Annotated in this window: 46 protein-coding genes, 1 other RNA gene and 1 pseudogene; 19 read left to right on the forward strand and 29 right to left on the reverse strand. The window is 68.4% G+C overall.

What is annotated here, in order from left to right; genetic code table 11:
- Nucleotides 1-682, reverse strand: a pseudogene (locus tag ASC98_RS20665) (RHS repeat protein); the annotation flags it as partial.
- Between the two features lie 211 nt (nt 683-893).
- Here ASC98_RS20665 and ASC98_RS30715 point away from each other — a divergent pair.
- Nucleotides 894-1,172, forward strand: coding sequence for a DUF1294 domain-containing protein (locus ASC98_RS30715; protein WP_056812612.1), 279 nt, complete (start codon nt 894-896; stop codon nt 1,170-1,172).
- A 10-nt stretch (nt 1,173-1,182) separates the two neighbouring features.
- Here ASC98_RS30715 and ASC98_RS20675 read toward each other — a convergent pair whose 3' ends face one another.
- The 5 genes from ASC98_RS20675 to ASC98_RS20695 all read right to left on the reverse strand — a co-directional run bounded on the left by ASC98_RS20675 (nt 1,183) and on the right by ASC98_RS20695 (nt 7,818).
- A complete protein-coding gene (locus tag ASC98_RS20675) occupies nt 1,183-1,497 on the reverse strand; it encodes a hypothetical protein (RefSeq protein ID WP_056812610.1) in 315 nt (104 codons plus the stop codon).
- A gap of 11 nt (nt 1,498-1,508) precedes the next feature.
- Complete coding sequence (gene gnd, locus ASC98_RS20680; protein WP_056812713.1) at nt 1,509-2,924, reverse strand: decarboxylating NADP(+)-dependent phosphogluconate dehydrogenase; 1,416 nt, start codon at nt 2,922-2,924, stop codon at nt 1,509-1,511.
- Nucleotides 2,925-2,999: 75 nt separating this feature from the next.
- Complete coding sequence (locus ASC98_RS31360; RefSeq protein ID WP_200953061.1) at nt 3,000-5,660, reverse strand: hypothetical protein; 2,661 nt, start codon at nt 5,658-5,660, stop codon at nt 3,000-3,002.
- Between the two features lie 251 nt (nt 5,661-5,911).
- Nucleotides 5,912-6,814, reverse strand: coding sequence for a tRNA glutamyl-Q(34) synthetase GluQRS (gluQRS, locus tag ASC98_RS20690; RefSeq protein WP_369820463.1), 903 nt, complete (start codon nt 6,812-6,814; stop codon nt 5,912-5,914).
- On the reverse strand, nt 6,811-7,818 hold the full coding sequence (locus tag ASC98_RS20695) for a LysR family transcriptional regulator (RefSeq protein ID WP_056812603.1): 1,008 nt from the start codon (nt 7,816-7,818) through the stop codon (nt 6,811-6,813). Before ASC98_RS20695 ends, gluQRS begins: the two co-directional genes overlap by 4 nt.
- Nucleotides 7,819-7,944: 126 nt before the next feature.
- On the opposite strand from ASC98_RS20695, the gene ASC98_RS20700 reads away from it, so the two are divergent.
- From ASC98_RS20700 to ASC98_RS20715, 4 genes are read left to right on the forward strand one after another with little or no spacing between them, the layout of a single operon-like run.
- On the forward strand, nt 7,945-8,643 hold the full coding sequence (locus ASC98_RS20700) for a pirin family protein (RefSeq protein WP_056812601.1): 699 nt from the start codon (nt 7,945-7,947) through the stop codon (nt 8,641-8,643).
- Nucleotides 8,644-8,682: 39 nt separating this feature from the next.
- Nucleotides 8,683-9,090 carry a DoxX family protein gene (locus ASC98_RS20705; protein ID WP_082542062.1) on the forward strand — a complete coding sequence of 136 codons (408 nt, stop codon included), beginning with the start codon at nt 8,683-8,685 and terminating at the stop codon, nt 9,088-9,090.
- Nucleotides 9,090-9,512, forward strand: coding sequence for an OsmC family protein (locus ASC98_RS20710; protein ID WP_056812594.1), 423 nt, complete (start codon nt 9,090-9,092; stop codon nt 9,510-9,512). Before ASC98_RS20705 ends, ASC98_RS20710 begins: the two co-directional genes overlap by 1 nt.
- Nucleotides 9,513-9,551: 39 nt before the next feature.
- Nucleotides 9,552-10,271 (forward strand): DUF599 domain-containing protein, encoded by a 720-nt coding sequence (locus tag ASC98_RS20715; RefSeq protein ID WP_056812591.1) that lies wholly within the window; start codon nt 9,552-9,554, stop codon nt 10,269-10,271.
- Here the strand turns inward: ASC98_RS20715 and ASC98_RS20720 are convergent.
- The 3 genes from ASC98_RS20720 to ASC98_RS20730 form a co-directional block, all read right to left on the reverse strand.
- Nucleotides 10,237-11,040, reverse strand: a complete 804-nt coding sequence (locus tag ASC98_RS20720; protein ID WP_157598060.1) for an OTU domain-containing protein — start codon at nt 11,038-11,040, stop codon at nt 10,237-10,239. The two genes, ASC98_RS20715 and ASC98_RS20720, sit on opposite strands and share 35 nt — an antisense overlap.
- A 99-nt stretch (nt 11,041-11,139) precedes the next feature.
- Nucleotides 11,140-12,447 (reverse strand): ergothioneine biosynthesis protein EgtB, encoded by a 1,308-nt coding sequence (egtB, locus tag ASC98_RS20725; protein WP_082542063.1) that lies wholly within the window; start codon nt 12,445-12,447, stop codon nt 11,140-11,142.
- Between the two features lie 59 nt (nt 12,448-12,506).
- Nucleotides 12,507-13,247 (reverse strand): sulfurtransferase, encoded by a 741-nt coding sequence (locus ASC98_RS20730; protein WP_157598080.1) that lies wholly within the window; start codon nt 13,245-13,247, stop codon nt 12,507-12,509.
- 52 nt (nt 13,248-13,299) lie between these two features.
- Between ASC98_RS20730 and dnaE the strand changes: the two genes are divergently transcribed.
- The 3 genes from dnaE to ASC98_RS20745 all read left to right on the forward strand — a co-directional run bounded on the left by dnaE (nt 13,300) and on the right by ASC98_RS20745 (nt 18,599).
- Nucleotides 13,300-16,803, forward strand: a complete 3,504-nt coding sequence (gene dnaE / locus ASC98_RS20735) for a DNA polymerase III subunit alpha (protein WP_056812583.1) — start codon at nt 13,300-13,302, stop codon at nt 16,801-16,803.
- Between the two features lie 90 nt (nt 16,804-16,893).
- Nucleotides 16,894-17,334, forward strand: a complete 441-nt coding sequence (locus ASC98_RS20740; protein WP_056812704.1) for a hypothetical protein — start codon at nt 16,894-16,896, stop codon at nt 17,332-17,334.
- A 74-nt stretch (nt 17,335-17,408) separates the two neighbouring features.
- Nucleotides 17,409-18,599: a patatin-like phospholipase family protein gene (locus ASC98_RS20745; RefSeq protein ID WP_056812580.1), complete on the forward strand. Its 1,191-nt coding sequence runs from the start codon at nt 17,409-17,411 to the stop codon at nt 18,597-18,599.
- 662 nt (nt 18,600-19,261) lie between these two features.
- On the opposite strand, the gene ASC98_RS20750 is transcribed toward ASC98_RS20745, so the two are convergent.
- From ASC98_RS20750 to gyrA, 13 genes are all read right to left on the reverse strand, one after another.
- Nucleotides 19,262-19,570 carry a DUF655 domain-containing protein gene (locus ASC98_RS20750; protein WP_056812577.1) on the reverse strand — a complete coding sequence of 103 codons (309 nt, stop codon included), beginning with the start codon at nt 19,568-19,570 and terminating at the stop codon, nt 19,262-19,264.
- Nucleotides 19,571-19,678: 108 nt separating this feature from the next.
- Nucleotides 19,679-20,671 (reverse strand): ADP-glyceromanno-heptose 6-epimerase, encoded by a 993-nt coding sequence (gene rfaD / locus ASC98_RS20755; RefSeq protein ID WP_056812574.1) that lies wholly within the window; start codon nt 20,669-20,671, stop codon nt 19,679-19,681.
- Nucleotides 20,668-21,615: a D-glycero-beta-D-manno-heptose-7-phosphate kinase gene (rfaE1, locus tag ASC98_RS20760; RefSeq protein WP_056812571.1), complete on the reverse strand. Its 948-nt coding sequence runs from the start codon at nt 21,613-21,615 to the stop codon at nt 20,668-20,670. The genes rfaD and rfaE1 overlap by 4 nt, the downstream gene beginning before the upstream one ends.
- Nucleotides 21,615-22,766: a lipopolysaccharide assembly protein LapB gene (lapB, locus tag ASC98_RS20765; protein WP_056812568.1), complete on the reverse strand. Its 1,152-nt coding sequence runs from the start codon at nt 22,764-22,766 to the stop codon at nt 21,615-21,617. Before lapB ends, rfaE1 begins: the two co-directional genes overlap by 1 nt.
- A complete protein-coding gene (locus ASC98_RS20770) occupies nt 22,756-23,085 on the reverse strand; it encodes a lipopolysaccharide assembly LapA domain-containing protein (protein ID WP_369820464.1) in 330 nt (109 codons plus the stop codon). Before ASC98_RS20770 ends, lapB begins: the two co-directional genes overlap by 11 nt.
- A 46-nt stretch (nt 23,086-23,131) precedes the next feature.
- Nucleotides 23,132-23,464, reverse strand: a complete 333-nt coding sequence (locus tag ASC98_RS20775) for an integration host factor subunit beta (protein ID WP_056812566.1) — start codon at nt 23,462-23,464, stop codon at nt 23,132-23,134.
- Between the two features lie 42 nt (nt 23,465-23,506).
- Nucleotides 23,507-25,225 carry a 30S ribosomal protein S1 gene (gene rpsA, locus ASC98_RS20780; protein WP_056812563.1) on the reverse strand — a complete coding sequence of 573 codons (1,719 nt, stop codon included), beginning with the start codon at nt 25,223-25,225 and terminating at the stop codon, nt 23,507-23,509.
- A 139-nt stretch (nt 25,226-25,364) separates the two neighbouring features.
- On the reverse strand, nt 25,365-27,398 hold the full coding sequence (locus ASC98_RS20785) for a bifunctional 3-phosphoshikimate 1-carboxyvinyltransferase/cytidylate kinase (protein ID WP_056812561.1): 2,034 nt from the start codon (nt 27,396-27,398) through the stop codon (nt 25,365-25,367).
- A gap of 60 nt (nt 27,399-27,458) precedes the next feature.
- Complete coding sequence (locus ASC98_RS20790) at nt 27,459-28,343, reverse strand: prephenate dehydrogenase/arogenate dehydrogenase family protein (RefSeq protein WP_056812556.1); 885 nt, start codon at nt 28,341-28,343, stop codon at nt 27,459-27,461.
- A gap of 2 nt (nt 28,344-28,345) precedes the next feature.
- Nucleotides 28,346-29,452 (reverse strand): prephenate dehydratase, encoded by a 1,107-nt coding sequence (gene pheA / locus ASC98_RS20795; protein ID WP_056812553.1) that lies wholly within the window; start codon nt 29,450-29,452, stop codon nt 28,346-28,348.
- Nucleotides 29,445-30,551 carry a 3-phosphoserine/phosphohydroxythreonine transaminase gene (gene serC / locus ASC98_RS20800; RefSeq protein ID WP_056812697.1) on the reverse strand — a complete coding sequence of 369 codons (1,107 nt, stop codon included), beginning with the start codon at nt 30,549-30,551 and terminating at the stop codon, nt 29,445-29,447. Before serC ends, pheA begins: the two co-directional genes overlap by 8 nt.
- A 31-nt stretch (nt 30,552-30,582) precedes the next feature.
- Nucleotides 30,583-31,254, reverse strand: a complete 672-nt coding sequence (locus tag ASC98_RS20805; protein ID WP_056812550.1) for a DUF2059 domain-containing protein — start codon at nt 31,252-31,254, stop codon at nt 30,583-30,585.
- The gene (gene gyrA, locus ASC98_RS20810) at nt 31,254-33,917 is read right to left on the reverse strand and encodes a DNA gyrase subunit A (protein WP_056812547.1); all 2,664 of its coding nucleotides are present in this window, start codon (nt 33,915-33,917) and stop codon (nt 31,254-31,256) included. Before gyrA ends, ASC98_RS20805 begins: the two co-directional genes overlap by 1 nt.
- Before the next feature lie 277 nt (nt 33,918-34,194).
- Between gyrA and ompA the strand changes: the two genes are divergently transcribed.
- The 4 genes from ompA (at nt 34,195) to ssrA (ending at nt 36,753) form a co-directional block, all read left to right on the forward strand.
- Nucleotides 34,195-34,869, forward strand: a complete 675-nt coding sequence (gene ompA, locus ASC98_RS20815) for an outer membrane protein OmpA (protein WP_056812545.1) — start codon at nt 34,195-34,197, stop codon at nt 34,867-34,869.
- Nucleotides 34,870-34,992: 123 nt separating this feature from the next.
- Entirely contained in the window at nt 34,993-35,694 is a 702-nt protein-coding gene (ubiG, locus tag ASC98_RS20820; protein ID WP_082542064.1) for a bifunctional 2-polyprenyl-6-hydroxyphenol methylase/3-demethylubiquinol 3-O-methyltransferase UbiG, read from the forward strand.
- Nucleotides 35,691-36,356 (forward strand): phosphoglycolate phosphatase, encoded by a 666-nt coding sequence (gene gph, locus ASC98_RS20825; RefSeq protein WP_056812540.1) that lies wholly within the window; start codon nt 35,691-35,693, stop codon nt 36,354-36,356. Before ubiG ends, gph begins: the two co-directional genes overlap by 4 nt.
- A gap of 13 nt (nt 36,357-36,369) precedes the next feature.
- Nucleotides 36,370-36,753: a transfer-messenger RNA gene (gene ssrA / locus ASC98_RS29735) on the forward strand.
- Nucleotides 36,754-36,903: 150 nt separating this feature from the next.
- On the opposite strand, the gene ASC98_RS20830 is transcribed toward ssrA, so the two are convergent.
- Nucleotides 36,904-37,392 carry an Lrp/AsnC family transcriptional regulator gene (locus ASC98_RS20830; RefSeq protein WP_056812538.1) on the reverse strand — a complete coding sequence of 163 codons (489 nt, stop codon included), beginning with the start codon at nt 37,390-37,392 and terminating at the stop codon, nt 36,904-36,906.
- A gap of 86 nt (nt 37,393-37,478) precedes the next feature.
- On the opposite strand from ASC98_RS20830, the gene ASC98_RS20835 reads away from it, so the two are divergent.
- The gene (locus ASC98_RS20835; protein WP_056813921.1) at nt 37,479-38,447 is read left to right on the forward strand and encodes a threonine/serine dehydratase; all 969 of its coding nucleotides are present in this window, start codon (nt 37,479-37,481) and stop codon (nt 38,445-38,447) included.
- Nucleotides 38,448-38,719: 272 nt separating this feature from the next.
- Nucleotides 38,720-40,321, forward strand: a complete 1,602-nt coding sequence (locus tag ASC98_RS20840) for a carbohydrate-binding protein (RefSeq protein ID WP_082542065.1) — start codon at nt 38,720-38,722, stop codon at nt 40,319-40,321.
- 102 nt (nt 40,322-40,423) lie between these two features.
- Here ASC98_RS20840 and ASC98_RS20845 read toward each other — a convergent pair whose 3' ends face one another.
- Nucleotides 40,424-40,792, reverse strand: coding sequence for a DUF1801 domain-containing protein (locus tag ASC98_RS20845; protein WP_235581341.1), 369 nt, complete (start codon nt 40,790-40,792; stop codon nt 40,424-40,426).
- Between the two features lie 54 nt (nt 40,793-40,846).
- Here ASC98_RS20845 and ASC98_RS20850 point away from each other — a divergent pair, with 54 nt between their 5' ends.
- A complete protein-coding gene (locus ASC98_RS20850) occupies nt 40,847-42,574 on the forward strand; it encodes a M14 family zinc carboxypeptidase (protein WP_056813930.1) in 1,728 nt (575 codons plus the stop codon).
- A 24-nt stretch (nt 42,575-42,598) separates the two neighbouring features.
- Here the strand turns inward: ASC98_RS20850 and ASC98_RS20855 are convergent, their stop codons facing one another.
- From ASC98_RS20855 to ASC98_RS20875, 5 genes are all read right to left on the reverse strand, one after another.
- Nucleotides 42,599-43,723: an HAF repeat-containing protein gene (locus ASC98_RS20855; RefSeq protein ID WP_056813932.1), complete on the reverse strand. Its 1,125-nt coding sequence runs from the start codon at nt 43,721-43,723 to the stop codon at nt 42,599-42,601.
- A gap of 76 nt (nt 43,724-43,799) precedes the next feature.
- Nucleotides 43,800-44,111 carry a DUF3325 domain-containing protein gene (locus tag ASC98_RS20860; protein WP_369820465.1) on the reverse strand — a complete coding sequence of 104 codons (312 nt, stop codon included), beginning with the start codon at nt 44,109-44,111 and terminating at the stop codon, nt 43,800-43,802.
- 10 nt (nt 44,112-44,121) lie between these two features.
- Nucleotides 44,122-45,825: a PepSY domain-containing protein gene (locus ASC98_RS20865; RefSeq protein ID WP_056813954.1), complete on the reverse strand. Its 1,704-nt coding sequence runs from the start codon at nt 45,823-45,825 to the stop codon at nt 44,122-44,124.
- Nucleotides 45,826-45,845: 20 nt separating this feature from the next.
- Complete coding sequence (locus ASC98_RS20870) at nt 45,846-46,130, reverse strand: hypothetical protein (RefSeq protein WP_056813938.1); 285 nt, start codon at nt 46,128-46,130, stop codon at nt 45,846-45,848.
- Between the two features lie 75 nt (nt 46,131-46,205).
- Nucleotides 46,206-48,974, reverse strand: a complete 2,769-nt coding sequence (locus ASC98_RS20875; protein ID WP_162249307.1) for a TonB-dependent receptor — start codon at nt 48,972-48,974, stop codon at nt 46,206-46,208.
- A gap of 217 nt (nt 48,975-49,191) precedes the next feature.
- On the opposite strand from ASC98_RS20875, the gene ASC98_RS20880 reads away from it, so the two are divergent.
- From ASC98_RS20880 to ASC98_RS20895, 4 genes are all read left to right on the forward strand, one after another.
- Nucleotides 49,192-50,151 carry a LysR family transcriptional regulator gene (locus ASC98_RS20880; RefSeq protein ID WP_056813944.1) on the forward strand — a complete coding sequence of 320 codons (960 nt, stop codon included), beginning with the start codon at nt 49,192-49,194 and terminating at the stop codon, nt 50,149-50,151.
- A gap of 116 nt (nt 50,152-50,267) precedes the next feature.
- Nucleotides 50,268-51,050, forward strand: a complete 783-nt coding sequence (locus ASC98_RS20885) for an SDR family oxidoreductase (protein WP_056813947.1) — start codon at nt 50,268-50,270, stop codon at nt 51,048-51,050.
- Between the two features lie 19 nt (nt 51,051-51,069).
- Nucleotides 51,070-51,915: a PA4780 family RIO1-like protein kinase gene (locus ASC98_RS20890; RefSeq protein ID WP_056813949.1), complete on the forward strand. Its 846-nt coding sequence runs from the start codon at nt 51,070-51,072 to the stop codon at nt 51,913-51,915.
- Nucleotides 51,912-52,520, forward strand: coding sequence for a DUF938 domain-containing protein (locus ASC98_RS20895; protein WP_056813952.1), 609 nt, complete (start codon nt 51,912-51,914; stop codon nt 52,518-52,520). The genes ASC98_RS20890 and ASC98_RS20895 overlap by 4 nt, the downstream gene beginning before the upstream one ends.
- Nucleotides 52,521-52,646 lie beyond the last annotated feature (126 nt).

Consider the following 52,646-nt stretch of genomic DNA (forward strand, 5'->3'; position numbering starts at 1 on the left):
GGATCGGCACCGTGTTCGCACCGGCCTTCGCGTTCACCGACTGCACGGTCTCGGTGATCCGGCCCCGCGGGTCGTACCGGAAGCGGGCGAAGCCGCTCGGGTGATCGATCCGGCTCACGTGGCCGATGCTGTAGCTGTAGTCCGGGCCGGTCAGGTCCCAGCTCCACGTGGTGGTCTGGCTGGGTTGCCCGCTCTGCGTGTAGACGACGCTGGTCAACCGGCCTTCGAGGTCGTAGGTGTAGGTCTCGGTCACGCCGCGGCTGTCGGTGCGGGTCTTCAGCCGCCGGGCCGCGTCGTACGTGATGTTGGTGATGCCGGTGTCCGGGCTGATCAGCTGCGTCGCATCGCCGAAGCCGTTGCGCGGGTACTGCGTGACCAGGCTGCGCGGGTCGGTCACCTGGGTGGGCCGCCCGCCGCCGTCGTACTCGATCGCGGTCTTGCCGTTCTTCGGATCCGTCAGCTCCTTCACCCGGCCCAGCGGGTCGTAGCTCGCCTTGTTCTGCAAGTTCAGGCCCGTCGGGTCTTTGGTCACCTTGGTGGGATTTCCTTCCGCGTCGTACTCGTAGATCGTCACCGGCGTCGGCGACACCGGCGGAAGCGGGATGTCGGCGTGAGAGGGAGCGGTTGGCAGGAGCAGGCAGGTTGCGGTCGCAATGGCCGCTGCCGAGGGCGTCGTCTTCATCGGATGGATCGCGTGAGGGTGAATGGGACCACGCCATCCCACCCTCTCAACTGCCAAGGACGACTGCTTCGACGACGCGGCCGGCGGATTACACGTGATGCTCAGGGGCGTGCCAAGAGGGGCTCGCCGCAGACAACGTTGTCAAGTACATCTGTCTTTGCAGTTGTCTCGGCACAGTACGATCTCGATCCCGCACTCTGCGCGAGCAACGATGACGATCCTGTGCATCACGGCCGTGACCTATGCCGCCTTCAGTGCGATCACGTTCGTCGTCTACTCGATCGACAAGTCCGCCGCGCGCCGCCGCGGTCGACGCACACCGGAGCGCACGCTGCACCTGCTGTCGCTCGCCGGTGGCTGGCCGGGCGCGCTGCTCGCGCAGCGGTGGCTGCGGCACAAGTCCGCGAAAGCATCGTTCCGGCGCGTGTTCTGGGTCACGGTCGCCACCAACCTGATCGGCCTTGCGATGCTGTCGGCCAGCCTGCGCTGACCCGCGCGGGTCAGTCGCTCGAAGACGCCGGCTTCGCCGACGACTGCAGCTTCTCCCCACCCCGCTTCATCACCTCGCCGGTCTTCTCGACACCCTTGCGCACGACCTCGCCGGTCTTCTCGGCGCCCTTCTGGATCGCCGCGCCGGTGACCTCGGCCGCGTGCTTCACCGCATGCCCGGTCTTCGTCGCGGCGGTCGACGCCGCATGACCGACGGCCGAAGCCGCACGGTCGATCTTCGACGGCTCTTCATCGGCCCGGGCCGCGCCCGCAGCACCGGCCATGCAGGCCGCCAGCAACAACGTGGTGCGCAAGGTGTTCTTCATGCCGCTGCTCCTCAGCCGATCACTTCCGGCCACTCGGTGTGGAACATCGTGCCTTCCGGCTTGTCGATGCGCTCGTACGTGTGCGCGCCGAAGAAGTCGCGCTGCGCCTGCAGCAGGTTGGCCGACAACCGCTCCGAGCGGTAGCTGTCGTAGTAGCCCAGCGACGCGCTGAAGGCCGGCACCGGGATGCCGTTCGTCACCGCCAGCGCCACCGTCTCGCGCCAGTTCTGCTGCGTGCGGTTCAGCAGCTCCTTGAAGAACGGGTCCAGCATCAGGTTGGTCAGCTGCGGGTTGCTGCGGTACGCATCGGTGATGCGGTTCAGGAAGCGCGCGCGGATGATGCAGCCGCCGCGCCAGATCGCCGCGATGCGGCCGAGGTCCAGCCCCCAGCCCTTCTTCTCGCCCATCGTCTTCATCAGGTCCAGCCCCTGCGCGTAGCTGATCACCTTCGACGCATACAGCGCGTCGTGCACCTTGGCGACCAGTTGCGCCTTCACTGGCGACAGGTCGACCTTCGGGCCCTTCAGTTCCTTGCTGGCCGCGACGCGCTGCTTCTTCTGCGACGACAGCACGCGCGCCTCGACGGCCGCGTTGATCGTGCTGATGACCACCGCGTTCTCGGCCGCGTTCAGCAGCGTCCACTGGCCGGTGCCCTTCTGGCCGGCCTTGTCGAGGATCAGCTCGACGATCGGCTTGCCGGTCTCGGCATCGACCTGCTCCAGCGCCTTGCCGGTGATCTGGATCAGGTAGCTCTGCAGCTCGCCTTCGTTCCACTGGTTGAAGATCGCCGCCATCTCCTGCGTCGTGAAGCCGGCCGCCTTGAACAGGCTGTAGGCCTCGCAGATCAGCTGCATGTCGCCGTATTCGATCCCGTTGTGGATCATCTTCACGTAATGACCGGCGCCGCCCGGGCCGATGTGGATCACGCACGGCTCGCCATCGACCTTGGCCGAGATGGCCTCGAAGATCGGCTTCATCACCTCCCAGGTCGACAGCGGCCCGCCCGGCATGATCGACGGGCCCTTGCGCGCGCCCTCTTCACCGCCGGAGACGCCGGCGCCGATGAAGCGCAGGCCCTTGCTGGTCAGGTAGGCATCGCGCCGCTCGGTGTCGGTGTAGAGGCTGTTGCCGCCGTCGATCACGATGTCGCCGGGCGACAGCAGCGGGATCAGCTGCTCGATCACCGCATCGACCGGCGCGCCAGCCTTCACCATGATCTGGATCTTGCGCGGGGTGGCCAGGCTCTCGACGAAGGCCTCGAGCGTCGCGGCGCCGACCAGCTTCTTGCCCGGGTGGCGGGCGACGAATTCGTCGGTGACCGCCGTCGTGCGGTTGAACACGCTGACCTGGAAGCCGTGGCTTTCCACGTTCAGCACCAGGTTCTGGCCCATCACGGCCAGGCCGATCAATCCGAAATCGCTTTTCATGGTGACGTTGGCGCGCGGCCCGAAGACGTTGTGAATGGCGGCCATTTTGACGCCATTCGCGCTGCCCTGGCCGGCTCAAGGTTTCGGCCACATCCGGTCGATCCAGTCCGACCACACCTTCAGCCGCGCCGGGTCGGCCCCCATCTGCGTCGCCTTCCACAGCCCGTACTGCTCGGCCTGCTCGGTGGTGGCGCGGTAGTTCACCTGGTTCATGAAGTAGCTGCCGTCGGCCGCCTGGCCGAGCGGCGTGCGCTGGGCATCCAGGCAGTAGCGGAAGCCGGCCCACGGCTCGGGCTCGCCGAGCTGGCTGTTGTCCGGGTCGCAGCGGCGCCAGGCCGACGCCGCGGTCTGCGAATACAACGCATTGAACTGGCTGATCGCGCCGTTGACCACGCGCGGGTACAGCCCCGGCGACAACTCGTCGAGGAAGCGGTACCTGCTCTGCGCCTTGCCGTTGTTCGACGCGGTGTCGATGAAGCTGGCCACCGCCAGGTGCTTGGCGACCTGGCCGCGGCCATAGCGGCCGCGGTTGGCGAACAGGTCGGGCTGGGCCGGGTCGTACAGCACGATGCCGTTGTTGACGTATTGCGCCGACTTGATGCGCGCCTGCAGCAGCCGCACGTAGTGCGTGTCGTTGGCGGCCTTGGCGGCCGGCGTCGCGGTGCCGACCTTCATGCCGAGGTAGTCGTCGAAAGCCGTCAGGTACGGCCAGTCCATCGAGAAGTTGACCCAGTCGCTCTGCCCGCCCGGGTTCACCGACATCTGCAGCTGGTACCACTGGTTGGTGCGGTAGTACGAGCCGACGATGTTGCCGGCCTCCCATGCGTCATACCACTCGCGGGTGATCTTGCCGGTGCCGTCGGTGTCCTGCTGGTACACCATGTGCGGCGCGAGGAAGAACAGGCTGACGCTGTTGAACGGCCAGCCGTGCGCCTCGCCGCGGCCCTTCCAGGCGCCGGTGGCGGGGTCCTTGTCGCCGATGAACCACTGCTGGTTGCCTTCCAGGCCGTAGACCTGCGCCATCTCCCACTGCTTCACCGCGTTCCAGTGCAGCATGCTGGCCACCGAGCGTTCGATGAACGCGTTGGTCGTGAAGGCCGCCGGGTTCGTCGCCGTGGTCGCCGCCGACGCCAGCTTCTGCAGGTTGGCAGCGCCGACCTGCGCGCCGTACTGGCCGCTGGCGGCGATGTGGTTGCCGCGGCCGCCGCCGAGGTAGTTGTAGCCCTCCCAGCCGGCCTGCGTGAACATGGCCTTGATCTGCACGCGCTCGTCGACCTTCAGGTGGCTCCAGTCGCCATGCACGCCGTTCGGGTTCATGTGCGCGGTCAGCCATGCGAGCAGCGCCTTGTACTTGCCGTTCGGGTCCTTCTTGCCGTCGGCGGCGCTGAACTTCGCACCGGCCTCGAACGAGCCTTCGGTGGTGCTCGGCCACACGTCGTAGGGGTGCGTGGTCGGCAGCCAGGCGTTCCAGTCGGGGAACTGCATCGGGATCTGCATCTCGCGCGCGTTCATCGTCGCGGCCGGGTCCATCACCTTGTCGACCTCGGCCTGCGTGACGCTCAGCGCGCCGCTGAGCGGCTTGCCGAACAGCGCCTTGGTGGCGTCGGCGGCGTTGTCGAGCACTGCTTCCAGCCCGGCGCCGGCGGCCCATTTCGTCTCGCAGCCGATGCCGCTGCAGTCCAGGCCCGGACCCGGCTGGTACGGCGGGTTCCACGGCCGCGCCTTCGCGGCATGCGGCACGCCCTGCAGCGTGTAGCGCAGGAAGGCTGCGATCTGCCTGCCCTGCGTTTCGCTCAGGCCGTGGTAGCGGCTGCGTTGCACGATCGCGTTGTTCGAGTAGTTGAAATACTGCAGGTCGCGGCCGTCTTCGGCATGGCACGACGAGCAGGCGGCCTGCAGCTTGCGACTGACCAGCGGCGACTTGGCCAGCGCACCGCGCGCGCTCCACAGCGCGCGGCCGGGCTCGACGTCGCCGGTCATCGCCTGGCCGGCGTTCTTCTCGACGAGCGGGTCGACGCGCACCACCGGGTTGCTCGCGAGGCTGGCATCGGCATCGTTGCGCAGTTGCACGTCGAGCACGCGAAAGCCGTTGGACTCGCCGTCGGTGCCGTTGAAACGGAACTGGATGCGGTTGCCCTTCGGCCACGCGACCAGGCGCGCGCGCGTCGCGGCGTCGAGCGCGAGCGTGATGCGGGTCGTGAAGAAGCCGCCGTTGACGCCGCCATGGACGCGCTCGTTGTCAGCCAGCGTGACGGTCTGGTCGGTGATGTCGACCCATGGCACCTGGGCCTCGCCGGCGGCGTCGGTGCCGCCGAGCACGCGCAGGCTGGCCTTGACCTTCGGCGGCGTCGCGTTCAGCGCCTCGAACTCGGGGGCGCCATAGAAGCCGCAGCGGTGGCACAGCAGGTAGAGCCTGGTGGCCGACGCGAGCTTGCCGCTGTCTAGGTCGAGCCGGGTCTCGACGACCAGCGGCGCTTTCGGCGAGCCGTCGCCGAGCACTTCGATCGGCAGCGTCAGCGCCGCGGGTTGGGCGGGGGCGGGGGCAGGGGCGGGCGACGGAGCCGGCGCGGGGGCAGGAGCCGGCGAGGGAGAAGGTGCGGGCGCAGGAGCGGGCGAGGGTGCCGGGCTGGGGGCCGGCGCGGGGGCCGGGGCCGGCGAAGGCGCCGAGCCCACCGGTGCCGGGGCCACCTTGTCGCCGTCATCCGACCCGGCGCCGCAGCCCCCGAGCAGCATCATCGACAGGAAAAGAGTGGAAACGGTTCCGCCCACGCGGGCGGCTCGGCTGCTTCGGATCATCATGCGGGGGTGTCGGACGTATCGCGATCGCCGATGGATGACGCGGCACGGCTGACGCGTTGCGTCAGTCCGGCTTCAGTTCGCGTCGCATCCTGCCGGGAAAGGCGGCGTGTGCCTGCGGTTGTTCTGGATGCGGGCATCGAAGCAGGTCGCATGCCGCGGCCGGGCCGCGCTTGCGATTGGATGCAATTTCAGCGGGCGCGCGGCGCTGGCGCAGCCCGCCATTGCGCGACGCATTCGGCCAGCAGCGTCGGCGTGTCGGCGGCCTGCGGTTGCAAGCCCAGCGCCGCGGCGGCCTCGCGCAACGCGAGCGACGGCTGCGCCAGGTCGAGCGGCGCCGCACCGTTCTGCTTCGACAGCTTCTCGCCGTTCGCGCCCCGCACCAGCGGCGTGTGCAGGTACTGCGGCGTCGGCAGGCCCAGCAGCCGCTGCAGGTGGATCTGGCGCGGCGTGTTGTCGGCCAGGTCTTCGCCGCGCACGACGTGCGTGATGCCTTGCAGCGCGTCGTCGACGACCACCGCGAGCTGGTAGGCCCACAGCCCGTCGGCGCGGTGCAGCACGAAGTCGCCGACTGCCTGTGTCAGGTTCTGCTGTTGCGCGCCGAGGCGGCGGTCGTGCCAGTCGATCGCGATGTCGCCAACGTTCGCATCGCTGCTGAGCACCCGCGTCGCACGCGCCGGCCTGCCGTTCAGCCCGTGACGGCAGGTGCCGGGGTAGACGAGTTCGCCGTGCCGCGGCTTGCCGTGGCCGGCGGCTTCCAGCGCGAGTGCGATGTCGCGCCGCGTGCAGCCGCAGGGGTAGACCTGCCCGGCCGCGCGCAGCGCGCCGAGCGCGGCCTCGTAGTGCGCGCCGCGTTGCGACTGCCAGGCCGGCGGCTCGTCGGGCAGCAGCCCGCATTGCGCGAGCTGCGACAGGATCTGCGCATCGGCACCCGGCACGCAGCGCGGCGTGTCGACGTCCTCGATGCGCACCAGCCACGCCCCGTCATGGGCCCGCGCATCGAGCCAGCTCGCAAGCGCCGCGACCAGCGAGCCGGCGTGCAGCGCACCGGTGGGCGACGGCGCGAACCGCCCGCGGTACGGCCGGTCGATCAAGCGCCCCCCAACGGCAGCAAGCCGCTGTGGCGTTCGACCAGCGCGCTGCGCGTGGCCGGGCTCTCCAGCTGCGACAGCCACCAGCGCAGCGCCAGCCCCAGCTGCGGCTTGCGGGCCGCGCTGCCGGCCGGCGCGCTGCGCCATGCATAGCCGAGGCGCGAGACCTGCGTCGGGCGCTGCACCGGCTTGACGACCAGCCGGCCTGCCGCGATGTGCTCGCGCACCAGCGGCTCGGGCAGGAAGCCGCAGCCGAGGCAGCGCAGCTGGGCCTCGATCTTGTTCTGCATCGTCGCGACGGTCAGCACGTCCTGCCCGGGCAGCAGGTTCACCGTCAGTGGCGCCATGCGCTGCGCCGAATCGGCGACCGCCACCGCACGGTGGCGGATGAGGTCGGCGTCGCTCAGCACGCCGTCGGCGTGGGCCAGCGGATGGTGCGGTGCGACCGCGAACACGAAACTGATGCTGCCGAGCGGCTGCATCTGGATGCCGGGCGGCATCGTGCGGTCCACGCCGACACCGATCGCCAGGTCGGCCTGCCCGCTGACCAGCGCCTCCCAGGTGCCGGCCAGCACCTCGGTGCGCAGCCGCAGCCGTGTGCCCGGCCCGCCGCCGGTGGCGCCGGGCGCCTCCGGGCTCAGCGCATAGAAGGCCTCGCACAGCTCGAACAGCGTGGCGCGCGACATGATGCCGTCGACCGCGATCGTCAGCTGCGTCTCCCAGCCGGTGGCGACCCGCTTGACGCGGTTCGCCACCGCATCCATCTCCTCCAGCAGCCGCCGGCCCTCGTGCAGCAGCTCCTCGCCGGCGGCCGTCAGCCTGGCCTGGCGCGAGCGGCGGTCGAACAGCAGCACGTCGAGCGCGTCCTCGAGCTGGCGCACGTTGTAGGTCAACGCCGACGGCACCTTGCCGAGCTCGCGCGCGGCCGCCGCAAAGCTGCCGGTGCGGGCGATGACGTCCATCATCGCGAGCGCTTCGGGGGTCAGGACGTTGCGGGAACTGGTCATGGCGAGGCCGTCGGAGTTTCGTTCATCTTATTTGAACGAACGCTTCAACGCGCGGCCCGTGATGGGCTGGGGAGCGGCGCCTACAGTCTCTTCACACCCGAGAGATCACCACTGAAAGGACACGACATGCTCACCCTGCGCAAATCGACTGAACGTGGCTACGCCGACCACGGCTGGCTGAAGTCGTTCCACAGCTTCTCGTTCGCCGACTACTACGACCCGAAGCACATGGGCTTCGGCAACCTGCGCGTGATCAACGAAGACCGCATCGCCCCGGGCACCGGCTTCGGCACGCACGGTCACCGCGACATGGAGATCGTGTCGTACGTGTTGTCGGGTGCGCTCGGCCACAAGGACAGCATCGGCAACGGCGCGCAGATCGTGCCGGGCGACGTGCAGCGCATGAGCGCCGGCCGCGGCATCCAGCACAGCGAATACAACCATGCGGCGCAGGACACGACGCACTTCCTGCAGATCTGGATCGAGCCCAACGTGCGCGGCATCGAGCCGGGCTACGAGCAGAAGCACTTCGACGCGGCGCAAAAGCGCGGCACACTGCGCCTGGTCGCGAGCCCCGATGGCCGCGAGAACTCGGTGAAGCTGCACGCCAACGCGGCGCTGTATGCCGGGCTGTTCGACGGCGACGAGCGCGCCGAGCTGGCGCTGCCGGCGAACCGCAAGGCCTATGTGCACGTGGTGCGCGGCAGCGTCGAGGTGAATGGCCAGGCCTTGTCGGCAGGCGACGCGGCGATGCTGGCCGACGAACCGGCGCTGCAGATCGGCGCCGGGCGCGATGCCGAAGTGCTGGTTTTCGATCTGCAGTGACCCTGTTGTTCCACTCACTCCAACCGAGGACGACCCATCATTTTTGAACGCCTTCAAAACCCGCTCGCGCTGGCCGCGCGCATCCTGCTGGCCCTGATGTTCGTGCTGGCCGGCTTCAGCAAGCTGACCGGCTTCGAGGGCACGGTGGGCTACATCGCGTCGAAGGGCCTGCCGTTGCCGCAGGTCGGCGCGGCGATCGCGCTGCTGGTCGAGATCGTCGGCGGCATCGCGCTGATCGTCGGCTGGAACGCCCGCTGGGCGGCCGCCGTGCTGGCGGTGTTCACCGCGGCCGCGACGGTGATCTTCCACAACTTCTGGGCGGTGCCGGCCGACCAGGCGATGGTGCAGAACCTGATGTTCATGAAGAACGTCTCGGTGATCGGCGGGCTGCTCGCGATCGTGGCCTTCGGCGCCGGTGCGCTGAGCCTGGACGCGAAGCGTCGCTGATGACCATCGACGCCCACCTTCACCGTCAGCCCGCCGCGGGCGACCGCCCCGCCAGCGCGTTGACGCTGTTGACCAATGGCCGCCACGCGTGGGCCGCCGACGTGGAGCGCACGCTCGGCGGCACCGATGCCGCGCCGAGCCCGCACGACCTGCTGGACTCGGCGCTGGCCGCCTGCACCACGCTGACGCTGGAGCTCTACATCCGCCGCAAGGCGCTGGCCGTGCGCTCGCTGCACGTGCAGGTCGACCACGTCGAGACGCGGGGCGACGACGGCGGCGTGCGCTACCGGATGCAGCGGCGCATCCACATCGACGGTGATCTGTTGGAGGCCGAGCGCGCACGGCTGCTCGAGATCGCCGGCAAGTGCCCGATCCACCGGGTGCTCGAAGGGCAGACGCAGATCGAGACCACGCTGACGTAGAGCGGGGGCCGGGGGGACATCCCCGTTAAAGTCGCCGCCATGGACATCATCCTGAAACTCGTGGCGGTGCTGCCCTGGTCGGACTGGGCGGCCCTGGTGGCGTTCTTCGGCGCCTGGGCCGGCTACATCTGGTTCGCGCACCGGCGCGCGCTGACGCAGCCGTCGATCCTCGCGTCGACCAACCGGGTGCGGCGCGAATGGATGCTGCAGACCACCTACCGCGAGGTGCGCGTGATCGACGGCGTGGTGCTGCAGAACCTGTCGACCAGCCCGTCGTTCTTCGCGTCGACCACCATCCTGATCATCGGCGGGCTGCTCGCGGTGCTGGGCACCAGCGACAAGGCCACCGAGATCGTGCGTGACCTGCCGTTCGCGGCCCGCACCTCGGTGCTGGTGTTCGACCTGAAGATCGTGCTGCTGCTCAGCATCTTCGTCTACGCGTTCTTCCGCTTCACCTGGTCGATGCGGCAGTACACCTTCGGCGCGCTGCTGATCGCGGCCGCGCCGGAAGCCACGCAGTTCCTCGAGCAGGGCTCCGACGGCGAGGTGCGCCGGCAGGCCTTTGCGAAGAAGGCGGGCGGCGTCGTCAGCATGGCGGCGGAGACCTTCAACGACGGGCTGCGGGCGTACTACCTGTCGTTCGCCGCGGTGGCCTGGTTCTTCTCGCCGCTGATCTTCATGCTCGCGACGGCCGGCGTGGTGTACGTGCTGTACCAGCGGGAGTTCAGGTCGGACGTGCTGGCGGTGCTGAACACCTGATGGGTCGGTAGTGGGCGCCGTCCAGGGCGACCCGGACGCGGCGGCCTGCGCCGAAGACGATCGGCTTGGCAGCACTCGCATAGCCGGTGACGATTTCCAGCTGCAGCTTGCGCAGCCAGTGCACGACCAGCGCGGCGCACAGGTCGCCGGCATCGTGATTCCAGCTGCCGCTGGTGCGCACCTGCTCGACCATCTGCTGTTGGGCCGGCGTCAGGTGGCATGCACCTGGTGACCACTCAACGGTCGCGAGGTACGGCTTGTCGTCCAGCAGTTGCTGCACCTGCGCGTCGTCGGTCGCGGCATTCAACTGCATGAACCCATCGGCCAGTTGGTCTGCCAGCGCGCAGCGGATCGCCCGGGGCGTCGGTGCCGTCCCGAGCGCGTCACGCAATTCGTCCGGTGCGACCTCGATCAACGAGTGGAAGAAGCAGTCTCCATCGCTTGGTACCTCCTTCGTGCGGAAGGTGTCGCGGTAGGACGGGACGACCTTTGGCTGCCGCGGCGCTTCGGGTGCCAATGAGTCGAGCAGGTGGACATACGCCTGCTCCTGCTGCTGCGCTGACAGGTCGCAGAGCTCAGCGATGCGCTTCGCACCGAAGGCACTGAAGAGTGTCTCGTCGCGCTCGATGGAGCCGAAGGCCGGCAGCACGGGGCACCGGCTGGCGGACTTCCTCGCGGACGCGATGGACGCACCGATGTGCGCGTCGTCTTCACCGTGCCCGTTGCGCTGTGGCTCTGCCTTCACCCGTCGTGCACCAACCCTGTCCATCTTGTCGCTCCAGCCCCGGCCTTCCGGGAGACTGGCGCTTGGTAACGGCGAGACGGTGTTAGGTTCCCTTCGCGGTGCATTCGCACGGGTCGAGTCTGGTCAGCTCGCGTCGCGCGCCAGCCGCAACCCGCTGAACTGCCACTGCACCTCCGGCGGGAAGAAGTTGCGGTAGCTCGCCCGCACATGCCCGGCCGGCGTTGCGCAGGAGCCGCCGCGCAGCACCATCTGCTGGCTCATGAACTTGCCGTTGTACTCGCCGACCGCACCGGGCAGCACCTTGTAGCCGGGGTAGGGCAGGTAGCTCGATTGCGTCCATTCCCAGACGTCGCCGAACAACTGCGAGGGCGCATCGGCCGGCGCATCGGCGACCGGCATCGGGTGGAAGGCGCCGCTGTCGGCGAAGTTGGATTTCGACTGCGGCCGGGCCTGCCGCGCGGCGCATTCCCATTCGGCCTCGGTCGGCAGCCGCGCGCCGGCCCAGCGCGCATAGGCGTCGGCCTCGAAGTAGCTCAGGTGGCAGGCCGGTGTGTGCGGGTCGACCGCCATCTCGCCGTGCAGCGTGTGCGTGAACCACGCGTCGCCGTCGCGCCGCCAGTACAGCGGCGCCTGGTGGCCGCCGTTGCGCACCCAGTCCCAGCCAAGCGAGAGCCACAACTCCGGCCGCCGGTAGCCGCCGTCGTCGATGAAGGCCATCCATTCGCCGTGGCTGACCGGCCGCGAGGCGAGTTCGAACGGCGCGATGAAGCTGCGGTGCCGCGGCGTCTCGTTGTCGAAGCAGAACGCGCCGTCGCGCTCGGGGTCGTGGCCCAGGTCGAACAGGCCGCCTTCATAGCCGAACCAGCGCAGCGCCTGCGGCTGCACCGCGCTGATCGGCCAGCGCTTGCCGTAGCCCGGGTGGCCGGGGCTGAACGACAGCGCGTGCTTGATGTCGGTCAGCAACAGCTCCTGGTGCTGCTGCTCATGGTGCAGCCCGAGCGTGACCAGCGCGGCCAGTTCGGCGTCGCCGGCCCGCTGCGCGATCAGCGCCTGCATGCGCGCATCGACATCGGCGCGGTAGCGCAGCACGTCGGCCAGCGCCGGGCGCGTCACCAGCCCGCGCTTCGCGCGCGGGTACTGGTCGCCGATGCCGTTGTAGTAGCTGTTGTAGAGCACGCGGAAGCGCGCATCGTGCGGCTGGAAATCGTGCTCGAAGCGCTCCAGCAGGAAGGTCTCGAAGAACCAGGTGACGTGCGCCAGGTGCCACTTGGTCGGGCTCGCGTCGGGCATCGACTGCACCTGGCAGTCTTCGGGCGACAGCGGCGCGGCCAGCGCGAGGCTGGTCTCGCGGACCTGGGCATACCGATTGCCGAGCGGACTGTTGGGCTGGAGGGGAAGGTTGCCGCTGCGGGGCAGGGGATGAGGCTGCATCGGTGTCTCCTGCGGTGTGGACAGGTCCGGGCGCTTGGGTCGCGCCGATCGCAGGCACCTTACACCGATCTCGTCGGCAGCAGCGCCGCGTCGACGGATTCCCTTTCATCGAACACGAAACAGTGGCCGTCGAAGTGCTTGCCGCCGGCCTCCTCGAAGTACTTCAGGATGCCGCCTTCGAGCTGCAGCACGTTCTGCACGCCGGCCTCGGCCATGAACAGCGCCGCCTTCTCGCAGCGGATGCCGCCGGTGCAGTAGCTGACCACCGTCTTGCCCTGCAGCTCGGCCGCATGATCGCGCAGCGCCTGCGGGAATTCGGTGAATTTCTCGATGCGCCAGTCGAGCGCATGCGCAAAGCGGCCGTGGTCGACCTCGAAGGCATTGCGGGTGTCGAGCATCACGACCTCGCGGCCGGCATCGTCGTGGCCGGCATCGAGCCAGCGCGACAGCGTCTGCGCATCGACGGCCGGCGCGCGCCCCGCCTCGGGTCGGAACTGCGGGTGGTTCATGCGGATGATCTCCGGCTTGACCTTCACCAGCAGCTTGCCGAAGGGCACGGCATCCGACAGGCTCTCTTTCGGTGCCAGCGGCGCGAAGCGTGCATCGCTGCGCAGCCAGGCCACGAAGCCGCGCACCGCGTCGGGCGCACCGGCCAGGAACAGGTTGATGCCCTCTTCGGCGAGCAGCACCGTGCCCTTCAGGACGCGCTCCGCCGCTTGTGAGCGAATGCTCTCGCGCAGCGCCTGCGTGTCCGTCAGGGTCACGAACAGGTAGGCGGAGATGTTGAGGACGGGTTTCAGTTTCATACGCAGCGCGGCATTTTACGGAGCCCCCGCTCCCTAAAATGCCCGGATGGCCTTCATTCACCTGCGCACCCACACCGAGTTCTCCGTCGTCGATGGCACCCTCCGGATCGACGAGCTGGTGGATGCAGCAGCGCAAGACCACCAGCCGGCGCTCGCGATCACCGACCTGTCGAACCTGTTCGGCGCGGTCAAGTTCTACAGCGCGGCCCGCAAGAAGGGCGTGCAGCCGATCGTCGGCGCCGACATCTGGCTCGAACCCGATGCCAGCGTCGGTGAGAAGAATCCGAGCCGCCTGCTGCTGCTGGTGCAGAGCGCGGCGGGGTATCACAACCTGTGCGAGCTGCTGTCGCGCGGCTGGGTGCTGAACGCGCAGCGCGCGCAGGCCTGGCACAAGCTCGAGTGGCTGCAGGAACTGAACGGCGGGCTGATCGCGCTGTCGGGCGCCGAGATGGGCTCGATCGGCCAGGCGCTGATGGCGCAGGACACCGCGCGCGCCACCGCCGCGGCGCAGAAGCTCGCGGCCATTTTCGACAAGCGCTTCTACCTGGAGCTGCAGCGCGCCGGCCAGCCGACCAACGAGGCCCATGTGCGCGCCGCGGTGCCGCTGGCCGCCGCGCTGCGCCTGCCGGTGGTGGCGACCCACCCGGTGCAGTTCCAGACGCCGGACGATTTCGAGGCGCACGAGGCCCGCACCTGCATCGCCGAAGGCGAGACGCTGACCAACCCGCGCCGCGTCAAGCGCTTCACGCGCGAGCAGTACTTCAAGTCGCAGGCGCAGATGGAGGCGTTGTTCGCCGACCTGCCGAGCGCGCTGGCCAACAGCGTCGAGATCGCGAAGCGCTGCAGCCTGACGCTGGTGCTGGGCAAGCCGCAGCTGCCCGATTTCCCGACGCCCGAGGTCCACGGCGAGCGCATGCTGCCCGAGGCCTACTTCCGCTACGCGTCGCACGAAGGCCTGAAGGAGCGGATGCTCCACCTGTACCCGAACGAAGCCGATCGCGAACGCGAGATGCCGCGCTACATCGAGCGCCTCGACTTCGAGATCAACACGATCCTGAAGATGGGCTTCCCCGGCTACTTCCTGATCGTGGCCGACTTCATCATCTGGGCCAAGAACAACGGCTGCCCGGTCGGCCCGGGCCGCGGCTCGGGCGCCGGCTCGCTGGTGGCCTACGCGCTGAAGATCACCGACCTCGACCCGCTGCGCTACAACCTGCTGTTCGAGCGCTTCCTGAACCCGGAGCGGGTGTCGATGCCCGACTTCGACATCGACTTCTGCCAGGGCAACCGCGACCGCGTCATCGACTACGTGAAGGACAAGTACGGCCGCGAGGCCGTCAGCCAGATCGCGACCTTCGGCACCATGGCGGCCAAGGCCGCGCTGCGCGACGTCGGCCGCGTGCTCGGCATGGGCTACGGCCACGTCGACGGCATCGCGAAGCTGGTGCCGGCACCGCCCGGCAAGACCGTCACGCTGAAGCGCCCCGGCGACAAGCCCGACAGCGGCATCATCTACGCGCGCACCGAGGCGCCCGAGATCGAGGAGCGCGAGAAGAACGAGGAAGAAGTGGCCGAGCTGCTCGCGCTGGCCGAGCGTGTCGAAGGCATGGTGCGCAACATCGGCATGCATGCCGGCGGCGTGCTGATCGCGCCCGGCAAGATCACCGACTTCTGCCCGCTGTACATGCAGCCCGGCAGCAACAACGCGGTCAGCCAGTTCGACAAGGACGACGTCGAGGCGATCGGCCTGGTGAAGTTCGACTTCCTGGGCCTCGCGACGCTGACCATCCTGGAGATGGCGAAGGATTTCATCGTCGCGCGCCATCCGGCGCGCAAGGATTTCGCATTCGACAAGATCCCGCTGAACGACCGCGGTGCCTACCAGCTGATGAGCGAGGGCAAGACGGTCGCGGTGTTCCAGCTGGAATCGTCGGGCATGCAGCGCATGCTGAAGGACGCGAAGCCGAGCGTCTTCGAGGACATCATCGCGCTGGTGGCGCTGTACCGCCCGGGCCCGATGGACCTGATCCCGAGCTTCTGCGCGCGCAAGCACGGCCGCGAGGAAGTGGAGTACCCGCACCCGCTGATGAAGGAGGTGCTGGAAGAGACCTACGGGATCATGGTCTACCAGGAGCAGGTGATGCAGGTCGCCCAGCGCCTGGGCGGCTACTCGCTCGGCGGCGCCGACCTGCTTCGCCGCGCGATGGGCAAGAAGAAGCTCGAGGAGATGGTCAAGCACCGCGCGACCTTCGCCGAAGGCGCGGCCGGCAACGGCATCGCCGAGCCGCTGGCCAACGAGATCTTCGACCTGATGGAGAAGTTCGCGGGCTACGGCTTCAACAAGTCGCACGCCGCCGCCTACGCCCTGCTCGCGTACCACACGGCCTGGCTGAAGGTGCACTACCTGGCCGAGTTCACCGCGGCCAACATGAGCGTCGCGCTGGACGACACCGACAAGCTCAAGATCTTCCACGACGACGCGGTGATGCTGGGCATCACCTTCGAGCCGCCGAACATCAACACCGGCACCCACCGCTTCGAGCCGGTGGCCGACGACGTGGTGCGCTACGGCCTGGGCGCGATCAAGGGCACCGGCCAGAGCGCGATCGAGGCGATCGTGCAGGCGCGTACGGACGGCGGTCCGTTCAAGAGCCTGTTCGACTTCTGCGCGCGGGTCGACCGCAGCCGCATCAACAAGCGCACTGTCGAGGCGTTGATCAAGGCCGGCGCGTTCGACCTGCTGCACCCGGAGCGTTCGCTGCTGGTCGCGAGCATCGGGCTGGCCTTCGAGTACGCCGACACGCAGGCGGCGCATGCGGACCAGGGCGGGCTGTTCGACTTCGGGGATTCCCATGCGGCATCGACACAGGAGCCCGAGCTGGTGCAGGTGCCGCCGTGGAGCATCAAGGAGCGGCTCAGCTTCGAGAAGGTCGCGCTCGGCTTCTACCTGTCGGGCCACCTGTTCGACCAGAGCGGCGACGAGGTGCGGCGCTTCGCGAAGCGCAAGATCGCCGACGTGATCGACAGCCGCGAGCCGCAGATGCTGGCCGGCATCGTCGGCGACCTGCGCGTGATCAACGGCCAGCGCGGTCGCGTCGCGATCTTCAAGCTCGACGACAAGAGCGAGGCGATCGAGGCGGTGGCGAATGAAGAATTGCTGAACGCCAACAAGGACCTGCTGAAGGACGACGAACTGATCATCGTCTCCGGCAAGGTGCAGCCCGACCGCTTCTCCGGCGGCATGCGGCTGAACGTGCAGCAGGTGTGGGACCTGGCGACCGCGCGCTGCCGCTTCGGCAAGTACCTGCGGGTCGAGGTCAACGGCAGCGTGCCGCCGGTGGCCGAGGTGCTGCGCGACTTCCCGAGCCGCCGCGTGCAGACCGACCAGGGCACGACGACGCAGGGCCTGGCGGTGCGGCTGGTGGTGCAGCGCGACGCGGCCATCGGCGAGCTCGACCTGGGCGAGGAAGGGCGCTTCTTTCCGAGCGATGCGGCGCTGGCCCGCTGGCTCGAAAGCGCACACGGCCGGGCGAATGTTGTTTACGAATAGTCACCAGTTGTCTGTTCGTGAGTCGGCTCTCAACGCCGCGGAAACGTTTTGACGTCATCATCAGCGCGAAGCCACTCGCAGGAGATGTTCATGAAGCAAGCCATCACCCTCATCGCCCTGGTTGCCGCCGGCGTGTCCGCGTATGCGGGCACCAACGTCGGCGTGTCGGTCAGCGTCAACCAGCCCGGCGTCTATGGCCGCATCGACATCGGCAATGCGCCGCCGCCGGTCGTCATCAACCCGCAGCCGATCATCATCCAGCAGCCCCCGACGGTGGTCGTCGAGCGCCGTCCGATCTACCTGCGCGTGCCGCCGGGCCACCAGAAGAACTGGGGCCGCTATTGCGGCCAGTACGCGGCCTGCGGCCAGCCGGTCTACTTCGTGCGCGAAGACTGGTACCAGGAGCACTGGCGCCGTGAGCACGAACATGACCACGATCGCCACGACGACCGCGGCCGGGGCCATGGCCGCGGACACGACAAGCATGACCGGCACGACGACCACGACCACGATGACCGTCGCGGCCGCTGAGATCGGTGGGGGGCCGGCGGCTGCGGGCTGAACCCGATCCGCCGGTGCGCGCGGCCTGACTACACTCGGGCCCCATGCCGCCACCACCCACGACGGGCCTGATCCTCACCGGAGGCGGCGCCCGTGCCGCCTACCAGGTCGGCGTCCTGAAAGCCCTTGCGCAGATCCGCCGCGAGGTCTCGCCTGACGACCGCAGCAATCCCTTTCCCGTGATCACCGGCACCTCGGCCGGCGCGATCAATGCGGCCGCGCTGGCCAGCCACTGCGACGATTTCGACGCCGCGGTCGCGGCGCTGTGCTCGGTGTGGGAGAACTTCCGCGCCGAGCAGGTGTACCGCTCCGATTCGTTCGGCGTGATCCGCACCGGCGCGCGCTGGCTGACGATGATGTCGATCGGCTGGGTGATCGCGCGCTGGCGCCGTGCGCGGCCGCGCTCGCTGCTCGACAACTCGCCGCTCGAGGCGCTGCTGACGCAGATGGTGTCAGTGGGCCGGCTGCGCGAACTGATGACGGCCGGGCACCTGCAGGCGCTGGCGGTCACTGCGTCGAGCTACAGCTCGGGCACGCATGTGACCTTCTACGATTCGGTGCAGGACATCGTGCCGTGGACGCGCTCGCAGCGTGTCGCGGTGCGCGATGCGATCACGGTGCCGCACCTGCTGGCCTCGGCCGCGATCCCGTTCGTGTTCCCGGCCGTGCCGCTGAACTTCGAGGGCATGGTCGAGTACTTCGGCGACGGTTCGATGCGGCAATCGGCGCCGATCTCGCCGGCGGTGCACCTGGGCGCGAGCCGCATCCTGGTGGTCGGTGCCGGCCGCATGCACGAACCGCCGGGGCGCCGTCGGGTGAACGGCGAGTACCCGAACATCGCGCAGATCGCCGGCCATGCGCTGTCGAACATTTTTCTGGATGCGCTGGCGGTGGACGTGGAGCGGCTGCAGCGGGTCAACAACACGCTGTCGCTGCTGCCGCCCGAGGCCTTGGCTCGCACCAGCCTGCGGCCGATCGACGTGCTGGTGATCGCGCCGAGCGAGCGGCTGGACGACCTCGCGGCCAAGCACCTGGCGAGCCTGCCGGCGCCGGTGCGCGCGCTGCTGCGCGGCGTGGGGGTGTCGGGGCGGGGCGTCGACACGCGGGGGGCGGCGTTGGCGAGCTACCTGCTGTTCGAGGCGCCTTACACCCGTGAACTCGTTGCCCTGGGCGTTGCCGATACGCTGAAGCGGCGGGAGGAAGTCGCGCGCTTCTTCGGCTGGCTTGTTGAGTGAGGCTGCCCGTCGTTCGGCGGTGGGTGACGAAGGCGCGGGTGGGGAGGCTGTGGCGCGCCGTCGGGGGCGGTCATCGCCCCGTGGGGGCGATGACTTCCCTCCGCTGACTGGCTTCATGGCCCGTCGCCGAAACTCCCTCCGCTCACTTCGTTCGCTGTGGTCAAACAGTCGGCGACAGTCAGTCCACGAAGCGTGCTGCGCACGCGGGCCATGAAGCCAGCCAGCTCCGGCGCCCCCTCCTTATTGGCGCGCCACAGCCTCCCCACCCGCGCCTTTTGCGAACCGCCGTGCTCCTTGGGCGGTGACAAGCGAACAAATGAGGGTTGACGAACACACTCGGTTCGCAGGTTGCGGCTGGGGGCCTGGGCGGGTGGCGATTTCTGGGGCGACGGAGAAGATCGGCTTTGGGGGTGGCGCGCGTCAGCGCGCTTCGTAGACTGACTCATCGCCACTGTTTGACCACAGCGAGCGTAGCGAGCGGCGGGAGTTTGGCGATGCACCCCCGGAGCCGATCTTCTTCGTGAAGTCGGCCCGCCAGGGCCGACCGCCCCGGCATGAGCCGCCCGCTCAGGCCCCCAGCCGCAACCTGCGCGCACAAAACGAAAACGCCCCGCGATACCGCGAGGCGTTGCAGCAACCGGGCTCATGACCCGGTGCGGTGACTACTTCTTCGTGTCCTTGGCGACAGCGCCAGCCGCAGCCTTGTAGGCCCCGCCGTTGACCGTCAGGCCAGCATCGGACAGCTTCGCGGCCTGGTGGTCCTTGACTCCCTTCACGCGGCCCATCACGTCGGTCCAGTCCTTGAACTCACCCTTCTTGCGCTCGGTCAGCATGCGCGTGGCCATCGCCGGGCCAATGCCCTTGACCGCTTCGAGTTCGGCCTGCGTCGCCTTGTTGATGTCGACGCCGGCCGCAAACGCGACTGCCGAGAACAACGCCAGCAACGTGGCGATGATGGTCTTCTTGAACATGGTGATCCTCTCCTGGAAGGTTGATGAATTGCCGGTTGACAACTCCGCGGCCTAACGAGGCCTTTCCCAGGAACGTTGACCGGCCTCGACCGGTACAGATGCACCTTTCTAGCGGGTCGTTGCGAGCCAGTCGACGTAGCGCTTCACACCACCGGCCACATCGGTGAACGCAAGGTCGCAACCTGTTGCGCGCAGTCTCGACAGGTCAGCCTGGGTATGGCTTTGGTACTTGCCGACCAGCGCCTGCGGAAACTCGATGTACTCGATGAAGCCCTTCGCGACCAGCTCGGCCAGCGGCAGCGCCGGCTCGCCCTTCAGCGCGCGCGATGCGTTGACGGTGGCCTCGGCGACGTCGTTGAACGGCTGCGCGCGGCCGGTGCCCAGGTTGAAGATGCCGCTCTGGCCGGGGTGCTGCAGGAACCACAGGTTCACCGCGACCACGTCGTCGACGAACACGAAGTCGCGGTTCTGCTCGCCTGGCGCATAGCCGCCGTATTCGCCGAACAGCTTGACCTTGCCGGTCTCGCGGAACTGGTTGAAATGGTGGAAGGCCACCGAGGCCATGCGGCCCTTGTGCTGCTCGCGCGGGCCGTAGACGTTGAAGTAGCGGAAGCCCGCCACCTGGCTGCGGTTGTGCGGCAGCATGCGGCGTACGACGTTGTCGAACAGCAGCTTCGAGTAGCCATACACGTTGAGCGGCCGCTCGAACGCCGGTTCTTCGCGGAAGCTGTCGCTGCCGCCATAGGTGGCCGCCGACGATGCATACAGCAGCCGCGTGCCCTGCGCCTGGCAGGCGTCGAGCAGGTCCTTCGAGCACCGGTAGTTGGTGTCGAGCATGAAGCGCCCGTCGTGCTCCATCGTGTCGGAGCACGCGCCCTGGTGCAGCACCGCGTCGACCTTGCCGAAGTCGCCGTTCGCGAAACGCTTGTAGAACTCGCTCTTGTCGAAGTAGTCGCTGAGCTTCGCGCCCAGCAGGTTGCGGTACTTCGGGCCGTCGGTCAGGTCGTCGACGGCGATCACGTCGTCGATGCCCTGCGCGTTGAGCCCGTGGACGATGTTGCTGCCGATCATGCCGGCCGCGCCCGTGACAACCACTTTCATTCGAACAACTCCTCGTAGCTGACGCTGGCCGTGCCGAACTTGCCGACGACGATGCCGCCAGCGCGGTTGGCGATCGGCATGGCCTCGCGCAGGTTGACGCCGCACGCGAGCATCGCGGCCAGCGTCGCGATCACGGTGTCGCCGGCACCGGTGACGTCGAACACCTCGCGCGCCTGCGCCGGCACGCGGGTGTGGCCGTCGGCACCGTCGACCTCGTCGAACAGCGACATGCCTTCTTCGGAACGGGTCAGCATCAGCGCCGACAGCCCGTGCGCACGGCGCAGGGCCTGCGCGCGCTCGTGCAACTGCGCTTCGCTGCCCCAGGCGCCGATCACCTGCGCCAGCTCGGCGCGGTTCGGTGTGATCACCGTCGCGCCGGCGTAGCGGCTGTAGTCGCTGCCCTTCGGGTCGACCAGCACCGGCTTGCCGGCGGCCCGCGCCAGCTCGATCATGCGCGGGATGTGCGTCAGCCCGCCCTTGCCGTAGTCGGAGAACAGCACCGCGTCGTGGCGGGCCAGCTCGCGTTCGTAGTCGCCGAGCATCGCGGTCAGCACCTCGTGGTCGGGCTGGTTCTCGAAATCGACGCGGATCAGCTGCTGCGAGCGGCCGATCACGCGCAGCTTGACGATGGTGTAGAGCTGCGGGTCGTGGCCGAGCACCGTGTTGACGCCCTGCTGCTCGAGCAGCCGCTGCAGCTTCTGCGCCGGCTCGTCGTTGCCGACCACCGTCAGCAGCGTCGCCTGCGCGCCCAGCGTCTTGACGTTCAGCGCGACGTTGGCCGCACCGCCCAGGCGTTCTTCCTCGCGCGTCACGCGCACGACCGGCACCGGCGCTTCCGGCGAGATGCGGTCGACCGCGCCGAACCAGTAGCGGTCGAGCATCGCATCGCCGACGATCAGCACGCGGGCGCGCGACAGGCGATCGTGATCGATCGAAGCCGTCATCACAAGTCCTCCAGGCGTTGCGGCGGGTAGGTGTCCCAGCTCAGGCAGCCCGGGCATTGCCAGAAATAGTGCTGTGCCTCGAAGCCGCAGGCGGCGCAGCGGTAACGCTGCAGCGGCTTCGCGGCGCGGCCGATGGCCTCGCGCAGGCCTTGCGTCTCGTCGCTGCTGAGCGTGTCGCCGGCGCTCAGCCGCAGCAGCTCCTGCGCGGCCGACAGGCTCGGCTGCGTCTGCAGGTGCGCCAGCAGGCGGCTGCGCTGTACCGCGGCACCGGGGTCGAGCAGCGTGATCGCGGCCAGCAGGTCCATCGTCGGCGCGCGGCCGTACAACGCGCGCAGCCGCTCCAGCGCGCCGGCGGCGTCGCCGGCGGCGAGCGCACTGTTCGCGTAGTCTCGGGCGATCAGGTTGAAGGCCACCGGGTGCGTCGTCATCAGTTCGCCCCAGGCCTGCATGACCTCGGCATGAGCGCCGCGCGCCAACGCGCGCTGGCCGGCCAGCACCATCGGGCGCGCCGCCTGTGGGGCCGCACTGCGGGCCCGGCGCAACGCGTCGTCGCCGTCGGCCTGCTGCTGGCGCGCATCGGCATCGATGGCCAGCTCGCACCAGTAGTGCGCGATGCGCGACGCGAACGAGCCGGTGCCGCTGCGTTCGAGCTTCTGGGCCACCTCGACCGCCGAGCGCCAGTTGCGCGAGCGCTCGTGCAGCGTCAGCAGCGCGAGGCGGGCCTCGGTGTCGAAGGCGGTGCCTTCGAGCGCCTTGTAGGCCTCTTCGGCGCGGTCGAACAGCCCGGCCTTCATGAAATCCTGTGCCAGCGCATGCTGGGCGCGCTCGCGGTCGGCGCGCGGCAGGTCGGCGCGGTTCAGCAGGTGCTGGTGCACGCGCACCGCGCGCTCGTATTCGCCGCGGCGGCGGAACAGGTTGCCGAGCGCGAAGTGCAGGTCGGAGGTGTCCGGGTCCTGCTGCACGGCCTCGATGAAGGCGTCGATCGCCTTGTCCTGCTGCTCGTTCAGCAACAGGCTCAGGCCCTTGAAGTAGGCCTTCGGCGAATCGCGCTGCTCGCGCTTCCATTGGCGCAGGTCGAGGCGCGAGCCGAGCCAGCCGAGGGCGAACGCGACCGGCAGGCCGAGCAGGAACCACTGGTAGTCAAAGTCCATCGCGCGGGGGGTGGGAATCGGTTCGGGTGGGGAGCTCGGACGACGGCGACAACGCGCTGTCGAGCAGTTCGGGGTGGTCGCCGCGACGGCGCAGGCGGCGCTGCGCGAGGCGGCGGTTGCGCCACCAGCTCGGCACCATCGCGAGCACGCCGAAGGCGCAGCCGAACGCGAAAGCGCCCAGCACGACGAACACCATCGGGGCATGCCATTCCTGGCCGAAGAACCAGTGCACGTTGGCATCGTGCTGGTTGTTCAGCGCGAAGGCGAACAGGCTGAAGAAGATGAAGGCTCGGAAGAGCCAGACGGCGATGCGCATCATGTAGCCGACGATTCTAGGTCGGCTGCGCGCAGAGAGAGCAGGACGCTCAGGTACCCGTCAGCGGCGTGATCGCCATCGGCTGGTCGTCTTCGAGCGGAACCTGCTCGTCGACGGCTTCGCGCAAGGCCTTGCCGGGTTTGAAATGCGGAACGAGCTTCTCGGGGATCACCACCTGCTCGCCGGAGCGGGGATTGCGCCCCACCCGCGGCGGGCGGCGGTTGATCGAGAAGCTGCCGAACCCGCGGATCTCGATGCGGTGCCCGCGCGCGAGCGCATCGGACATCGCATCCAGGATGGTCTTGACGGCGAACTCGGTGTCGCGATGCGTCAGCTGGCTGAACTGCTCTGCCAGCCTGGTCACGAGATCGGAACGCGTCATGGGTCCTGTTGATCCTCAGGGTCGGTCAGTGGAACGACGGAATCAACCGTTGTTCTGGTTGTCCAGCTTGGCGCGCAGCAGGGCGCCCAGGCTGGTGGTACCGGCGGTCTCGCGCTCGTTCGTCGACGACAGGCGCTGCATCGCTTCTTGCTGGTCGGCGTTGTCCTTGGCCTTGATCGACAACTGGATCGAGCGCGTCTTGCGGTCGATGTTGATGATCACGGCCGAGACTTCGTCGCCTTCCTTCAGCACGTTGCGCGCGTCTTCGACGCGGTCGCGGCTGATTTCGGAAGCGCGCAGGTAACCGGTGACGTCGTCGTTGAGCTGGATCTCGGCGCCGCGGGCATCAACCGTCTTGACCTTGCCGTTGACGGTCATGCCGCGGTCGTTGACCGAGGTGTAGCTCGTGAACGGGTCGGAATCGAGTTGCTTGATGCCCAGCGAAATGCGCTCGCGCTCCACATCGACGGCCAGCACGACGGCTTCGACTTCCTGGCCCTTCTTGTAGTTGCGGACCGCGGCTTCGCCCGGCTCGTTCCACGACAGGTCGGACAGGTGCACCAGGCCGTCGATGCCGGCAGCCAGGCCGACGAACACGCCGAAGTCGGTGATCGACTTGACGGGGCCCTTGACCTTGTCGCCGCGCTGCACCGTGGTCGAGAACTCTTCCCACGGGTTGGCCTTGCACTGCTTCATGCCCAGGCTGATGCGGCGCTTGTCTTCGTCGATCTCGAGGACCATGACTTCGACCTCGTCGCCCAGCGAGACGATCTTGCTGGGGGCGACGTTCTTGTTGGTCCAGTCCATTTCGGAGACGTGCACCAGGCCTTCGATGCCCGGCTCGATCTCGACGAACGCGCCGTAGTCGGCGATGTTCGTGATCTTGCCGAACAGGCGCGTGCCGTTCGGGTAGCGGCGCGAGACACCGTGCCACGGGTCGTCGCCCAGTTGCTTGATGCCCAGCGAGACGCGGTTCTTCTCGGCGTCGAACTTGAGGACCTTGGCTTGCAGTTCCTGGCCGACCTGAACGACTTCGCTCGGGTGGCGGACACGGCGCCAGGCCATGTCGGTGATGTGCAGCAGGCCGTCGATGCCGCCCAGGTCGACGAACGCACCGTATTCGGTGATGTTCTTGACCACGCCGTTGACGATCGCGCCTTCGGACAGGGTTTCGAGCAGCTTCGCGCGCTCTTCGCCCATCGAGGCTTCGACCACGGCACGGCGCGACAACACGACGTTGTTGCGCTTGCGGTCGAGCTTGATGACCTTGAACTCCATGGTCTTGCCCTCGAACGGGCTCATGTCCTTGACCGGGCGCGTGTCGAGCAGCGAACCGGGCAGGAAGGCACGGATGCCGTTCACGAGGACGGTCAGGCCGCCCTTGACCTTGCCGTTGACGGTGCCGGTCACGAATTCGCCGGATTCCAGCGAGTTCTCCAGCGACAGCCACGACGCCAGGCGCTTGGCCTTGTCGCGCGACAGGATGGTGTCGCCGTAGCCGTTCTCGATCGCGTCGATGGCCACCGACACGAAATCGCCGACCTGGACTTCGAGCTCGCCCTGGTCGTTCTTGAATTCTTCAATGGGCACGTAGGCTTCGGACTTGAGGCCTGCGTTCACCACCACGAAGTTGTAGTCGACACGCACCACTTCGGCGGTGATGACCTCGCCACTGCGCATTTCCGAGCGCTTCAGCGATTCTTCGAACAGGGCGGCAAAGGATTCGCCGCCTTGGTTGGTGGCGGTTTGGGTTTGAGGCATGTGGATTTCCGGGTGCAACTTGCGTTGCGGTTGGGTTGAAGATCCGCTGCCTCGGCGCAGGTCTCTCGTTGAGGCGAGAGCGGTGCAGGAGGGAAGGCAGCGGGCCGATCGATCCAGTTGGGGTCGGCTTGCGCCGGCTTCAACCGAAGGTTTGCGAACTTGCCCACCAATCCAGCACCGCCTTGACGCATTCGTCGATGGTCAGCGCCGAGTTGTCGAGCACCTTCGCGCCCTCGGCCGGCTTCAAAGGCGAGACCGCCCGGTTCTGATCCCGGGCGTCGCGCGCTTCAAGGTCGGCTCGAAGGTCATCGATACTAGTCGAAATTCCCTTAGAAATCAATTGCTTATGGCGCCGTTCCGCCCGCACCGCGGCGCTCGCGACGACAAAGACCTTCAGGTCGGCGCCGGGGAAGATCACGGTGCCCATGTCGCGCCCGTCGGCCACCAGGCCGGGCAGGCGGCGGTGCGACAGCTGCAGTTCGTACAGCGCCTGGCGGACCGCCGGCCAGGCCGACACCTTCGACGCCATCGCGCCGATGTGCTCCTGGCGGAGGTCGTCGCTCACATCGCGGCCGGCCAGCCAGATGCGCTGGTCGTGGAAGGCCAGCTGCAGCCCGGCGGCGACCTTCGCGAGGCCGGGCTCGTCGGTGTCGGCGATGCCGGCCTCGCGGGCCGACAGCGCGGTCGCCCGGTACAGCGCGCCGGAGTCGAGGAAGTGGTAGCCGAGCGCCTGCGCGACCGCGCTCGCCAGCGTGCCCTTGCCGGAGGCGGTCGGCCCGTCGATCGTGATGACCGGCACGCCGGCCGGGCCGGGCTGCGCGACGCCGAACAGCGTCTCGAAGTAGTCCGGGAAGGTCTTCGCGACGCAGCGCGGGTCGAGGATGCGCACCGGCACGCCGCGGGCTGCCGGTGCGGCATCCGCCGACGTCGTGAGCGGGTTGAACGCCGCCAGCGAGAAGCACATCGCCACCCGGTGGTCGTCGTAGGTGTGGATGGCCGCGGCGCGCCAGGTGGCCGGCGGGCTCACCTCGATGAAGTCGGGCCCTTCGACGACCGTGGCGCCCAGCTTGCGCAGCTCGGTCGCCATCGCGGCGATGCGGTCGGTTTCTTTCACGCGCCAGCTGGCGATGTTGTCGAGCCGGGTGGTGCCGGTCGCGTACAGCGCCATCACCGCCAGCGTCATCGCCGCGTCGGGAATGTGGTTGCAGTCCAGCGTGATCGCCTTCAGCGGCCACGCGCCGCGGCGCACCTCGAGCCAGCCCGGACCGCTGCGCACGTCGGCGCCCATCGCGCGGGCGGCGTCGATGAAGCGGAGGTCGCCCTGGATCGAGTCGTCGCCGACGCCTTCGATGCGCAGCGCGCGCCCGTCGAAGGCCGCGATCGCGCCCAGCGCGACGAAGTACGACGCCGACGACGCATCGCCCTCGACGTGGATGCTGCCCGGCGACCGGTAGGCGCTGGCCTGCGGGATGACGAAGCGCTGCCAGCCGTCGCGCTGCACCTGGATGCCGAAGCGGGCCAGCAGGTTCAGCGTGATGTCGACGTAGGGCTTGGAGATCAGCTCGCCGTCGACCTCGACCGTCACCGCATGCTCGGCCGACACCAGCGGCAAGGCCAGCAGCAGCGCGGTCAGGAACTGGCTGGAGACGTCGCCGCGCACGCGGATCGGTTGCGCCGTGTTCAGCCGCGTGTCGGCGGCCGCGAGCCGCAGCGGCGGGAAGCCCTCTTGCCCGAGCGAGGTGATGTTGCAGCCCAGCTGGCGCAGCGCGTCGACCAGGTCGCCGATCGGGCGCTCGTGCATGCGCGGCACGCCACGCAGCTCGAAGCGGCCGTTCTGCGTCGCGGCCAGCACCGCCAGTGCGGCGGTGAGCGGGCGCATCGCGGTGCCGGCGTTGCCGAGGAACAGGCTCGCCTCGCGCGTCGCGAGCCGGCCTCCGAGCCCGGTGATGCGCCAGGCGCTGCCGTCCGCGTCGACGCCGCAGCCCAGGTCGCGCAGCGCGGCCAGCATCACCCGGGTGTCGTCGGAATCCAGCAGGTCGTGCACGACCGTCGTGCCGGCGCTGAGCCCGGCCAGCAGCAGCACGCGGTTGGAGATGCTCTTCGAGCCGGGCAGGCGGACGCTGCCCTCGGCGGACGCAAGGGGCGGGAGGTCGAGGAACGGAGTCGTGAACATCGGCGGTGGGCGACCAGGAGCGGCGCCGTGCGCCGCGGGTGTCAGGAATTCAACACGAACTCAGCGCGACGAGCTGGGCTTGCCCGCACCCATCTGCCAGCCGGAGCGCGCTTCGGACGCATTGCGGATCAGCCCTTCGAGCGCTTCCGCATTGCCGGTCTTGATGACGTGCTCGAGCGCATCCAGCGTGTGCCGGAAGCGCATCGACTGCTTCAGGATCTCTTCGCGGTTGGACATCAGGATGTCGCGCCAGACCTCGGGGTCGCTCGCGGCGATGCGCGTGAAATCGCGGAAACCCGGGCCGGCCAGCGACAGGAAGTCCTTGCCCGCCGGCTGCTTCGCGACCGAGCTGAAGAAGGCGAAGGCCAGCATGTGCGGCAGGTGGCTGACGGCGGCGAACGCGGCGTCGTGGTTCTCGGCCGTCATGCGCAGCACCTGCGCACCGATCGCCGACCAGACGTCGGTGGCCTTCTGCACCAGCTCGGGCGAGGTCTGGGGCAGCGGCGTGATGATGACCTGCCGCCCGGTGTACAGCGACGCGTCGGCATGCGCGACGCCGGCCACTTCCTTGCCGGCGATCGGGTGTGCCGGCACGAAGGCGCTGGCACGCTCCTTCAGCACGCGGCGCGCGGCGTCGACCACATCGCGCTTGGTCGAGCCGACGTCCATGAACAGCACGTGCGGCTCCACCAGGTGGCGGATCGCCTTGAAGGTGGCTTCGGTGGCCGACACCGGCACCGCCATCAGCACGATGTCGGAGCCCGACACCGCGAGCAGCGCCGATTCGGCGGCCACGTCGATCACGCCCATCTTGCGGGCGCGTTCGGTGGTGGACGGCGACTTGCTGTAGCCGACCACGCGCTTGACCAGCCCGGCCCGCTTCAGGGCGAGTGCGAACGAGCCGCCCATCAGGCCGACACCGATCACGCCGAGTTGGTTGAACATGGTCAATGGACGTCGATGGGGTAGGTGCCGAGCACCTTGAAGAAAGCGCACACCTCGCGCAGCTCGCTCAATGCGGCCGCGACGTGGGGCTCGTCGGGGTGGCCCTGCAGGTCGACGTAGAAGTAGTACTCCCACTGGCCGGACCGCGCGGGGCGGGATTCGAAACGCGTCATCGAGACCCCGTGGCGCTTCAGCGGCACCAGCATGTCGTGCACCGCGCCGGGCTTGTTGGCCACCGAGACGATCAGGCTGGTGCAGTCGTGGCCGGACGCCTTGGGCTGCGGATGCTGGTGCGGGTGCGCGAGCACCGTGAAGCGGGTGCGGTTGTGCGCGTCGTCCTGGATCGCCGGCGCGACGATGTGCAGGCCGAACTCGCTGGCCGCGCGTTCGCTCGCGATGGCGGCGACCGTCGGGTCCTGCTGCGCCATGCGCGCGCCTTCGGCATTGCTCGCGACCGGGCGGCGCTCGACGTTCGGCAGGTGGTTGCTGAGCCAGCCGTGGCACTGCGCCAGTGCCTGCGGGTGCGCGCAGACGGCGGTCAGGTGCTCGAGCGAGTTCTCGCGGCGCAGCAGGTTGTGCCGCACGAACAGGCTGGTCTCGCCGATGATGAACAGCGGCGTCGTCAGGAACAGGTCGAGCGAGCGCGTGACCACGCCTTCGGTCGAATTCTCGACCGGCACCACGCCGAAATCGGCCGAGCCGGCGCTGACCGCGTGGAACACCTCGTCGAAGTTGGCGCACGGCACCTTGACGATCGACGAGCCGAAGAAGCCGAGCACCGCGAGTTCGCTGAAGGTGCCCGACGGGCCGAGGTAGGCGACGCGGGTCGGCGTCTCGAGGGCGCGGCAGGCCGACATGATCTCGCGCCAGATCGGCGCGACGCTGTCGCTGGCCAGCGGCCCGGTGTTGGTCTGCTTCAGGCCGTCGATGACCTGCGCCTCGCGCTCGGGGCGGAACGCGACCGAGCCTTCCTTCTTCTTCAGCTCGCCGACATGCAGCGCAAGCTGCGCGCGCTGGTTCAGCAGGCCCAGCAGCTCTCGGTCGACGCGGTCGATCTGGGTGCGAAGGGCCAGCAGGTCAGGGTGGGGGGCGGGTGTCGGGTCAGCCATGGCGCGCGGCGAATTCTCGCATGTACGCCACCAGTGCCTGCACGCCGGCCAGCGGCATCGCGTTGTACAGGCTGGCGCGCATGCCGCCGACGCTCTTGTGGCCCTTCAGCTGCAGCAGCCCGCGCTCTTTCGCGCCGGCCAGGAAGGCGTCGTTCAGCGATTCGTCGCGCAGGAAGAAGGGCACGTTCATCCGCGAGCGGCTGCCGCGGTCGACCCGCGACAGGTAGAACCCGGAATCGTCGAGGTAGCCGTACAGCAGCCCGGCCTTCGCGATCGAGCGCTGCTCCATCGCGGCGACGCCGGCGGCCGCGCCTTCGCGCTGCGCCTTCAGCCACTGGAACACCAACCCGGCGATGTAGATCGAGTAGGTGGGCGGCGTGTTGTACATCGAGCCGTTGTCGGCCACGGTCTTGTAGTCGAACGCGCTCGGGCAGATCGGCAGCGCGTGGCCGAGCAGGTCGTCGCGCACGAAGACCAGCGTCAAGCCGGCCGGGCCGACGTTCTTCTGCGCGCCGGCGAAGGCCAGGCCGACGCGCGACCAGTCGATCGCGCGCGACAGGATGTGCGACGAGCAATCGATCACCAGCGGCGCCTTCGAGCCCAGCGCCGCCAGGTCGGGCAGCGTGTGCAGCTCGACGCCGTGGATGGTCTCGTTGGTGCACGCGTGCACGTAGCTCGCGTCGGGGCTCAGCGACCAGGTCTCGGGCGCGGGGATGCGGGTGTGCTGGTTGTCGGCGTTGCTGGCGGCAATGCGCGGCTGCGCATAGCGCTGCGCTTCCTTGTACGACTTCTGCGACCACGCGCCGGTGATCACGACGTCGACCACGCCGCCGCGCGACAGGTTCATCGGCACGATCGCGTTCTCGGCCAGCCCGCCGCCCTGCATGAACAGGATGCGGAAGTTGGACGGCACCGCCAGCAGCTCGCGCAGGTCGGCTTCGGCCTGCTCGTAGATGCTCGCGAACTCGCGCCCGCGGTGGCTCATCTCCATCACGCTCATGCCCGAGCCGTGCCAGTCGAGCATTTCGGCGGCAGCCTGCTGCAGCACCGCTTCGGGCAAGGCGGCCGGGCCGGCGGAGAAGTTGTACGGGCGTTGCATCGCGCTCATCCGGGGTCTCGGGGAAACGAACTTACTTGCCGCTCGCCTTCGACGCGGCCGATGCGGCCGGCTTGGCGGCGCGCGAGCCCGCTGCCGGTGCCGAGGCCGGCGCGCCGGCGGCCGACACGCCGAGCGCCGACGAGATGCTCGCATCGAGCGCCTTCAGCTTCGGGTCGACCGACGCGCCGGCGTCGGCGACCAGCTTCTGCACGAACCTGTCGCTGATCTCGGGCATCGCCTGCTGGAACTTCTTGAAGGCCGGGTTCTCGAGCGTCGCGACCAGTTGCTTCAACTCGTCTTCGGTGAAGCGTTCGTCGAGCATGCCGGCGAGCGTCGTCTGGCTCAGCGCCAGTGCGCGTTCCTTGACCAGCGGCACCGCTTCGCCCAGGTACTTGCGCACGGCGGCCTGCACCTGGGTCCACATCGCTTCGCGCTTGTCGGCCGGCACGCGCTGCTGCAGGTACTGCTGTGCGGCGTTCGTCAGCTGCATCGCCGGGCGCTCGGCCACCTCGCGGGCGGTGTTCTCGAGTGCCGGCTGCTGCAGCGTCAGCACGCGCTGCACCAGGGCCTTCTTCGCGGGACTGGATGGCGCGGCCGGCGCGGAGGCTGCCGTCGGCGATGCCGGCGCGGCCGGGGTCGACTGGGCCCACGCGCCCAGCGTGGTGCTGCCCAGCAGCGCGATCGTGATCAGGTGGTGGCGCATCAGGCTTCCCCTTCCGTCGGGGCTTCGCCCGTTCCATTGCCGGAGGCATCCCCGGCGTCGTTTCCATCGGTGCTGTCTGTGTTGGCATCGTTCTCGACGATGCGCTGCAGGCCGCTCAGTTTCGATCCGCCGTCGAGCGCGATCAGCGTGACGCCCTGCGTCGCGCGGCCCAGCTCGCGGATCTCGGAGACGCGGGTGCGCACCAGCACGCCCTTGTCGGTGATCAGCATGATCTCGTCGTCCGGGCGCACCAGCGTCGCGGCGACGATCTTGCCGTTGCGCTCGGTCTGCTGGATCGCGATCATTCCCTTGGTGCCGCGGCCGTGGCGGGTGTATTCGACGATGCTGGTCCGCTTGCCGTAGCCGTTCTCGCTGGCGGTCAGCACGCTCTGCGTCTCGTCTTCGGCCACCAGCATCGCGATCACGCTCTGGCCGTCGTCGAGCATCATGCCGCGCACGCCGCGGGCGCCGCGGCCCATCGCGCGCACGTCGTCTTCGTCGAAGCGCACCGCCTTGCCGCCGTCGCTGAACAGCATCACGTCGTGCTTGCCGTCGGTCAGCGCGGCGCCGATCAGGAAGTCGCCCTCGTCCAGGTCGACCGCGATGATGCCGGCCTTGCGCGGGTTGCTGAATTCGTCGAGCGCCGTCTTCTTCACCACGCCCTGCGCGGTCGACATGAACACGAAGTGGTCGGCCGGGAAGCTGCGGAAGCCGTCGGTCAGCGGCAGCACCACGTTGACCTTCTCGCCCTGCTGCAGCGGGAACATGTTGACGATCGGCTTGCCGCGCGAATTGCGCGAGCCCTGCGGCACCTCCCAGACCTTCAGCCAGTAGACGCGGCCGCGGTTGGTGAAGCACAGGATGTAGTCGTGCGTGTTCGCGATGAAGAGCTGGTCGATCCAGTCGTCTTCCTTGGTCTGCGTGGCCTGCTTGCCGCGGCCGCCGCGCTTCTGTGCGCGGTACTCGGACAGCGCCTGGCTCTTGATGTAGCCGGTGTGCGAGAGCGTCACGACCATGTCGGTCGGCGTGATCAGGTCTTCGGTGCCCAGGTCTTGCGCGTTGTGCTCGATCTGGCTGCGGCGCGCGCCCAGCTTGGTCTGGCCGAACTCGAGCTTGATCGCGGTCAGCTCTTCCGAAATGATCGTCGTCACGCGCGACGGCGTCGCGAGGATGTTCAGCAGGTCGGCGATCTCCGCCATCACCTCCTTGTACTCGCCGACGATCTTGTCCTGCTCGAGGCCGGTCAGGCGCTGCAGGCGCATCTGCAGGATCTCGCCGGCCTGGTCGTCGGAGAGGCGGTACAGGCCGTCGGCCTGCATGCCGTACTGGCGCGGCAGGCCTTCGGGGCGGTAGGCGTCGCGGCCGCCCGGGGTCTCGCCTTCGGCGCGCGAGAGCATGTCGCGCACCAGCGAGGAATCCCACGACTTGCTCATCAGCGCGGCCTTCGCGACCGGCGGGGTCGGCGAGGTCTTGATGGTCTCGATGAATTCGTCGATGTTGGCCAGCGCGACCGCCAGGCCTTCGAGCACGTGGCCGCGTTCGCGCGCCTTGCGCAGCTCGAACACCGTGCGGCGGGTCACGACCTCGCGGCGGTGCTCGAGGAAGATGCTGACCAGGTCCTTGATGTTGCAGAGCTTCGGCTGGCCGTCGATCAGCGCCACCATGTTGATGCCGAAGGTGTCCTGCAGCTGGGTCTGCTTGTAGAGGTTGTTCAGCACGACCTCGGGCACCTCGCCGCGCTTCAGCTCGATCACGACGCGCATGCCCGACTTGTCGGACTCGTCCTGGATGTGGCTGATGCCTTCGATCTTCTTCTCGTGGACCAGCTCGGCCATGCGCTCGAGCAGGGTCTTCTTGTTCACCTGGTACGGGATCTCGTCGACGATGATCGACTGGCGCGAGCCCTTGTCGATGTCTTCGAAATGGCACTTCGCGCGCATCACCACCTTGCCGCGGCCGGTGCGGTAGCCGTCGCGCACGCCGCTGGTGCCGTAAATGATGCCGGCGGTGGGGAAGTCGGGCGCCGGGATGATCTCGATCAGCTCGTCGATCGTCGCCTCGGGGTTCTTCAGCAGGTGCAGGCAGCCGTCGATCACCTCGTTCAGGTTGTGCGGCGGGATGTTGGTGGCCATGCCCACCGCGATGCCGCCGGAGCCGTTCACCAGCAGGTTCGGCATCCGCGTGGGCATCACCAGCGGCTCTTTCTCGGAGCCGTCGTAGTTCGGGCCGAAGTCGACCGTCTCCTTGTCGAGGTCGGCCAGCAGCTCGTGCGCGATCTTCGACAACCGGATTTCGGTGTAGCGCATCGCCGCCGCGTTGTCGCCGTCGACCGAGCCGAAGTTGCCCTGGCCGTCGACCAGCATGTGGCGCATCGAGAAGTCCTGCGCCATCCGCACGATGGTGTCGTAGACCGACTGGTCACCGTGCGGGTGGTACTTGCCGATCACGTCGCCGACGATGCGGGCCGACTTTTTGTATGGCCGGTTCCAGTCGTTGTTCAGCTCGTGCATCGCGAACAGCGCGCGGCGGTGGACCGGCTTCAGGCCGTCGCGCGCATCGGGCAGTGCGCGCCCGACGATCACGCTCATCGCGTAGTCGAGGTACGAGCGGCGCATTTCCTCTTCGAGGCTGATCGGCAGGGTTTCCTTGGCGAACTGGGTCATTCGAGGTCGTCGGCGGAGCCGGTGAAGACGGGCGCTGGCGGGCCCGTGAGCGCAATCCGCGATTCTAGTTCGCGGCCGTTGTAGTGCTCGCGCAACATCTGATTCGACTCTCGTAGGACGAAGCCGCGACACCGGGCCAAAATCCGGGGCGCTAGAGGCCCTATGGCACAATCAGTCAACGGTGGTGAGCGCTCGGGACCGAGGGTTTCGCCGTACCTTTCCGATTCCGGTTTGGACGTTTTGCAGGCCATCTGCGACATTCCTCAAGAGGAGAATCATGAAGAAACTGAATAAAGTGGCATCGCTCTTCGCAACCGCCGCACTCGCCGCTTCCGCGTCTGTTGCGTTCGCCCAATCCAACGGGGCTGACAACTGGGTCAACAGCACCGGCATCCCCTGGAAGAACGGTTCCAACGAACTGTGCTGGCGCGATGCCAACTGGACGCCGGCAACGGCCAACCAGGCGTGCGACGGCGCACTGAAACCGGCACCGGCGCCGGCTCCGGTTGCACAGGCCCCGGCTCCCGCCCCGGCCCCGGTGGCTCCGGCCCCGGTCGCACCGCCCGCACCGGTCGTCGTTCCGGTCGCTCCGGTCTCCGAGAAGGTCACCTTCGCCGCTGACGCCTTCTATGACTTCGGCAAGTCGACGCTGAAGCCGGAAGCCAAGTCCAAGCTGGACGACCTGGTCAGCAAGACCTCGGGCGTGAACCTCGAAGTCATCATCGCCGTCGGCCACACCGACGCGATCGGTGGCGACGCCGCCAACCAGAAGCTGTCGGTCGCTCGTGCCGAGTCGGTCAAGACCTACCTGGTGAGCAAGGGCATCGAGAAGAACCGCGTGTACACCGAAGGCAAGGGCAAGAAGCAGCCTGTCGCCGACAACAAGACCGCCGAAGGCCGTGCGAAGAATCGCCGCGTCGAAATCGAAGTGGTTGGTACGCGCAACAAGTGATCGGCCTCGGCTGACACTCCGGAAACCCCGCCTCGGCGGGGTTTTTTGTTTTTGCGCGGGCCTTGCTGCGGGGTATCCTGCGGCCCCTCGATGCCGGCCACGGCATGCCAAACTGACGGCCACATGATCAACGCCGACCCTCAAGAGCTCGCCAAATTCAGCGACCTGGCTCATCGCTGGTGGGACCCCGACAGCGAGTTCCGCCCGCTGCACCAGATCAACCCGCTGCGGCTGGACTGGATCGACCGGCTCGCTGCGCTGAAGGGCAAGCGGGTGCTCGACGTCGGATGCGGCGGCGGCATCCTGGCCGATTCGATGGCGCGCAAGGGCGCCGACGTGCTCGGCATCGACCTCGCCGGCAAGGCGCTGAAGGTGGCGCAACTGCACGCGATGGAGGCCGGCACCACCGGCGTCGAATACCGCGAGGTCGCGGCCGAGGCGCTGGCAGCCGAGTCGCCGGGGCAGTTCGATGTGGTCACCTGCATGGAGATGATGGAGCACGTGCCTGATCCGTCGTCGATCGTGCAGGCCTGCGCGACGCTCGCGAAGCCGGGCGGCTGGGTCTTCTTCTCGACGATCAACCGCAACGCGAAGGCGTTCATGTTCGCGATCGTCGGCGCGGAGTACCTGCTGAAGCTGCTGCCGCAGGGCACGCACGAGTACGCGCGCTTCATCAAGCCGAGCGAGCTGGCGCAATGGGCGCGCACGGCAGGCCTTGCGCTGGAGAGCACGCGCGGCATGGAATACAACCCGCTGACCGGCCGCTACTGGCTCTCGGCCGACACCAGCGTGAACTACCTGCTCGCCTGCAGGAAGCCGCTGTGAGCCTGCGCGTGAAGGCGGTGCTGTTCGACCTGGACGGCACCTTGATCGACAGCGCACCCGACCTGGCCGGCACTGCCAACGACATGCGCGCGGCGCGTGGTCTCGAGCCGTTGCCGTTCGAGCAGTTCCGGCCGATGGTCGGCTCCGGTGCGCGGGGAATGATCGGCGTGGCGCTCGGCATCACGCCGGCGGAGGGCAGCTTCATCGCGTTGCGCGACGAGTTCTTCGACCGCTACGAGGTTCGCATGACGCAGCACACGCGGGCGTTCGACGCGGTGCCGGCGATGCTGGTCGCGATCGAGGCGCTCGGCCTGCGCTGGGGCATCGTCACCAACAAGGCGAAGCGCTTCACGAACCCGCTGGTGGCGGCGTTGGGGCTCGATGTGCGGGCCGGCGCGGTGGTGAGCGGCGACACGACACCGCATTCGAAGCCGCATCCGGCGCCGTTGCTGGAGGCAGCGCGCCAGATGGGCATGGCGGCGCATGAGTGCGTGTATGTCGGCGACGACCTGCGCGATGTGCAGGCCGGGCACGCGGCCGGCATGGCGACGGTGGCTGCGGCCTGGGGCTACCTCGGTGTTGGCGAGCCGGTGGCGGCGTGGGGCGCGCAGCATGTCGTGCATTCGCCCGATGAGCTCTTGAAGCTGCTGGGGATGGCCTAAACTACTGGGCTCTGGGGCCGACCTGGTTTCGACGTAGGTTCGGATTCGGAGCGGGGCATGTCGAGCACCAGTTCGCTCGTAAATCCACTGGATCGCACTTAACTGCGAACGCTCCACAGTTCCATACGGAACTCCAACAAGCCGCTTAATACCGGCTTGCTTCGCAACAGCACGTCCATGGGCTGGGCTTGAGGGGCAACCCAGGAGCTGCGAAGTCATTCACATGGAATCGCTCTGAGCCGGGTCACTCGGTTCAAGGGCTAAATCAAGTGACTCGGGATGAGGGTAGCGTGCTGCTGCGCGACCACTGTCCTCAAAAACAAATCAGTCAGCTACACATGTAGATCTGCCCGGAAAAGGCTTGCGGACGGGGGTTCGATTCCCCCCGGCTCCACCAGTACAAGGTCCACCGAGGACCGTGATGTTGCAAAAAGCCCTGGGGCCACAACGCTCCAGGGCTTTTTTGTTGTGCGGCTGAGTGCAGTTTGCGGGTGTCGACCTCGCGCTCCCGGGCCACGATCGGTCGCTCAGTCGCTTCCGTTGTCAGCTACGGGAGGCCTGGAATCTTCAGGGGGCCCCGTCGCCTGTGAGCGTCGAGCACGATGTGCGTCGTGAAGCTCCTGACATTGGAGTCGTGCAGCAGGCATTCATCGCAGAAGGCTTCGTAGGCAACGAGGTCGGGGACGATGACGACGAGGACATAGTCAACGGCACCTGCAACGCCGTAGCACTGCTGAACTTCACCACGCGCATCCAGCTTGTGGCGGAACGCCTGCGTGGCTCGTGCAGACTCGTCGACGAGATCGACCTGCACGATGGCCGTGATGCCGAGGCCAAGATGGGTGCAGTCGAGCTCGGCAGCTTCGGCCAGGATGACGCCGGTTTCCCGAAGTCGCTTCAGGCGCCGTTGCACGGCAGCGGCCGATAGACCGACATGGACACCGATCTGCTCTGCGGGCAGGCGGGTGTCGCGCTGGTAGAGGTCGAGAATATGTCGGTCGAAGTTGTCAAGAGTCATCGCGTCGAGCGCCCGCATCGAGCAAGCTCGGTGTGCGGCTTGGCGTTGAATTCGGGGGGTGATTCGCGGCCGGACGCCATGCCCTGCCGCACATACTTTCGAGCATGAGCATTATCGACAGCCCCCATCGACTTTCGCTGCACAACATCGAGCGCGCTGCCGCGGTGATCGACCCCGTGTTCCTGGACAGCCCGCAGTTCGAATGCGAGCCGCTGAACCAGTCGCTCGGCGCCTCCTTGTTGCTCAAGGTCGAGACGTTGAATCCCTTGCGTTCCTTCAAGGGACGCGGTGCTGACTTCTTCATGCACGAAAACCTGCCGACTCTCGCCGCACGAACATTGGTTTGCGCCACGGCAGGAAACTGGGGCCAAGCGATGGCGTACGTCTGCCGAGCTCGTGGGCGGCCTCTCGTGGTCTACACCGCGACGACAGCGAACGCGTTCAAGGTGGAACGAATGCGCGCGATGGGTGCGGAGGTGCGTTTGCACAGTGATGACTTTGACACGGCCAAGGAAGAGGCCAAGCGTTTTTGCGAGTCAGCTGGCGCCACTTTCGTCGAAGACGGTCGGGAGGCCAGCATCGCCGAGGGCGCAGGAACGATCGCGCGCGAGCTGCTGGCACGTCACCGGTTCGACACGCTGATTCTCCCGTTGGGAAACGGCGCCTTGCTCAACGGCGCAGCGCGCTGGGCGAAAGCCCACGCACCCGAAGTCCAGGTCATCGGCGTCTGTGCGGAAGGCGCTGATGCCATGGCGGCATCGTGGAACGCCCATCGCATGATCGAGCGTCCGGCGGTGAACACCATTGCCGACGGGATCGCAGTACGGCGGCCGGTCGCTGAGGCGTTGGCGGACATGGACGGGTTGGTTGACAACGTGCTGCTGGTGAGTGAAGGTGCCATTGAGCGCGCGATGCGCCTGGTATTCCATGAAGCTGGCTTGGTCGTCGAGCCTGCCGGTGTCGTTGGCATCGCGGCTCTGATCGAGCACCCGCCACTCCGATCCCAGCGACTGGCGACGGTGCTGTGCGGAAGCAATCTCACAACGGAGCAAATGGCGCGTTGGTTGTATTGAGCATGCGCAGGGCCGTGATCTGGGCTGCATGCCGAAGGCGATTCAGTCCAGTAACCAGTGGAGTGACCATGGGGTGTCGCATCGACGATTCACAGGTGAATCGGGGTGTCTCCGGCACCAGATGAAGGTCCGACGAGGACCGTGAAGTGAAGAAGCCCTGGCGCAGCAGTGCACCAGGGCTTCTTGTTGTCCGGCGCACCCCGGAACGGCTCGTCACCACTGTAGCCAGCCGTTCGGTAGACGCTCCCTGGCAGCTCCCGCCACCATGCGCCATGAAAAAACTCTCTCTGAAGACGAACCTCGCGCACGTCGGCGTTGCAGCGCTGGTGGGCCTCTGCGCCGTGCCCTCCACGACATGGGCCAGCGGCGGCGGCCCGGGCCGCGCCGGCGCGCTGACGCTCGGCATCGAGAACGTCAACGACTCGCCGCTGAAAGCCACCAACTACCGACAACTGCTGCGCTTCGTGCCGCGCTCGGACATGCAGGTCGACCGCGTCTACTTCGGCTTCAAGCTGAAGGGTGCCAACTGCTGGAGCTCGACTGCTGAATATGGCGCCGGAGACGGCGGAACGATGCTGGCCCGGCTGGTCGACATCGACGAGGCCACCGGCCTGCCGGCCGGCGAGATCGCTTCGGAGACGGTCAACGGCTGCACCCGCCACAACCAGGCCAAGGCGGAGGTGAAGAACGAGGTGCCGGTGTTCGCCTGGGCCTCGGTGAACGCGTCGTTGAAGGCCGGCCGGATGTACGGCCTGGTGATCAGCAACGAACACCCGGATCCGGCCCGCAACTTCTTCTCGTTCAACGCGCCCATCGGCGACGCGGCGCTGGTTGGACCGCATGGCCGCAACGAGCTCGACAGGAACGCGATCGATGCGCTGATGTCGATGGACCCGCGGGAGCATGTGGCCTGGTCGGAAGACAGCGGCAAGACCTGGCGCTACGGCCAGGCGAACGGCCAGTACCTCTCGCACATCAATGACGACGATCCCGATCACCCGGCCGTTCGCCTGCCGCAATACGGGTTTCGTCTGACCAACGGAACCAACGTGCCCGGGCAGCCGTATTACGCCTACAGCGACGACTGCGTCAGCTGCACGGTGGCCTACGGCAACCTGCAGGTCGCGCGCAACCTGACGGAAGCGGGCGGCTTCTCGGCCGGCACCGCCGGCATCGGCACGCTGACGGTGCAGAACCTCAGCACCGGCCAGCAGTCGAGCTGCACGCCAGTGCAGGGCTATGGCTTCAACCAATGCAGCCTGGCCCGGCCGGTGCCGGTGAAGCCCGGCGACACCTACAGCATCAGTGCCACCGGCTCGGTCGAGCTGATGAAGATGGACTACTCGATGCAGTTGGTGTTCCCGCAGGTCGGGCATGCGAGCCCGGACTTCCCCGCGTACCAGCCGAAGCCGGCCCCCGGCACCAAACGCGAAGATGTTCCGAGCCTGTGGGCCGGGCCCTTGTCGCCGTCGGTGCCGTCCGGACCATCGACCACCGCCTGGACGCTGAAGCTCGAGGCAGAGAACTTCAGCAGCCAGAAGGGCGTGCAGACCGAAGCCTGTGTCGAAGGCGGCCGCAACGCCGGCTGGATCGATGCCGGCGACTGGATGGTCTACGGCAAGATCGGCTTTCCCCGCAGCGGCACCTACCGCGTCGAGTACCGCGTGGCCAGCCCCGGCGGCTCGGCGCTGTCGCTGGACTTGAATGGCGGAACCCTCCGGCTCGGCCAGGTTGGCATCCCGGCCACCGGCGGCTGGCAGGCCTGGGCCACGGTGTCCCACACGGTGAACATCAACGCCGGCACCTACGACGTCGGTGTCTACGCGCCGGCCAGCGGATGGAACCTGAACTGGATCCGTTTCACGAAGCTCTGAAAAGCGCCAGCGACCGGCCCCAGACCGTTCGACGATGTTCCTGGCGGCGCGACATGCGCAAGGCCTGCCGGCGCTTGCCTCGGCCTGACACGGGCCGCCGGCTCAGGAGCCGGCGGCCTTGTTGACCGCGATCGCCGCGCGGAACAGCGCCTTCAGCGCGGTGGCGTCCGGCTTGTCGCCTTCATGGAAGTCGATCGCGCGGCGGACGTTGCCGTCGAGGCTCGAGTTGAAGAGGCCCTTCGGATCGGGCACCGAGGCGCCTTTCGCGAAGGTCATCTTCACCGCCTTCTTGTAGGTCTCGCTGGTGCAGATCAGGCCGTGCGCCGACCAGGCCGCGGTGCCCCACTTCCATTCTTCGGTGACGCCGGGGTCGGCCTTCAGGATCAGCGCGCGCAGCGTCGCGAGCATCTCGCCGCGCCAGTCGGCCAGGCCGTCGATCTTCTCGTCGATGAGTTCGGAGGGAGTGGGCATCGCTGTCCTCGGCTCAGTTCGGAAGGCCGGCATCGTACCGCCTAGACTGCGCGGATGAACATCCACGACGATTGGGCCACGCCGTTCGAGCGGGGCAACGGCAACCAGACCACCACCTGGCAAGACTGCATCGATTTCCACCAGCGGCTCSCCGCGGCCTTCGGCGCCTGGCTGCGCTTCGAGGAGGCGGGCCGGTCGGACGGCGGCGTGCCGATCCACGTCGGCGTGTTCTCGAACGATGGCGTCTTCGACCCGCAGGCGGTGAAGGCCGCGGGCCGGCCGGTGTTCTTCAACAACAACGGCATCCACCCCGGCGAGCCCGAAGGCATCGACGCCTGCATGGCGCTGCTGCGCGACCTGTGCCTCGACCCGGCGCGGCGCGCGGCGCTCGGGCGCACGGTGCTGCTCTACATCCCGGTCTACAACGTCGATGGCGCGCTGAACCGGCAGGACACCAGCCGCGTCAACCAGAACGGTCCCGAGGCCTTCGGGTTCCGCGGCAACGCGCGCCACCTCGACCTGAACCGCGACTTCGTCAAAGCGGACAGCCTGAACACCCGCACGTTCGCGCAGGTGTTCACCCGCTGGGACCCCGATGTGATGGTCGACACCCACACGTCGAACGGTGCCGACTACCAGCACGTGGTGACGCTGATCGCGACCCAGCCCGACAAGCTCGGCGGCCGCACCGGCGAGCACCTGCGCGAGACGATGCTGCCGGCGCTGTACGCCGGGATGGACAAGCGGGGCTTCCCGATGTGCCCGTACGTGAACACGCTGAAGGAGATTCCGGACGACGGCATCGCCGATTTCCTCGACTCGCCGCGCTTCTCCACCGGCTACGCGGCGCTGCACCACACGATCGGCTTCATGCCCGAGACGCACATGCTGAAGGCCTTCGACGCGCGCTACCACGGCACGCGCGCGCTGGTGGAGGCGGCGCTCGCGCACACGGTGGCGCACGGCGACGCGATCCGCGCCGCGCGGGCGGCGGACCGCACCGCCATCGCGGGCGGTGCACCCGTCGCGCTCGATTGGGCGCTCGACCTGCAGCGCAGCCGGCCGTTCCGCTTCAGCGGCTTCACGGCGGTGCATGAGCCGAGCCGCCTCGGCAGCTACCAGCGGCTGCGCTACGACCGCCATGCGCCGTGGGTGAAGGACATCGCCTACTTCGACCGCTACCAGGCGACCACCAGCGTGGTGCCGCCGCGCGCCTACCTGCTGCCGCAAGCCTGGCACGATGTGGCGCTGCGCCTGCAGGCGAACGGCGTGCCGCTGCAGCGTGCAGGGCGCGCAGGCCGCGTGCCGGCCGAGGCCCACCGCATCACGCGCTTCGACAAGCGGCGCGCGCCGTTCGAGGGCCGTCACCTGCACGACGTGCTGGAGGTCGAGACCGAGGCGCTCACCGCCGACGTGGCCGTGGGCGACTGGCTGGTCCCGCTGGGCGGGCCGCACGACCGCTTCGTCGTCGAGCTGCTCGAGCCATTGGGCATCGACAGCTTCTTCCGCTGGGCCTTCTTCGACAGCGTGCTCGACAAGAAAGAGGCTTTCAGCGACTACGTGTTCGAGGACGAGGCCGAGCGGCTGCTGGATGCCGAGCCTGGGCTGCGTGCGCGCTTTGACGACTGGAAAGCCGCGCACCCCGAACTGCTGGCCGATCGGGACGCCGTGCTCGGCTTCCTCTTCCTCGTCGCGCAACGGTATGCCGAGCCTGCGTGGCGGCTGTACCCGGTGCTGCGCTTGCGAGAGCTGCCCGATGCGTTGTTCAGCGCGCCAGGCTGACGCGCCGCTGCGTCGGCCGCCGGCTCAAGGCGTCGGCGTCAGCACGAACGCATGCTGCTGGCCACCGATGGTGCCGGTGCCCGCGATCTGGCCGGCGTCGTTCAGGTAGATCTTGTCGGCGTTGATGTTCGACAGCCCCGGCAGCACGGTGTTCAGGTTCACCATCACGCCGTCGGCGTAGAAGAACGGCTGCTTCGCGCCGCCGGCAGTCGTCGAGTTGCCGACGACCTGCCCGAGCGCGTTGATGCCGGTCGCGATGCTGGTGCTGCCGCCCAGCGTGCCGAGGTCGGTCATCGTCGTGCCGTCGTGCAGGAAGGCATGCGTCTGGTTGCCCGCGGTGCGCGCCGAGCCGACGACGTGGCCGTGCCGGTTGATCGCCTTGCCGAGGCTGCTGCTGCCCCCCAGCGTGCCCAGGTCGATCATGCCGCGCGCATCGTGCACGAAGGCATGGCCGATGCCGGCCGCGGTGGCGCTGCTGCCGGTGACCTGCCCGGCATCGTTGACCGCGAAGGCATTGCAGAACGTGCCGCCGAGCGTGCCCGGGTCGACCAGCCCGCCGCCGGTCGACAGGAAGCAGCGCGACTTGCCCGCGGCGTCGTACGCGGAGCCGACCACCAGTCCGGCGTTGTTCAACGCATACGCCTGGCTGTAGTCGCCGCCGTAGGTGCCCAGGTCCGACAGGCCAGCGGCGGTGGCGAGGAAGGCGTGGTCGCGGCCATCGGCCCGGCGCGACCAGCCGGCGAACTGGCCGCTGTCATTGATCGCCACGACGATCGCGAAGCCGCCGCCCAGCGTGCCGACGTCGACCACGCCGGCCGGCGACAGCAGCGCGGCATCGCTCGCCGTGCCATCGGGGCTGAGTACGCTGCCGGCCGCGACACCGCTGGCGTTGACGGCGAGCGCGCGGCCGAGTCCCGGGCTCAGCACGGTCGCGATGCCGGCGGTCCAGATCACTGCGCGGGGCGAACCATCGGCCGCTTCGGCATAGCCGACGACCTGGCCCGCGTTGTTGATGCCGTCCGCGACGCTCGCGGTGCCACCCACCGGGCCCAGGTCGGTCAGCGTCCAGCCCGCGGCGAGTGCCGACGTGGCCGTCAGCAGCGTCACCAGGCCACCCGCCGCAACGCGCAGCAGCTTCGTCGTCTTCATGGAACCTCTCCCGTTGTTGAACGCCGTGATGGCGAGGCGCCATTCTCGACTCCGCACCCCGGGACGGTACCGGGTGTCAGTGGGATTGCCTTTCGGCCCAGGGTGTGAGCCACGCGAGCCAGCGCGGTCGCCAGGCCAGCGTCTGCGCCACCACGAGGGCCGATGCCGCGAGCGACATCACCCATACCAGCACCGCCATCGTCGCGTGGTCGGCGAGCAGGCAGACGCCGAACGACACCGCCAGTGCCGCACCGCCCAGCACGCGCAGGCCGATCGCGGTGCGCCGGGCCGGGCCGGCCGCGCTGCCGTGCGCCTGCTGCCAATGCACCTCCATCGCCAGCGCCAGCCACGCGATGCCGCCGGCGCTGCACAGCAGTGCGAGGGTCAACAGCAACCCCTTAGGCATTCGCGGTCTCCGCATCGTCCGGGGTCCCTGGCCGGCTCTCGGCGACGGCCACGCCCGCACCTGCACCTGCACCTGCACCTGCACGGCGCCGCAGCGCGACAGCGGCCGACGCGGCGATCGCGCCCGCCACCAGCAGCGCGAGATCGAGCCCGGCCACCGGCCAATAGCGCTCGCCGAGCGTCTTGACGAGGTGGTCGCCGGTCGTGGCCCAGTTCAACGCGACCGCCGCGAACGCGAGCGCCGCCACGGCCATGCACTGCTCCGCCCAGGCCGGCGACAGGCGGGCATCGCGCACCGGCGCGCTGCGCCACAGCGCATGCGCGGCCGCCAGCACCCAGGCGCCCCAGAACGCGGCCTTCTCCCAGTCGCCGCGCTGCGCCAGGTCGGCCGGCAGCAGCCGGTTGGCGACCAGGATCGCGAGCGCCGCGACCAGCATGCCGGTCACCGTGGCGACCGCCACCGCATCGGCCCAGCGCGCGCCGCCGACCTCCGCTTTCGCATGCTGGCGCTTGCGCTTCTCGACGAAGAAGATGAAGCCGGTGGCGATGCAGATGCAGCCCATCAGCCCGCCGAACACGTAGAACCAGCGCAGCAGCCAGTGCTCGAAATGCTGCAGGTGCAGCCCGGTCAGGAAGTCGTTGACGCTGGCCACCGCGCTCGGCGGCGGCTCCTCGAGCAGCACGCGGCCGGTGCTGCCTTCGAAGTGGATCGGCTGGCCGACCAGCGTCACGCGGTCGCTGCCGGCGCGGTACAGCGTGACGGTGCTGTTGCGGTCGCCGACGTGGTTCACGTACAGGTAGCCGACCTCGCCCGGCATGCCGCGCGCGGCCCAGCGGCGCTTCGCCTCGATCACCATCGCGTCGACCGATGCGAGCGGCGCCTGCACGCCGGCCGGCTTGAAGGGCAGGCCCTTGGCCGTCGCCTCGGCCATCGCGGCCGCGACCGCCTGCGGTTTCAGCAGCGTCTCGGAGACCGGCAGGTAGATGCTCGCGAACACCGTCAGCCCGGTCAGCGCGAACATGAAGTGGAAGGGCAGCGCGACCACGCCGGTCAGGTTGTGCAGGTCGAGCGTGCTGCGCTGCACGTGCTTGCGCGGGCGGAACGTGAACAGCTCGCGGAACAGCCGGCGGTGGATCACCACGCCCGACACCAGCGCCGCCAGCATCACCAGCGCCGCGAAGCCGACGATCCAGTACCCGAGGTCCTTCCAGGTCAGGTTCAGCCCGTAGTGCATCGGGTAGAAGAACTCGCTGCCGATCTTCAGCTGGTCGTCGGGCAGCAGCCGGCCGTTGCGCGGGTCGATCGTCACGTGGCCGTGCACGTGGTCGTCGGGGTCGCTCGGGTTGTTCGGCACCGCGTACTCGGCGTACAGCGACAGCACCGGGTCGCGGTGCGTCGTGTAGGCGCCCCAGTTCATCGGCGCGAGCGTCTTCGGCAGCGGGCCGCTGACACGCTTCGCGGCCGCCTGCAGCTCGTCGGCTTCGGGCGCCATGCGCGCGAAGATCGGCGCGAGCATCGTGTCGAACGACGACATCGGCTGCGGCGCGAAGCGCGTCTCGGGGATCGCCCAGCGGTCGATCTCGCGGTCGAACACCGACAACGAGCCGAAGAAGAACACGACGATCAGCACATAGCCGAGCACCAGGCCGAACCATGTGTGCAGCCAGGTCATCGACAGGCGAAAGGTGGGGAACATGGTGTGCTTCCTCGGGCTTCTCAGGCGGCCGGCAGCCGCGTCATCCACCAGCCGAGTCCGGTCATCGCCGCGCCGCCGCCGAACAGCACGAGCCACACGCGTGCCGTGCTCGCGGCCGCGAACGACCAGCAGAACACGACGAGGTAGACGAGGAACGCGACCAGGTAGAGCAACGTCCGCGCATCGGCATACGGCATGCCGGCGGCGAGCGCCAGCGCGATGCCGAGCATCACGAAGCCCCAGGTGAACGACCATCCGCCGAGCACGCCGGCGGCGACGCGGGAGACGATCTGGAGTGTGCGCATCGGCCTGGATTGTTGAGAATGATTCTCAACATTATCCATGAAGAGCGGCGCCCTCCCGGGCGCCGCCATGCGCACTTACTTGAACTGGTAGCTCACCGACGCGTAATAGAAGCGCCCGCGCGGATCGGCGAACGATGCCGCGTAGCCGGTGGCATGCGAGCCGTACGACGCGACCGCGGTGAACGGCGGCTCCTCGTCGAACAGGTTGCGCACGCCCAGGCGCACCGAGAAGTCCTTCAGCCCGGTGTAGACGCCCGACAGGTTCCAGCGGCTCGAGTCCTTCACGTGGTATTCCTGGTGCACGCCGACGTTGGCGTCGACCAGGTCGGCCGATTCGGTCCAGCCCTTCACGAACACGTTCTCCAGCGTCGCGCCCCAGCTGTCGCGCTGCAGGTCGATGCTGAACGAATGCTGCCAGCGCGGGTGCGGCTGCACGCTGCCGCCGTCGCCGGCGGTGCCGGCGTAGTCCGTCATCGGGCCGTCCTTGTAGGCCTGGCGCTTCCAGGTGTCGACGTAGGTGCCGTTCAATGCGACCGTCAGCTTGCCGACCGAAGGCAGCGCCCAGCGCGTCGTCACGTCGAGGTCGATGCCCGAGGTGCGCAGGTCACCCAGGTTCTCGACCGGCGTGTCGATGTAGCTGATGTAGCCGTCGGCGGTGCGGTGGATGCGGTTGCCGAACTTCGCCAGCAGCCCGGGCTCGGTCAGGATCGCGTCGCCGGTGACCACGCTGATCTGGTCGGTCTTCTTGATCAGCCACCAGTCGAGCGAGGTCGACAGCCACTTCACCGGCTCCAGCACGATGCCGGCCGAGAACTGCTTCGACTTCTCGGCCTTCAGGTCGCTCGACGACGAGAAGCGCTCGTTGAACTGGCTCTCGCAGCGCGCGTCGCCGGCGATCGGGCAGGCCGGGTCCTTCAGCGAGTTGGCGGTGTTGGTCATCGACGGCGGGCTGTTCACGTCCCACAGCGACGGTGCGCGAAACCCGGTGCCGGCGGACGTGCGCAACAGCACCTCGCGCGCCGGCTGCCAGCGCAGGCTGGCACGCGGGTTGAAGCTGGATCCGAAGTCGCTGTAGCGGTCGTAGCGGGCTGCGAGGCCGGCTTCCCAGCCTGTCGCGAACGGCGCGGTGACCTCGGTGAACACCGCGATCACGTTGCGGCTGGCGCGCGTCTCGGGCACCGTGCCCTCGCCGCCGATGTGCAGGCCCTGGCGGTACTCGTCGTTGACCGGCGTGTCCTTGGCCTGCTCGTGGCGGAGGTCGAAGCCGAAGGCGGCCGCGAGCTGGCCGCCCGGCAGCGCCATGAACTCGCGGCTGGCCTTGCCGTCGAGCACCGTGGTCGTGCTGGTGGACTCGCGCATCTTGCCTTCGAGCAGCGTCGAGCGCAGCAGCGCCTCGCCGGCCGCGTCGCTGGGGCCGAAGGGATTGATCTGGCCGGTGCCCAGCGCGGCGATGAACCTGGGTTCGCTGATGTAGCCGAAGTAGCTCAGCGAGCCCTTGCCGCGGGCGATCGTCAGTGCCGAGTCGTAGTCCCAGCCCTGCGCCGTGCCCTTGAGGCCGGCCACCGCGCGCATCTGCTCGTTGACGTTGTCGTTGATGCGGTTGCCCACCGGCACGGCCCGCATCGAGACCTCGGCCATGCCGGTGGCCGGCGCGGCGTAGCCCAGCGTGGCCAGCAGCGCGGCCGGGTAGTAGGGGCTGGTGACCGGGATCGAGAAGCTCGGGTAGCTCGCGGTGTCGGGGTTCAGGTGCCCCGCGGTGGAGTCGATCGGCACCGGCGCGACGCGTCCGATGTTGTGGTTGCGTGCGTACGAGGCTTCGGCGAAGAGCTCGTTCTGCGGATCCAGGCGCAGCGTGAAGCGGCCGAACAGGTCGCCCTTGGTCTGGTCGGGCAGGTTGTCGAGCGTGGCCGAGTAGATGAAGCGGCAGGCCTGCTTCGGCTGCCCGTTCGGCGTGGTGCCCGAGGTCGTCACGACGGTGAACTTCGGATCGCAGGGCGCGAAGTTCGGGTCGTCGAAGCCGTTGGTGCCGCGGTACGCGCCGGGGCTGATGCCGAAGTCGACCAGCCGGCCCGGAAAGCCGCGGCCCGAGGTCGGCGGCGCGGAACCGGGGATCTCGCTGACGCCGCGGTTGTAGTAGCCCTGGTCGATCGCACGGATGCGGGTGTTGTCCTGGTAGTTCGCGGTGAACAGGAGGTTGTAGCCGTCGCTCGACAGGTCGCCCTGGCCGTAGGCGAGGCTCAGGCCGCTTTCCTTGCCGCCCACGTTGGCCTGCGTGTCGCCGTAGCGCACCGTCAGCTGGCCGCTGGTGTAGTCGCGTCGCGTGATGAAGTTGATGACGCCGCCGACCGCATCGGTGCCGTACACCGCCGATGCACCATCGCGCAGCACCTCGATGCGCTCCAGCGCGGCGAACGGGATGCTGTTCAGGTCGACCGACACCGTGCCGCCGATGCTGCCGAACGGGTGGTTCGCAAGCCGCCGGCCGTTCAGCAGCACGAGCGTCGAGTTGGCACCGAGCCCGCGCATGTTGGCGTTCGAGGTCGCGTAGCCGGCGCCCTGGGTGGTGTCGGACTGCAGCCCGGTGCTGGCCGACACCCGCTGCAGCAGCGCCTCGACATTGGTCGCGCCGCTGCGCTCGATCTGCTCCTTGGTGATCACCGTGACCGGCAGCGCGGTCTCCGATTCGACACGCCGGATCGACGAGCCGGTGATTTCGACGCGTTCCAGTCGCTGTTGTGTCGAGGACGTCGCGTCCTGTGCGACAGCCTGCTGCGCGCCTGACAAGGCCATGCCGCTGCCGAAGGCCGCCGCGATGGCCCGGCGGACCCTGGTTGTTCTCTGCATGTGATCCCTCCTTCTTGGGTTGCGAGCGGGAACGGTGATCCGCGCGCCTTGCTCAAGGGCGCCCGGTGTGGCCGGCGCAGGCCGGACCGGGAGAACCGTCGGTGAGAGCAAGAAGAAGACCAACGGTAACGCACCATGTCGTTCCGTTCCGCCGGGGACCGGGCATCGGAAACCCGCTGATCGAAAACCCCGGGTGCTGCTGCGGTAGGCTCGTGGCATGGACGAACTGCGAGCGTTGTCGACTTTCGTGCGGGTGGCCGAGCTGGGCAGCTTCAACCAGGCCGCGCAGGCTCAGGCCACGACGCCGCAAGCGGTCAGCAAGACCATCCGCCAGCTCGAGCAGCACCTGGGCGTGCGCCTGTTCCACCGCACGACGCGCAAGAACTCGCTGACCGAAGAAGGCGAGCGGCTGCTGCATTCGGCGCGGCCGAACCTCGACGGGCTGGTCGATGCGCTGACGCGCGCGCGCAGTGCCGCGCGCAACGACGAAGGGATGGTGCGGGTCAGCGCCGCCGGCGCGACGGCGCGCAAGGTGCTGGTGCCGATGCTGGCGGATTTCCAGGCGCAGCACCCGGCGATCCAGGTCGACCTGCTGCTCGAGGACCGGTTCACCGACCTGGTCGGCGAGCGCATCGACGTCGGCTTCCGCGCCGGCAGCGCGCCCGATGCGCAGGTCATCGCGCGCCGGCTGTTCACGGTCCAGCAGATCGCCTGCGCGTCGCCGGCCTACCTGGCCCGGCACCCGGCGCCCCAGCAGCTGCAGGACCTGCTGCAGCACCGCTGCACCGCGTACCGCCAGCCGGGCACCGGCCGGCCGATGCCGTGGGAGTTCGAGGTCGACGGCAGCACGGTGTTCCAGCATGTGACGGCGGTGCTGTGCAGCAGCGAACCCGAGGCCGATTGCCTGGCGGTGCTGGCCGGCATCGGCCTCGGCCAGGTCGACAGCATCAACGCCGCGGCCGCGTTGCGCGACGGCCGGCTGGTGCCGGTGCTGACGGATCACGTCAGCGAGCGCATGGGGCTCTACCTGTACTACGCGCAGCGTGCCGACATGCCGGGCCGGGTGCGCCGCTTCATCGACTTCAGCACCGCGTGGCTGCGCGACAGCCGGCAGTTCTCGATCGCGCCGGCAGAACTGCGTTCGCTGACGCGGCGCGTGCGCAGGGCGCGCCGCTGATTCGAAACCGACGGTTGTCAAAGTAACGGCTTTGGTGGACTACCCGGGTTGGGATTGGATTCCTACAGTGCGGTCCATGCGTCGCCGTCGCGGCGCTCAACCCAAGGACGAATCCCATGACCATCGCATCGAACCCCTTCGCTTCCCAACTGGCCGGCCGCGTCGCGGTCGTCACCGGCGCCTCGAGCGGCATCGGCCGTGCATCGGCATTGCTGTTGGCCTCGCGCGGTGCCAAGGTCGCGGTGCTGGCACGCCGCAAGGAGGCCCTCGACGGGCTGGTGGCCGAGATCGCCGCGGCCGGCGGCGAGGCCATCGCGGTGCCGGTCGACGTGACCGACCAGGCCTCGGTGGCCGCCGCTGCGGCGCGGGTCGCATCGGCCTGGGGCCGGGCCGACCTGGTCTTCAACAACGCCGGCGTGATGCTGCCGGGTGCGATCGCCGAGGGCAAGCTCGGCGAGTGGGAGCAGCAGATCGACCTGAACGTGACCGGCGTGATGCGCGTGATCCATGCCTTCGTGCCGCAGCTGGTGCAGGCCGCGGCCGAAGGCGCGACGGTCGACCTGGTCAACACCTCGTCGATCGCCGGCCAGTACCTCTACCCGTACTTCGCCGTCTACACCGCGACCAAGGCCTATGTGAGCCACCTGACGCGACACCTGCGCATCGAGCTCGGGCCGAAGAACATCCGTGTGTCGATGATCGAGCCGGGCATCGTCGCGACCGAGCTGCAGGGCCACGTGACCTTCCAGGGCGCGAAGGACTGGCTGGCCGGTGCCGAGAAGACGATGGAGTTCCTGCAGCCGGAGAACGTGGCGGAGAGCGTCGGCTTCATCGTTGCGCAGCCGAAGCACGTGAACCTGCAGCAGGTGGTGATCATGCCGACGAAGCAGGGGATCTGAATGGCCTGAAAATGGCCTGATGAAAATACCCGCCCGCCTGCAGAACCTGGTTGCCGAAGGTTTGATCGACAGCGTCGTCCGCCAGCTCAAGAGCGGCAAGGAAGCCGATGTGTACGTCGTGCGCTGCGGCGACGAGACCTGCGCCGCGAAGATCTACAAGGAGGCGCACAAGCGCAGCTTCCGGCAGGCGGTGGACTACACCGAGAACCGCAAGGTGCGCAACAGCCGCCAGGCGCGTGCGATGGCCAAGGGCACGGCGTTCGGCCGCGAGCAGCAGGAGGCTGCGTGGCAGAGCGCCGAGGTCGACGCGCTGTACCGGCTGGCGGCGGCTGGCGTGCGCGTTCCGAAGCCGCACAATTTTCTCGACGGCGTGCTGTTGATGGAGCTGGTGGCCGACGAGCGGGGCGATGCCGCGCCGCGCCTGAACGACCTGCAGTTCAGCGAAGCGCAGGCGCTGCAGCACCATGCGACGCTGATCGACGAGGTGGTGCGCATGCTGTGCGCCGGCGTGATCCACGGCGACCTGTCGGAGTTCAACATCCTGCTGGCGGCGGACGGCCCGGTGATCATCGACCTGCCGCAGGCGGTGGATGCGGCCGGCAACAACCACGCGCCGCGCATGCTGATGCGCGATGTCGACAACCTGCGCAACTTCTTCGGGCGCTTCGCGCCCAGCCTGCTGGGCACGCGGTACGGTCCGGAGATGTGGTCGTTGTATGCCGGCGGGCTGCTGGTGCCGGGCATGGCGCTGACCGGCCGCTACGAGCAGCGGGCCGGTGCGGTGGACCTGTCGGGCGTGCTGCGCGAGATCGAGGATGCGCGATTGGAAGAAGCGGCGCGCGTGCTGCGGATGAGCGCCCCATGAGCGCCGATCCGCGTCGACACAGTCCCGCCGCCGAACGCAACCGTGCGGCCATCCTGGCCGAGCTGCAACGCCTGCTGCCGCCGCAAGGGCTGCTGCTGGAGATCGCCAGTGGCACCGGCCAGCATGCGGCGCACTGCAGTCCCGGGCTGCCGGGGTGGCAGTGGCAGCCGAGCGATTTCAATGCCGAGACGCTGCCGTCGATCGGCACATGGTGCGCGGGTATCGACAACGTGCGCACGCCGCTGCAGCTCGATGTGCTGTCGCCCGAGTGGCCCGGTGTGCCGGCGCAGGTCGATGCCGTCTTCTGCGCCAACATGATCCACGCCGCGCCGTGGGAATGCTGTGGCGGGCTGATGCGCGGCGCGGCGCGGCACCTGTCGCCGCAAGGGGTGCTGATCACGTATGGGCCGTATCTCGAGGATGGCGTGCCGACATCGCCGGGCAACCTGGGCTTCGATGTCGACCTGCGCATGCGCAACGCCGGGTGGGGGCTGCGCCGGCGTGAAGATGTCGAACGCGAGGCGGCGCAGGCCGGGCTGGTGCTGCGGGAGCGGGTGGCGATGCCAGCGAACAACCTGCTGTTGGTTTGGTGCGCTGCGGGTTGAGCTTGGGTGTCTTGTGCGAGCAAAGGCGCGGGTGGGGAGGCTGTGGCGCGCCGTCGGGGGCGGTCCTCGGCCCCCCGGGGGCCGAGGACTTCCCTCCGCTGGCTGGCTTCATGGCCCGTCGCCGAA

This window comes from Rhizobacter sp. Root1238 (genome assembly GCF_001425825.1).
Taxonomy (GTDB): Bacteria; Pseudomonadota; Gammaproteobacteria; order Burkholderiales; family Burkholderiaceae_C; genus Rhizobacter.

What these genes read in the sequence shown, in the direction of transcription:
- ASC98_RS30715 (WP_056812612.1), top strand. Translation starts at nt 894, where the DNA reads ATGACGATCCTGTGCATCACGGCCGTGACCTATGCCGCCTTCAGTGCG.
- ASC98_RS20675 (WP_056812610.1), bottom strand. Translation starts at nt 1,497, where the DNA reads ATGAAGAACACCTTGCGCACCACGTTGTTGCTGGCGGCCTGCATGGCC.
- gnd (WP_056812713.1), bottom strand. Translation starts at nt 2,924, where the DNA reads ATGAAAAGCGATTTCGGATTGATCGGCCTGGCCGTGATGGGCCAGAAC.
- ASC98_RS31360 (WP_200953061.1), bottom strand. Translation starts at nt 5,660, where the DNA reads ATGATGCTGCTCGGGGGCTGCGGCGCCGGGTCGGATGACGGCGACAAG.
- ASC98_RS20695 (WP_056812603.1), bottom strand. Translation starts at nt 7,818, where the DNA reads ATGACCAGTTCCCGCAACGTCCTGACCCCCGAAGCGCTCGCGATGATG.
- ASC98_RS20700 (WP_056812601.1), top strand. Translation starts at nt 7,945, where the DNA reads ATGCTCACCCTGCGCAAATCGACTGAACGTGGCTACGCCGACCACGGC.
- ASC98_RS20710 (WP_056812594.1), top strand. Translation starts at nt 9,090, where the DNA reads ATGACCATCGACGCCCACCTTCACCGTCAGCCCGCCGCGGGCGACCGC.
- ASC98_RS20715 (WP_056812591.1), top strand. Translation starts at nt 9,552, where the DNA reads ATGGACATCATCCTGAAACTCGTGGCGGTGCTGCCCTGGTCGGACTGG.
- ASC98_RS20720 (WP_157598060.1), bottom strand. Translation starts at nt 11,040, where the DNA reads ATGGACAGGGTTGGTGCACGACGGGTGAAGGCAGAGCCACAGCGCAAC.
- egtB (WP_082542063.1), bottom strand. Translation starts at nt 12,447, where the DNA reads ATGCAGCCTCATCCCCTGCCCCGCAGCGGCAACCTTCCCCTCCAGCCC.
- dnaE (WP_056812583.1), top strand. Translation starts at nt 13,300, where the DNA reads ATGGCCTTCATTCACCTGCGCACCCACACCGAGTTCTCCGTCGTCGAT.
- ASC98_RS20740 (WP_056812704.1), top strand. Translation starts at nt 16,894, where the DNA reads ATGAAGCAAGCCATCACCCTCATCGCCCTGGTTGCCGCCGGCGTGTCC.
- ASC98_RS20745 (WP_056812580.1), top strand. Translation starts at nt 17,409, where the DNA reads ATGCCGCCACCACCCACGACGGGCCTGATCCTCACCGGAGGCGGCGCC.
- ASC98_RS20750 (WP_056812577.1), bottom strand. Translation starts at nt 19,570, where the DNA reads ATGTTCAAGAAGACCATCATCGCCACGTTGCTGGCGTTGTTCTCGGCA.
- rfaD (WP_056812574.1), bottom strand. Translation starts at nt 20,671, where the DNA reads ATGAAAGTGGTTGTCACGGGCGCGGCCGGCATGATCGGCAGCAACATC.
- rfaE1 (WP_056812571.1), bottom strand. Translation starts at nt 21,615, where the DNA reads ATGACGGCTTCGATCGATCACGATCGCCTGTCGCGCGCCCGCGTGCTG.
- lapB (WP_056812568.1), bottom strand. Translation starts at nt 22,766, where the DNA reads ATGGACTTTGACTACCAGTGGTTCCTGCTCGGCCTGCCGGTCGCGTTC.
- ASC98_RS20770 (WP_369820464.1), bottom strand. Translation starts at nt 23,085, where the DNA reads ATGATGCGCATCGCCGTCTGGCTCTTCCGAGCCTTCATCTTCTTCAGC.
- ASC98_RS20775 (WP_056812566.1), bottom strand. Translation starts at nt 23,464, where the DNA reads ATGACGCGTTCCGATCTCGTGACCAGGCTGGCAGAGCAGTTCAGCCAG.
- rpsA (WP_056812563.1), bottom strand. Translation starts at nt 25,225, where the DNA reads ATGCCTCAAACCCAAACCGCCACCAACCAAGGCGGCGAATCCTTTGCC.
- ASC98_RS20785 (WP_056812561.1), bottom strand. Translation starts at nt 27,398, where the DNA reads ATGTTCACGACTCCGTTCCTCGACCTCCCGCCCCTTGCGTCCGCCGAG.
- ASC98_RS20790 (WP_056812556.1), bottom strand. Translation starts at nt 28,343, where the DNA reads ATGTTCAACCAACTCGGCGTGATCGGTGTCGGCCTGATGGGCGGCTCG.
- pheA (WP_056812553.1), bottom strand. Translation starts at nt 29,452, where the DNA reads ATGGCTGACCCGACACCCGCCCCCCACCCTGACCTGCTGGCCCTTCGC.
- serC (WP_056812697.1), bottom strand. Translation starts at nt 30,551, where the DNA reads ATGCAACGCCCGTACAACTTCTCCGCCGGCCCGGCCGCCTTGCCCGAA.
- ASC98_RS20805 (WP_056812550.1), bottom strand. Translation starts at nt 31,254, where the DNA reads ATGCGCCACCACCTGATCACGATCGCGCTGCTGGGCAGCACCACGCTG.
- gyrA (WP_056812547.1), bottom strand. Translation starts at nt 33,917, where the DNA reads ATGACCCAGTTCGCCAAGGAAACCCTGCCGATCAGCCTCGAAGAGGAA.
- ompA (WP_056812545.1), top strand. Translation starts at nt 34,195, where the DNA reads ATGAAGAAACTGAATAAAGTGGCATCGCTCTTCGCAACCGCCGCACTC.
- ubiG (WP_082542064.1), top strand. Translation starts at nt 34,993, where the DNA reads ATGATCAACGCCGACCCTCAAGAGCTCGCCAAATTCAGCGACCTGGCT.
- ASC98_RS20830 (WP_056812538.1), bottom strand. Translation starts at nt 37,392, where the DNA reads ATGCGGGCGCTCGACGCGATGACTCTTGACAACTTCGACCGACATATT.
- ASC98_RS20835 (WP_056813921.1), top strand. Translation starts at nt 37,479, where the DNA reads ATGAGCATTATCGACAGCCCCCATCGACTTTCGCTGCACAACATCGAG.
- ASC98_RS20840 (WP_082542065.1), top strand. Translation starts at nt 38,720, where the DNA reads ATGAAAAAACTCTCTCTGAAGACGAACCTCGCGCACGTCGGCGTTGCA.
- ASC98_RS20845 (WP_235581341.1), bottom strand. Translation starts at nt 40,792, where the DNA reads ATGCCCACTCCCTCCGAACTCATCGACGAGAAGATCGACGGCCTGGCC.
- ASC98_RS20855 (WP_056813932.1), bottom strand. Translation starts at nt 43,723, where the DNA reads ATGAAGACGACGAAGCTGCTGCGCGTTGCGGCGGGTGGCCTGGTGACG.
- ASC98_RS20865 (WP_056813954.1), bottom strand. Translation starts at nt 45,825, where the DNA reads ATGTTCCCCACCTTTCGCCTGTCGATGACCTGGCTGCACACATGGTTC.
- ASC98_RS20870 (WP_056813938.1), bottom strand. Translation starts at nt 46,130, where the DNA reads ATGCGCACACTCCAGATCGTCTCCCGCGTCGCCGCCGGCGTGCTCGGC.
- ASC98_RS20875 (WP_162249307.1), bottom strand. Translation starts at nt 48,974, where the DNA reads ATGCAGAGAACAACCAGGGTCCGCCGGGCCATCGCGGCGGCCTTCGGC.
- ASC98_RS20880 (WP_056813944.1), top strand. Translation starts at nt 49,192, where the DNA reads ATGGACGAACTGCGAGCGTTGTCGACTTTCGTGCGGGTGGCCGAGCTG.
- ASC98_RS20885 (WP_056813947.1), top strand. Translation starts at nt 50,268, where the DNA reads ATGACCATCGCATCGAACCCCTTCGCTTCCCAACTGGCCGGCCGCGTC.
- ASC98_RS20890 (WP_056813949.1), top strand. Translation starts at nt 51,070, where the DNA reads ATGAAAATACCCGCCCGCCTGCAGAACCTGGTTGCCGAAGGTTTGATC.
- ASC98_RS20895 (WP_056813952.1), top strand. Translation starts at nt 51,912, where the DNA reads ATGAGCGCCGATCCGCGTCGACACAGTCCCGCCGCCGAACGCAACCGT.